At 63.1% G+C, this 56,900-nt stretch carries 48 protein-coding genes, 2 pseudogenes and 1 riboswitch (1 of these 51 running past the window's edge); of the genes and pseudogenes, 23 read left to right on the top strand and 27 right to left on the bottom strand.

Annotated elements, in window-relative coordinates:
- Window positions 1-180: 180 nt before the first annotated feature.
- Window positions 181-1,326 carry an adenylate/guanylate cyclase domain-containing protein gene (locus tag OEZ49_RS10865; protein WP_263388318.1) on the top strand — a complete coding sequence of 382 codons (1,146 nt, stop codon included), beginning with the start codon at window positions 181-183 and terminating at the stop codon, window positions 1,324-1,326.
- A gap of 505 nt (window positions 1,327-1,831) precedes the next feature.
- Window positions 1,832-3,133: a histidinol dehydrogenase gene (hisD, locus tag OEZ49_RS10860; protein ID WP_263388317.1), complete on the top strand. Its 1,302-nt coding sequence runs from the start codon at window positions 1,832-1,834 to the stop codon at window positions 3,131-3,133.
- Here hisD and OEZ49_RS10855 read toward each other — a convergent pair.
- Genes OEZ49_RS10855 through OEZ49_RS10845 form a run of 3 tightly spaced genes read right to left on the bottom strand, consistent with a single transcriptional unit; the run spans window position 3,130 to window position 11,164 of the window.
- Window positions 3,130-6,378, bottom strand: a complete 3,249-nt coding sequence (locus OEZ49_RS10855) for a hypothetical protein (protein WP_263388316.1) — start codon at window positions 6,376-6,378, stop codon at window positions 3,130-3,132. The genes hisD and OEZ49_RS10855 overlap by 4 nt on opposite strands.
- Complete coding sequence (locus OEZ49_RS10850; RefSeq protein WP_263388315.1) at window positions 6,378-8,402, bottom strand: trypsin-like serine peptidase; 2,025 nt, start codon at window positions 8,400-8,402, stop codon at window positions 6,378-6,380. The genes OEZ49_RS10855 and OEZ49_RS10850 overlap by 1 nt, the downstream gene beginning before the upstream one ends.
- Window positions 8,399-11,164, bottom strand: coding sequence for a S8 family serine peptidase (locus OEZ49_RS10845; RefSeq protein ID WP_263388314.1), 2,766 nt, complete (start codon window positions 11,162-11,164; stop codon window positions 8,399-8,401). The genes OEZ49_RS10850 and OEZ49_RS10845 overlap by 4 nt, the downstream gene beginning before the upstream one ends.
- Window positions 11,165-11,442: 278 nt before the next feature.
- On the opposite strand from OEZ49_RS10845, the gene OEZ49_RS10840 reads away from it, so the two are divergent.
- Window positions 11,443-12,144: a Crp/Fnr family transcriptional regulator gene (locus OEZ49_RS10840; RefSeq protein ID WP_263388313.1), complete on the top strand. Its 702-nt coding sequence runs from the start codon at window positions 11,443-11,445 to the stop codon at window positions 12,142-12,144.
- Here OEZ49_RS10840 and OEZ49_RS10835 read toward each other — a convergent pair.
- From OEZ49_RS10835 to OEZ49_RS10785, 11 genes and pseudogenes are all read right to left on the bottom strand, one after another.
- A complete protein-coding gene (locus tag OEZ49_RS10835; protein ID WP_263388312.1) occupies window positions 12,139-12,402 on the bottom strand; it encodes a hypothetical protein in 264 nt (87 codons plus the stop codon). The two genes, OEZ49_RS10840 and OEZ49_RS10835, sit on opposite strands and share 6 nt — an antisense overlap.
- A gap of 503 nt (window positions 12,403-12,905) precedes the next feature.
- Window positions 12,906-13,424, bottom strand: a pseudogene (locus tag OEZ49_RS23175) (transposase); the annotation flags it as partial.
- A 253-nt stretch (window positions 13,425-13,677) separates the two neighbouring features.
- The gene (locus OEZ49_RS10825; RefSeq protein ID WP_263388310.1) at window positions 13,678-14,979 is read right to left on the bottom strand and encodes an NAD(P)/FAD-dependent oxidoreductase; all 1,302 of its coding nucleotides are present in this window, start codon (window positions 14,977-14,979) and stop codon (window positions 13,678-13,680) included.
- 227 nt (window positions 14,980-15,206) lie between these two features.
- Window positions 15,207-16,889: a Na/Pi cotransporter family protein gene (locus OEZ49_RS10820; protein WP_263388309.1), complete on the bottom strand. Its 1,683-nt coding sequence runs from the start codon at window positions 16,887-16,889 to the stop codon at window positions 15,207-15,209.
- 3 nt (window positions 16,890-16,892) lie between these two features.
- Window positions 16,893-17,666: an inositol monophosphatase family protein gene (locus tag OEZ49_RS10815; RefSeq protein ID WP_263388308.1), complete on the bottom strand. Its 774-nt coding sequence runs from the start codon at window positions 17,664-17,666 to the stop codon at window positions 16,893-16,895.
- 269 nt (window positions 17,667-17,935) lie between these two features.
- Complete coding sequence (locus tag OEZ49_RS10810; RefSeq protein ID WP_263388307.1) at window positions 17,936-18,238, bottom strand: cytochrome C oxidase subunit IV family protein; 303 nt, start codon at window positions 18,236-18,238, stop codon at window positions 17,936-17,938.
- A gap of 5 nt (window positions 18,239-18,243) precedes the next feature.
- Window positions 18,244-18,792, bottom strand: coding sequence for a cytochrome c oxidase subunit 3 (locus OEZ49_RS10805; RefSeq protein WP_263388306.1), 549 nt, complete (start codon window positions 18,790-18,792; stop codon window positions 18,244-18,246).
- Window positions 18,789-20,705 carry a nitric oxide reductase activation protein NorD gene (locus tag OEZ49_RS10800; protein ID WP_263388305.1) on the bottom strand — a complete coding sequence of 639 codons (1,917 nt, stop codon included), beginning with the start codon at window positions 20,703-20,705 and terminating at the stop codon, window positions 18,789-18,791. The genes OEZ49_RS10805 and OEZ49_RS10800 overlap by 4 nt, the downstream gene beginning before the upstream one ends.
- Before the next feature lie 9 nt (window positions 20,706-20,714).
- The gene (locus OEZ49_RS10795; RefSeq protein WP_370462846.1) at window positions 20,715-21,524 is read right to left on the bottom strand and encodes a CbbQ/NirQ/NorQ/GpvN family protein; all 810 of its coding nucleotides are present in this window, start codon (window positions 21,522-21,524) and stop codon (window positions 20,715-20,717) included.
- A 5-nt stretch (window positions 21,525-21,529) separates the two neighbouring features.
- Window positions 21,530-22,897 carry a cbb3-type cytochrome c oxidase subunit I gene (locus tag OEZ49_RS10790; protein ID WP_164132042.1) on the bottom strand — a complete coding sequence of 456 codons (1,368 nt, stop codon included), beginning with the start codon at window positions 22,895-22,897 and terminating at the stop codon, window positions 21,530-21,532.
- 15 nt (window positions 22,898-22,912) lie between these two features.
- Complete coding sequence (locus OEZ49_RS10785) at window positions 22,913-23,365, bottom strand: c-type cytochrome (protein ID WP_164132043.1); 453 nt, start codon at window positions 23,363-23,365, stop codon at window positions 22,913-22,915.
- 183 nt (window positions 23,366-23,548) lie between these two features.
- Window positions 23,549-23,675, top strand: a riboswitch (yybP-ykoY riboswitch).
- A 49-nt stretch (window positions 23,676-23,724) separates the two neighbouring features.
- Between OEZ49_RS10785 and OEZ49_RS10780 the strand changes: the two genes are divergently transcribed.
- The 3 genes and pseudogenes from OEZ49_RS10780 (at window position 23,725) to OEZ49_RS10770 (ending at window position 25,313) form a co-directional block, all read left to right on the top strand.
- The gene (locus OEZ49_RS10780; protein WP_263388304.1) at window positions 23,725-23,889 is read left to right on the top strand and encodes an MntP/YtaF family protein; all 165 of its coding nucleotides are present in this window, start codon (window positions 23,725-23,727) and stop codon (window positions 23,887-23,889) included.
- A gap of 15 nt (window positions 23,890-23,904) precedes the next feature.
- Window positions 23,905-24,282: pseudogene (locus OEZ49_RS10775) on the top strand (manganese efflux pump); the annotation flags it as partial.
- 62 nt (window positions 24,283-24,344) lie between these two features.
- Window positions 24,345-25,313: a zinc transporter ZntB gene (locus tag OEZ49_RS10770; RefSeq protein ID WP_263388303.1), complete on the top strand. Its 969-nt coding sequence runs from the start codon at window positions 24,345-24,347 to the stop codon at window positions 25,311-25,313.
- Between the two features lie 8 nt (window positions 25,314-25,321).
- Here OEZ49_RS10770 and OEZ49_RS10765 read toward each other — a convergent pair whose 3' ends face one another.
- Complete coding sequence (locus tag OEZ49_RS10765) at window positions 25,322-26,494, bottom strand: NnrS family protein (RefSeq protein WP_263388302.1); 1,173 nt, start codon at window positions 26,492-26,494, stop codon at window positions 25,322-25,324.
- A 165-nt stretch (window positions 26,495-26,659) separates the two neighbouring features.
- Here OEZ49_RS10765 and OEZ49_RS10760 point away from each other — a divergent pair, with 165 nt between their 5' ends.
- The 10 genes from OEZ49_RS10760 (at window position 26,660) to OEZ49_RS10715 (ending at window position 35,738) form a co-directional block, all read left to right on the top strand.
- Window positions 26,660-28,405 (top strand): cytochrome D1 domain-containing protein, encoded by a 1,746-nt coding sequence (locus OEZ49_RS10760; protein WP_450103986.1) that lies wholly within the window; start codon window positions 26,660-26,662, stop codon window positions 28,403-28,405.
- An 89-nt stretch (window positions 28,406-28,494) separates the two neighbouring features.
- Complete coding sequence (gene cobA, locus OEZ49_RS10755) at window positions 28,495-29,268, top strand: uroporphyrinogen-III C-methyltransferase (protein WP_263388301.1); 774 nt, start codon at window positions 28,495-28,497, stop codon at window positions 29,266-29,268.
- A 58-nt stretch (window positions 29,269-29,326) separates the two neighbouring features.
- A complete protein-coding gene (locus tag OEZ49_RS10750; protein ID WP_263388321.1) occupies window positions 29,327-29,611 on the top strand; it encodes a c-type cytochrome in 285 nt (94 codons plus the stop codon).
- Window positions 29,608-30,753 (top strand): cytochrome D1 domain-containing protein, encoded by a 1,146-nt coding sequence (locus tag OEZ49_RS10745; RefSeq protein WP_263388300.1) that lies wholly within the window; start codon window positions 29,608-29,610, stop codon window positions 30,751-30,753. The genes OEZ49_RS10750 and OEZ49_RS10745 overlap by 4 nt, the downstream gene beginning before the upstream one ends.
- Before the next feature lie 5 nt (window positions 30,754-30,758).
- The gene (gene ahbB, locus OEZ49_RS10740; protein ID WP_263388299.1) at window positions 30,759-31,748 is read left to right on the top strand and encodes a siroheme decarboxylase subunit beta; all 990 of its coding nucleotides are present in this window, start codon (window positions 30,759-30,761) and stop codon (window positions 31,746-31,748) included.
- Window positions 31,745-32,194 carry an Lrp/AsnC family transcriptional regulator gene (locus OEZ49_RS10735; RefSeq protein WP_263388298.1) on the top strand — a complete coding sequence of 150 codons (450 nt, stop codon included), beginning with the start codon at window positions 31,745-31,747 and terminating at the stop codon, window positions 32,192-32,194. The genes ahbB (OEZ49_RS10740) and OEZ49_RS10735 overlap by 4 nt, the downstream gene beginning before the upstream one ends.
- Window positions 32,191-32,676: a siroheme decarboxylase subunit beta gene (gene ahbB, locus OEZ49_RS10730; RefSeq protein ID WP_263388297.1), complete on the top strand. Its 486-nt coding sequence runs from the start codon at window positions 32,191-32,193 to the stop codon at window positions 32,674-32,676. Before OEZ49_RS10735 ends, ahbB (OEZ49_RS10730) begins: the two co-directional genes overlap by 4 nt.
- Before the next feature lie 6 nt (window positions 32,677-32,682).
- The gene (nirJ, locus tag OEZ49_RS10725; RefSeq protein WP_263388296.1) at window positions 32,683-33,894 is read left to right on the top strand and encodes a heme d1 biosynthesis radical SAM protein NirJ; all 1,212 of its coding nucleotides are present in this window, start codon (window positions 32,683-32,685) and stop codon (window positions 33,892-33,894) included.
- A gap of 100 nt (window positions 33,895-33,994) precedes the next feature.
- Window positions 33,995-35,506, top strand: coding sequence for a nitrite reductase (locus OEZ49_RS10720; protein WP_263388320.1), 1,512 nt, complete (start codon window positions 33,995-33,997; stop codon window positions 35,504-35,506).
- Complete coding sequence (locus OEZ49_RS10715) at window positions 35,463-35,738, top strand: hypothetical protein (protein ID WP_164132053.1); 276 nt, start codon at window positions 35,463-35,465, stop codon at window positions 35,736-35,738. The genes OEZ49_RS10720 and OEZ49_RS10715 overlap by 44 nt, the downstream gene beginning before the upstream one ends.
- 64 nt (window positions 35,739-35,802) lie before the next feature.
- Here OEZ49_RS10715 and OEZ49_RS10710 read toward each other — a convergent pair whose 3' ends face one another.
- From OEZ49_RS10710 to OEZ49_RS10680, 7 genes are all read right to left on the bottom strand, one after another.
- Window positions 35,803-37,233: a gamma-aminobutyraldehyde dehydrogenase gene (locus OEZ49_RS10710; RefSeq protein ID WP_263388295.1), complete on the bottom strand. Its 1,431-nt coding sequence runs from the start codon at window positions 37,231-37,233 to the stop codon at window positions 35,803-35,805.
- Between the two features lie 17 nt (window positions 37,234-37,250).
- Window positions 37,251-38,060 (bottom strand): ABC transporter permease, encoded by an 810-nt coding sequence (locus OEZ49_RS10705; RefSeq protein WP_093031524.1) that lies wholly within the window; start codon window positions 38,058-38,060, stop codon window positions 37,251-37,253.
- On the bottom strand, window positions 38,050-38,991 hold the full coding sequence (locus OEZ49_RS10700; protein WP_263388294.1) for an ABC transporter permease: 942 nt from the start codon (window positions 38,989-38,991) through the stop codon (window positions 38,050-38,052). Before OEZ49_RS10700 ends, OEZ49_RS10705 begins: the two co-directional genes overlap by 11 nt.
- The gene (locus tag OEZ49_RS10695; protein WP_263388293.1) at window positions 38,988-39,980 is read right to left on the bottom strand and encodes an ABC transporter ATP-binding protein; all 993 of its coding nucleotides are present in this window, start codon (window positions 39,978-39,980) and stop codon (window positions 38,988-38,990) included. The genes OEZ49_RS10700 and OEZ49_RS10695 overlap by 4 nt, the downstream gene beginning before the upstream one ends.
- Before the next feature lie 95 nt (window positions 39,981-40,075).
- Window positions 40,076-41,233 (bottom strand): ABC transporter substrate-binding protein, encoded by a 1,158-nt coding sequence (locus OEZ49_RS10690; RefSeq protein WP_164132057.1) that lies wholly within the window; start codon window positions 41,231-41,233, stop codon window positions 40,076-40,078.
- A gap of 163 nt (window positions 41,234-41,396) precedes the next feature.
- Window positions 41,397-42,299 carry a LysR substrate-binding domain-containing protein gene (locus OEZ49_RS10685; protein WP_164132058.1) on the bottom strand — a complete coding sequence of 301 codons (903 nt, stop codon included), beginning with the start codon at window positions 42,297-42,299 and terminating at the stop codon, window positions 41,397-41,399.
- 80 nt (window positions 42,300-42,379) lie between these two features.
- Entirely contained in the window at window positions 42,380-43,036 is a 657-nt protein-coding gene (locus tag OEZ49_RS10680; protein ID WP_263388292.1) for a GntR family transcriptional regulator, read from the bottom strand.
- A 135-nt stretch (window positions 43,037-43,171) separates the two neighbouring features.
- Here OEZ49_RS10680 and dctP point away from each other — a divergent pair, with 135 nt between their 5' ends.
- From dctP to OEZ49_RS10655, 5 genes are all read left to right on the top strand, one after another.
- Window positions 43,172-44,158, top strand: coding sequence for a TRAP transporter substrate-binding protein DctP (gene dctP / locus OEZ49_RS10675; protein WP_164132060.1), 987 nt, complete (start codon window positions 43,172-43,174; stop codon window positions 44,156-44,158).
- 70 nt (window positions 44,159-44,228) lie between these two features.
- Window positions 44,229-44,771 carry a TRAP transporter small permease subunit gene (locus OEZ49_RS10670; RefSeq protein ID WP_263388291.1) on the top strand — a complete coding sequence of 181 codons (543 nt, stop codon included), beginning with the start codon at window positions 44,229-44,231 and terminating at the stop codon, window positions 44,769-44,771.
- A 4-nt stretch (window positions 44,772-44,775) separates the two neighbouring features.
- Window positions 44,776-46,092, top strand: coding sequence for a TRAP transporter large permease (locus OEZ49_RS10665; RefSeq protein WP_164132062.1), 1,317 nt, complete (start codon window positions 44,776-44,778; stop codon window positions 46,090-46,092).
- Window positions 46,089-47,336, top strand: a complete 1,248-nt coding sequence (locus OEZ49_RS10660; protein ID WP_263388290.1) for a malonyl-CoA decarboxylase — start codon at window positions 46,089-46,091, stop codon at window positions 47,334-47,336. Before OEZ49_RS10665 ends, OEZ49_RS10660 begins: the two co-directional genes overlap by 4 nt.
- 4 nt (window positions 47,337-47,340) lie before the next feature.
- Complete coding sequence (locus OEZ49_RS10655) at window positions 47,341-48,858, top strand: malonate--CoA ligase (protein ID WP_263388289.1); 1,518 nt, start codon at window positions 47,341-47,343, stop codon at window positions 48,856-48,858.
- Between the two features lie 142 nt (window positions 48,859-49,000).
- Here OEZ49_RS10655 and katG read toward each other — a convergent pair whose 3' ends face one another.
- Together katG and OEZ49_RS10645 are read right to left on the bottom strand one after the other, a co-directional pair.
- Complete coding sequence (gene katG / locus OEZ49_RS10650; RefSeq protein WP_263388288.1) at window positions 49,001-51,196, bottom strand: catalase/peroxidase HPI; 2,196 nt, start codon at window positions 51,194-51,196, stop codon at window positions 49,001-49,003.
- A 220-nt stretch (window positions 51,197-51,416) separates the two neighbouring features.
- On the bottom strand, window positions 51,417-53,069 hold the full coding sequence (locus OEZ49_RS10645) for a GMC family oxidoreductase (protein ID WP_263388287.1): 1,653 nt from the start codon (window positions 53,067-53,069) through the stop codon (window positions 51,417-51,419).
- A gap of 103 nt (window positions 53,070-53,172) precedes the next feature.
- Here OEZ49_RS10645 and OEZ49_RS10640 point away from each other — a divergent pair, with 103 nt between their 5' ends.
- Both OEZ49_RS10640 and OEZ49_RS10635 read left to right on the top strand, forming a co-directional pair.
- The gene (locus OEZ49_RS10640; RefSeq protein ID WP_263388286.1) at window positions 53,173-54,069 is read left to right on the top strand and encodes a LysR substrate-binding domain-containing protein; all 897 of its coding nucleotides are present in this window, start codon (window positions 53,173-53,175) and stop codon (window positions 54,067-54,069) included.
- Window positions 54,070-54,314: 245 nt separating this feature from the next.
- Window positions 54,315-54,773, top strand: a complete 459-nt coding sequence (locus OEZ49_RS10635; protein ID WP_263388285.1) for a hypothetical protein — start codon at window positions 54,315-54,317, stop codon at window positions 54,771-54,773.
- Between the two features lie 62 nt (window positions 54,774-54,835).
- On the opposite strand, the gene OEZ49_RS10630 is transcribed toward OEZ49_RS10635, so the two are convergent.
- The 3 genes from OEZ49_RS10630 to gcvP form a co-directional block, all read right to left on the bottom strand.
- Complete coding sequence (locus tag OEZ49_RS10630; protein WP_263388284.1) at window positions 54,836-55,687, bottom strand: FAS1-like dehydratase domain-containing protein; 852 nt, start codon at window positions 55,685-55,687, stop codon at window positions 54,836-54,838.
- A 43-nt stretch (window positions 55,688-55,730) separates the two neighbouring features.
- The gene (locus tag OEZ49_RS10625; RefSeq protein ID WP_263388283.1) at window positions 55,731-56,693 is read right to left on the bottom strand and encodes a helix-turn-helix domain-containing protein; all 963 of its coding nucleotides are present in this window, start codon (window positions 56,691-56,693) and stop codon (window positions 55,731-55,733) included.
- 68 nt (window positions 56,694-56,761) lie between these two features.
- On the bottom strand, window positions 56,762-56,900 hold the end of the coding sequence (gene gcvP, locus OEZ49_RS10620) for an aminomethyl-transferring glycine dehydrogenase (RefSeq protein ID WP_263388282.1). 2,720 nt of this gene lie beyond the right edge of the window; the window shows 139 of its 2,859 coding nt (coding positions 2,721-2,859); its start codon lies beyond the right edge, outside the window; it ends in the stop codon at window positions 56,762-56,764.

Raw genomic sequence — 56,900 nt, 5'->3', positions numbered from 1 at the left:
CCCGTCGTCTCGAATGGCTTCTCAGCGCAGCTTTGCGGACATCTGACTGAACCGCTCAGATGTCTCAGAAGAGCCCAGAGCAGAAGCAAAAGGGAGGTGCTGCAGTTCGATTCTCTTAAGTCGCAAAAGAACTTTGTGCTAAGATTGCTCCCTTAAAGATGAAAACGGAATGGATGCGAAATGCCCAACGATCTGAAGATCAAAGCGCTTTTGACCTGGCTGGCCAGCGGAGCACCGCCGCAGACGAATTATGACGAAACGATCGCGGAATTTTCTCGCAGGTTGAAAAGTGCTGGTGTCGAAGCCGACGTGTTGGCTCTCTACCAGACACCAAAAAACCCTTTAGTGGGCGGCAGGAGGTTCCTTTGGTATCCAGAGAAAGGCCTCAAGGTAAAAGAGTTTTCGCATGAACATATGCAGTCGACATTTTTTCTGGGAGGTGTTGTCAACTTGGCTCAGGAGTTGGCAAAACCCATAAGATATCGGGTTGGAATGTCTGCTGAATTCGACGCTCATCCTGGCTCGAAGCCTTTAATTGAAGGGGGATATACCGAATATGCTCTTCTGCCTTTGATCGCCATAAATGAAGTCAACTCGGTATTGGCCGTGGGCGTGAAGCGCCAGGGCGGCTTGCCTGACGAACAATTCGAGATTTGTCGCCGGGTTGCTGCACCGCTCGCGCGCGTCGTCGAGTCGCGTGTCTTATTGGAAGGGTTCTCAAGCCTGTTGGCAACTTTTCTTGGCCGAGACGCAGGTAGTCGGGTGGCCTCGGGAATGGTCCGGCGTGGCGATGCTGACATGATCAGAGCCGTCATATTATTTACTGACATTGTCGGGTTCACAGAGAAATCCAACAGCCTTAAGACATCGGAAATCGTTAGTATGTTGAACCGATATTTTGAGGCGTTGGAACAACCGATCTTAAAGAACGGTGGCGAAGTCCTGAAACTCATGGGCGATGGCATGCTCGCTATCTTTCCCACACCAGATGATCTCACATCCGAGGAAGGGGCGGCGCTGTCGGCGCTTTCGGCCGTTGAAGACGCCCGGGTTGTACTTGCTGAAGACCAAGTCTCCTTCCGCGCCGCATTTCATGTGGGCGAGGTGCACTACGGAAATATCGGTGGGCTCACTCGACTGGATTTCACAGCTATAGGCCCAGCAGTGAACATAGCATCACGCCTTTCCGACGCGGCTTCCAAAGAAGGAATGAGCGCTGCTTGCTCTGAAGCGTTTGCGCGACTGGTTCCCGACCGGGCCAGCCGTATAGGTGCTTTAGTGTTCAAAGGATTCAAAGATCTGCAGCAAGTTTTCTCGATAGGGTAAGCAAGACTGTTTGTCCGTTTCGTCCGCATCTCGGTCATGGCCGCGTTTTTCGCCAGTGTCGGCTCTCGGTTGAAGCTGCCGTTGGCGCAGAGATCGATTTATAGGTCCAGAGCCTAAGGTCTGTCGAGCAAGTCTACCCCTACTATAGTCTTAGGGTGTCGAAAGTCCGTTGACCGTGGAACACCTAGTCAACGCCCGCATCGCCCTACAGACCGAAGCGGAGGGCGAGTGATGGGAACTTGGGGCTTGGGAAGAAACACCGTCTATGGCTAGGCTCAGACAGCAATAGGTGCAACAAACGCGGCTGTGGGAACAGAACGGAACCAAAACGTGAATGTGTGGTAGATTTCCCAAATCTGTGTGGAAGAAAATCGGAAGTGGTAAAATGAAACAAAAAATGAGCAGGGTGCAGCGATTGCGCAAATCGCTGCACCCCTGACGGAAAGGGTTGAGAAGCACCGCCGCCATCGGTATCCCGCTGGCTCAACTGCCCGAGGAACCGCCCATGCCGCAAATTCTTGACACCGCCGACCCGGATTTCGAAGTGGCCTTTGCCGCGCTTTTGTCGGCAAAGCGCGAAGACAGCCCGGATGTGGACAATGTGGTGGCCGCGATCATCGCCGATGTGCGGTCGCGCGGCGATGCAGCGGTGATCGAGCTGACCGAGAGGTTCGACCGGATTGCCCTGACGCCCGAGACCCTGCGTTTTTCCCCAGCCGAGATTGCCGAAGCCATAGCGCGGGTCGCGCCGGAAGACCGCGCGGCGCTGGAGCTGGCGGCGGCGCGCATCCACGCCTATCACGCGCGCCAGTTTCCCCGGGACGAGGAATGGACCGATGAGGCGGGTGCGACCCTTGGCTGGCGCTGGTCCGCGGTCTCGGCGGCCGGGCTTTATGTGCCGGGCGGGCTGGCCTCTTACCCGTCCTCGGTTCTGATGAACGCCATCCCGGCCAAGGTCGCGGGCGTCGGGCGTCTGGCCATCGCGGTGCCCACGCCCGACGGGCAAGTCAATCCGCTGGTCCTGTTGGCGGCGCACCTGTCGGGGGTGGACGAGATCTATCGCGTGGGCGGCGCGCAGGCGATTGCGGCCTTTGCCTATGGCACCCGGTCCATCGCGCCGGTCGACAAGATCACCGGGCCCGGCAATGCCTTTGTCGCCGCCGCAAAACGGCGGGTGTTCGGCAAGGTCGGGATCGACATGATCGCGGGCCCGTCCGAGATCCTGGTGATCGCCGACAAGGACAACGATCCCGACTGGATCGCGCTGGACCTTTTGAGCCAGGCCGAACACGATGAAAGCGCCCAGTCGATCCTGATCACCGACGACGCGGGTTTTGGCCGTGCGGTTGTGGCCGCCGTCGAGAAGCGGCTGGAAACGTTGGAGCGGCGCGCCATCGCCGGGGTCAGCTGGCGCGATTTCGGCGCGGTGATCACGGTGCGCGATCTGGACGAGGCGGCGGCGCTGTCGAACCGGATCGCACCGGAGCATCTGGAGCTCTGCGTTGCCGATCCCGAGGCTCTGTCGCTGAAGACCGTACATGCCGGGGCGATTTTCCTGGGTCAGTATACGCCCGAGGCCATCGGCGATTATGTCGGCGGACCGAACCACGTACTGCCCACCGCCCGGTCGGCACGGTTCTCGTCCGGTCTCAACGTGATGGATTTCCTCAAGCGCACCACCCTGTCCAAGATGACGCCCGAGGCGCTGCGCGCCATCGGTCCGGCGGCGGCGCGGCTGGCGCGGTCCGAGAGCCTGGAGGCACATGGCCTGTCGGTTCTGGCGCGGCTGGATCGCCTGAACGGCTAGGCCTGCAATTCCCGCGCGAAAGGAAAGAACCAGTCCGACAGGCGGTCGTACATCTCGTGCACAGTCGCGGCGCGCGGGTCGAATTCGGCGAGGAAGGCGCAGAGCGTTCCAAGTTCGCCGCATTGATCCGCCGCTTCAACCAGGTTCGAGGATTGCCGCCCGGTGTAGCCATGCACCGCCTTGGGGCGCAATTCGCGCGGCCAGTGGCGGGCGCGCTCGGAGAGCGCCTGGGCAAGGCGGACGGTAATTTCACCCTCTTGATCGTCAAGGATATGGCGCAAGGGTGCGTAGAGATCGGGATTGAGTCCCCGGAACATGCGAAAGGCGGTATCCGAGTGGGGGAGCCGTTCGCCTTGCAGCAGTTTGGCGATGTCCTCGTCTTCACCGAACTGCCGGTAGAGGGCGGCAATCTCCGGCAGCCCCACAGCGCCTTGCGCCCAGAACTTTTCGATCCGGCTGGCCAGGTCGGGCACGGATTCGAAGAGCGCGGCAAACTCCTCTTCCACGCCGATCCGGCCCGCCGCCAGGGCCAGGGCGCGCGGTGATCGGGGGGCGGCAGCCGGTCCGCTGCCGTGTGACGGGGCTGGCGCCACGTCGCGGCCCAGCCAGCCGTCGAGATCGCTTTCGGACAAGCGGTAGGAATCGACATAGGATCTGAAGCCCGCAGTGCGCAGCGCGCTGAAATCAGCCCCGTAGCCTGACCCGCTGGTGAAGGACCAGATGGTATCAACCAGCGACATGTACCCGTGCTTGGACCCCCCGTGGCTCTGAACGGCGATCCCCACGGCTGTTTCAGCACTTGTCCCCGCAACCAACAGGCATTGCCACAGCGATTGCCGCCAAAACCCGCGTGTCAGCGCCTCGGCGTTATCGGCCTCAGCTTCGTCCAGCGTCTGGCCGCCCAGGGCCTCGATGTATTGCGCTCCCAGTTCTGCCACCTCTTCGAACCGGGCGGCAGCAAAGGCGCGCTGGATATCGCGCGACAGGCGCGAGGTCGAGCGCCAGTCGGCGCCTTCGGCGCGGTAGCGGTCTTCATGCGCCTCGACCTTGGGCTTGCGCGCGGCGCGTTTCCTGCGGGCCATGCTGACGGTGCTGAATTCTTCTTCCGCCGAACTCAGCCCATGCTGGACGGCGGCGGTGAATTCTTGTGACTCGGCTTTTTCCCTTAGATCTTCGGGCACCTGCGCGGCCTCTTCGCAGGTCAGGACGCGGTCGAGATGGATCTTGACACGTGCCCGCCAGGCGGGCGGTAGCGTCTCCAGATCCTCGCCCAGGGACAGGTCCAGCGCGCGGGCGGTGGCCGCGTCGAAGGCGGGAGGGTCTTCGGGCGCGACAAAGGCCGAGTAGTGCAGCGCCTGCACCTCGCGCAATTCTTCGTCCAGCGCCGCCCAACGCGCCATGGGTTCCGCCCCGGCCTGGCGCGGAGGCCCGTTCAGGAAGTAATCACGCGCGGCGGTGCAGACCGTCAGCGCATCACGGCGCAACGCGGTTTTGCGGTCGCGATCTTGGGGAGTGTCACCCGTGCGTGGCCCGGCAAAGAGACCGGCCACCATCATGCGCCGGACATCGGCCCGGTGGCGCAGGGTAAAGGGCGGCTCGTCCTCATCGACCAGCCAGTATTCATCTCTCAGCTTTTGGCCCAGCCTTGCGGCCTCTTCCTCGCTGGGCAGCGATCCGTCGGGTAAACCCAGGCAGGGCCCTGCCAGCACAAAGCGGATCAGATCATCGTTGATCTGCCTGAGGACAAGGCCCGGATGGGCCAGCTTTTGCATCTCGGGGTCGTTGATGCGTTCCAGGATCCGTTCGTACAGGAACCGGTGGGCAAACTCCGAGCGGAACCCCTCGTCCTGCTTGAGGCTGTCGACAAGACCGACGATATCGCCCTGATGGCCGCGCGCATATTGTACGAAGATCCGCAGGGCCAGCGGGTGGCCATCGAGTAACTCGCTGACCTGAAGGCGCAGGATCGGGTTGGTCAGTACCGCCGGTTTTTCGTCGGTGGCGAGCGAATTGTCCTCTTGCTCCAAGAGCTGTGCGCCGGCTTCGAGAGAGAGGCCGCGCAACTCGATGCGCCGGGACGCGGGGCCGAACCGATGGTCCAGCTCGTCACCCGACAGGGGTGCGGCACGGCCGGACAGGACGGTGCGCAGGCCGGTCAGATGGTTGCGCAGCCAAAGCTCGACATTCAGGATCTGGGTCACCACCTGGCCGCCCTGACGGTCGACCGCCTCGAAACTATCCAGCGCCAGGGCGATGGGGTACTCGCGCAGCTTGGCCGCCCAATCCCCCTGGAACCACTCGGGGAACATGGTTTCCAGTGCCGCGGCCTGGCTGACGTGATCGCGCAGGTCGCCGAATGTATCGGTGGTCAGCAGGCGGCTGCGCAGATCGCGCAATGTGCGGGACATCGCCTCGGCCTCGGCGGCGGGTTCGATGGCGCGGCGCACGCCGGTGGCCAGCTGATTGAGGATTTCGCGCGCGATCTGGATCGGCGAGCCGGATTTCAGTTGCGGACGGTCGAAATCGAGAATGACCGTGATCGGCGCGTCGTGTCGCGTTTGCCAATCCTGCAACAGGCGGGCCAACAGCGCCGATTTGCCGATGCCGCCTGTCCCTGTCAGCAGCACCGGCCGGGTATCCACGGTCTTGCCGCGCAGAAAGTTCGACAGGCGCCTGCGGACATTGCGATAGCCGAAGTGGCGGGTGGGCTGGCCGCTGGCCAGATCCCGGCGTTTCTGAATGTCCTGGATCTGTCGTTTCACCTCGGTTTCGAGCCGGTCCATGACGGACTTGTCCAGCACCGGCACAACCCGCACGAACTGGACCGCGTCGAGCAGGGCGGCATTCTGGCGCAGGTGTTCCAGCAGGCTTTCGTCATCGTCGGTGGCGCGCGGGCGAGTAATCGCGACATCGTGGCCGGACAGCAGGCGATGCAGCGCCTGACCAAAGAGATCGTCATGCCAGGGCGTCGGTGCGTGTTCGAGAACCTGGCCGAGCTGGGTCTGTGTCAGAAACTGCCGCAGGGTCGAGCGGCGCTGGTCGGGGCTGAGGATCCAGCCATAGCGGCGCGGCGCCCCCGGGGCCGAGCTGGTCACTTCGGCAATGTCCCGCGAGATCTGTCCTAGAAATGCGCGTCGCGTTTCCGACCACCGTTTCAGACCGATGGCCCGGCAGAGATCGTCGGGCTCAAAACAGCCGCTGACAGCTGCCACCTCTCTTGCCAGATCAACAAGCGCTCTTTGCATCAGGTGTCCTCCGGCGCTTCGGTGCCAAGGCTGCCAAAAAGGCTGTCGGCGGCACCGGCAACGTAGTCCGTCACGAATTGCGACAAACGCTCCAGCGGCGCCTCGGTGCCCGCATATGCCCCGGCGATGTCGGCCAGGAATTTCAACCCGTCCTCGTCCAGCGCGGTGTCGCGCGCGCCGCGCTCGTTCAGCCATTCGCGAAAGATGACCGAGGGGTTTTCCAGCGACTTCGCATTGATCGCGGAATGCGCCACCAGCGCCGGGTCGAGCCCGTTGATCTGGACATCCTCACGCAGCCCGACCAGCACCAGCCTGAGGTTCTGCTGTTGCCCGATCTGGTCATAGAGCGTTCCCAGAAACTCGCGCCCCGAAGCATCGGACAAATCGTGCTTGTCCAGATCGTCGAGAACGATCCACACGGTCTTGTCACTCAGCCGCGCGCTGACCTGCTGCATGAACTTGGACACCAGCCGCCGGACATAGGCCGGTGTGGTGGTATCGAGCGCCTTTGGCAGGATCTCTGCCGGGTTGGGCGCGAAGGTTGCCAGCGTATCGCAGGCCAGCCGATAGGCATCGACCTGGATGTCACCGGCCCGGAACAGGATGTAGTGGTTTTCCGGCGCGGCGAAGAAATGTTGCAGGATGGAAAACGAGAAACTTTTGCCCGGGCGGGTGATCGGCGTGTCAAAAGGGTTCACGTGGATCCTCAGCACCCGCTTGCTGCCATCCCACAGGTCGCGCAGCACCCGGAAGTATTCCTGCCGGCCAAAGACCGGCTGACCGCGGCCGATGCAACCGGCAATCAGATTGAGATCGGTCGTGCTGGTCAGCTGTGTCAGGGCGTTCTTTTTCTTCAGGTCCTCAGAGACCGCTTTCAGCGTGACCGCGACGTTCATCGTGGGGTTCTGGTGGAAAGGTTCCGAAGGATCGGCGCCTGCCTCGGCACCCAGATAGTGCAGTCCGATCGGGGTGCCGCCCTGGTTCAGCACCAGACCGCCCGACGACCCCTTGGCGGTTGTCGCCAAGTGAAAGATGCGGCTTTTCATCGGGAAGGTGTGAACCGCCCTACCCCCGGTCAGGGTTTGCCCCTCGGACCCGGGGTGATGCATGATCCAGACGCCATCTGGTTCGGCCTCTTCCACCTTGTCCAGCGCGAACCATCCCCGTTGCAGGCCCGGCGCCCCGTCCAGACGGATGATCGCATAGTCCAGCGTATCCTCGACCTGGCCCAGCCAGGCAAGGCGCTTGTCAAGATCGTCCCACCAATAGTCATCCTCCTTTATCCATTTCGCTTTACCGCTATGCGCCACCTTCCAACCGGTTTTCGCGGCGGAATAGCGGGGCTGATCGGCATCGCGCAAACCGGTGGTCGCCGAGAAGTCGAACCGGACCGAGATCAGCTCTGGCTGATCGAACACCTCCCAGACGTCCTTGACCACGTGGAAGTTCGTCAGGACCGTCGACGGGCCGACCAGAAACCCGGTGCCGTTGACCTTCTTGCCCTGGGCGTTGACCGTGTCGATCCGGCAGAGGCGGCGGCGACCGAGGATGATCGCGGGCTGAAGATGCCCGGGATCGGTCCAAAACCCGTTTTCCGGCACAAAGGCTTGCAGTTCGTCGCTGGTCTCGCCGCGCTGCAACTCGGTGTTTTCATGATCGCGGCCCAGGGCGGCGGCCATGGCTCGCGCCAGCCTGCGGCGGTGCTGTTCGCGGGTCTCTGTCGTCGCGGCCTCGAAGAGGCCCGCAGCAACCGCACCGGCGAAACAGTCGGCAACCGGTTGCGGCCCGCCAAGCGCCGCCAAAGCCAGGCACAAAGCCGCGCCGTCATCGGCCGGGTCAAGACCGCTGCCCTGCCCGGTCACGACCATGGCATGGGCAAAGTTCTGCGGCGCGCCGGGCAGGCGCCGCGCCCTGAGCCAGTTGTCGTACCATGCCCGCAACTGGGGCCTGGCAAATCGCAAACCTGAAACGACACCGTGGATGGAAGCGATCAGGCGCTCCTCGGTCCACTCTTCGTTCATCATTCGTCGGTCCCGCCTATCAAATCGGTCAAAAACGCACCGTCCCCCATATTGAGCACGGTCTGGATATCATGCGCCAGATTGGTTTCGAGCGATTGCCCGCCAAAATGCAGGCCGCAGAGCTGACCGGGGCTGTGCAGCGACACGATGGCAGACCCCGAATTGCCGGGCAGCGTGGTTGCATCATGGCTGAAGGCCCAGCCGCGCGGGTCGGTGGCCAGCGCGCCCGGACGCGCCTCGATCATGCCGGGGCTGATGTATTTGACCCCGTATTTGTCGCCATAGAGCTCGCCCAGCCGCGCCCAGAAGGCAAGATAGTTGTCCTTGTCCTGTCGCGGATCGGGCCCACGGACGCTGCGCGGTTCGGCCGGGTATCCGGCGACCAGAATCTTGGTCAGGTCGGTATCGGTGGTCGAGATCAGGCCCCGGTCAATCGGGTCTGGCGGCGGGGCGCGGCCATTGTCGGGGTCGATGCGCAAAAGAGCCATGTCGAGGCGGGACATGTTGACCGTGCGCCCGATGCGCGCGGCGCCTGCGGTCGCCACTTCGGTCAGGGTGAACCGGGTGTCGTCGTCCTGCGCCTCGGGGTCGAAGATGATCGAGACCGGGAACCGCAGATGGAACGGGCGCAAGCCGTCGGTGGAGGGGATCGGTTCGGCAAAGGCGTCGATGACGTGGCGGTTGGTCATCACCAGACCGTCGGACAGAAGGAAGCCGGTGCCGACATGCACCCATGTCCCTTGGGCGTTCTGCGCATCTATCCGGCCCACCGCGCGTACCAGCGGCTGCCAGCGGCTGACCGCGGTCAGCAGGTCGGCTTTCCAGGTGCCCAGCATCGGGTCGAACAGTTCGGACCCGTCCGCCTGAACCCGGATCGCGGGACGGCCGGTGAGTTGCACCAGCGCCTCCAGCGCAAATCCGACCTCGCCCGCCGACATATGAACCTCGCGGTCAGGGTCGAGATGCGACTGGACGGCCTGCCTGATCCGGTCGGCCGCCTCGGCCTGCATCGTGGTGTCGACCAGATCCGGCGCGGCTTCGGCCTTGAGTTGGAAAAGCTCGCTCACGGTTTCCATCACCGCATCCAGACCCTCGCCACGCAACCGTTCGACCGAGGCCTCATAGCTGATGTCAGAGGCGCTTTCAGTTGTACCGGAGCGGCCGACGGCGAGCCGCCGCATGGCCCGGTCCAGTGGTGCGGGCGGGGCGACGGGGGCCAGCACAAGGCCCGGCGCGCCAATAGGCGCGCGATCGCCGAGCAGGGCCGCCAGCGCGGGCGACGGTTGCTCGCGCATCGCGTTTTCCAGGGTAATCGACGCCTCGGGCTCTGCCCGCAGCCGCCAGTCGAAGGCGACAAAATCGGCCTCGGCCTGAAGCCCCCCGGTGTTCAGATCGGGGCCAAAGAGGCTGAGCGCGGGGCCAGCGGCCTCGGGCACCGGGCCAGTCACGATATCCTGCGGATCAAGCGCCAGAAGCGCCTCGGCATCGACGACGCCCGCGCCCATCAGGTCGGTGTCCCAACCCAGGGGGCACCGCGCGGTCTGGCGCAGCGCCGCTCGAAACAGCTCTTGCAGCGGCAGGCCCCTGCGATGCGCCTCTTGCCGCAACGGGTCCCAGCCGAACCGTTCGAGCCATAGCGCCGCAACGCCCGCCGTCAGGGCGACGGCAAAGGAGGTGCCTTGTCCGCCGATGTTCACATCGGCCAGGTCGGTCTCGCCCGGGCGGCGGCGGGCGACATGCAGGTTTTCGGCCGGGGCCGAGATGTCGACCTCGGGCCCCCGGCACGAGCCGCGCCAGCGGTTGCCCGCGTGGTCGACGCCTGCAACGGCAATCACGTTGCGGTCGAAGGCGGGGTAGGTGACGAAGCGCACGCAGTTCCCGGCGGCGGCCAGCACGATCAGGTCGGCAGAGACGGCGCGCGCCACGGCACGCCGCATCACGCTTGGACCAAAAGCGCTGCCAAGACTCATCGTCACCACGCGACAACCTTGATTACGCGCCCGGTCGAGCGCCCGCGCGACTGGCACCCAGGCGCCGACGACCACCGCGTTGTTGGTGCGGAACGGGATCAGTGTCGCCCCCGGCGCGCTGCCGGTCACATGATGGCTCCGCCGGCTGGTCACCAGCGAGGCGGTCCCGGTGCCGTGACCGGGCGAGCCCATCTGGGGCGACAGCGGATCGGTCGGGTCGGGGGTGCCGTCGACGAAGTTGTATCCTCGCGCCTTGTCCACGCCCTGATCCAGCTCGCGATGGGCGGCCACGCCGGTATCCGGCTGGCCAATCCTTTGCCCCGCGCCGGAGACACCGAACCGGGTCATCGCCCGGTCGGCCTTGATCAGTTTCAGCGCCCAATCCGGGTCGGGAAGCGGCGCGGTATGGGCGCGGCATAGATCCCAGATCACGTCACCGACGTTCTCGATGGGGGGCGCGACGCTTTCGACATCCGTGAAGGGCGGCGAGATGTCAGGCGTAACCGACACCAGGCCAAGCGCATCGCGGAGTTCACCCGCCTGGGCAAACAGATAGCCCGGCGACTGCTCGATCGGCAACCCGGGGAATTGCAGCACAAGCAGGTCATCATCCGCGTCGGTCGCGAGGAAGAGATCGAAACTATTGCCGCCAAGCAACGCAGCAATCTCGGCGCGCGCAGCCTCGGGCGATACCGGCCCCGGATACTCCAGAGTGAACGACAGGATGTCTGTTGGCAGATTGTCACGGCCAGTGGATACCGCGACCCGGCTGGCGGCCTTGAGCAGGTCCAACATCACGAGTTCCTCCAATCTCAGATCAATAAATGCACTTTGAAATATGGTTTGAGCGTATCATCAAATACTCGAAAAATGAAGAATTGCCTTCGCCCATGGCGGGCATATCAGCCGAGTTGGAAAACCATACCTTGCAGAAATCTGTCCACTGTTGCGGGTTTAGCGCCTTGCTTTTCCACCCATGGGGACTTGGCAACCATTGAAGTTGATTATATTCCTCAATGACTTGATCGCTTGTCGCTGTCTTTCGGCACTTCAACGGAATGGGATATCGGACCGTGCGACCATCAAACAGAAAGCCCGCAATTCCGATAGAGCCGGTTCTTTCCAAAGTATCCCTGCTGGCCGGGCTCGACCCGCAGGACCTGCGGCGGTTTGCCGACGACCTCGATCCGATGACCGTGAATACTGGTCAGACCGTGGTCGAGCAGGGCGAAACCTCGACCGATATGTATGTCGTGTTTTCCGGCCGCCTTGTCGGCTTGCTGCTGTCCCCCAATGGCAAGGAAGTGGCATTTACCGAGATTACCGCTGGCCGTTATTTCGGCGAGCTGGCCGCGTTGGACAATCGCCCCAGGTCGCTGACGATTTCGGCGGCCGAACCGACGGTGCTGGGCCGTATGTCGGCAGACAGGCTGCTGGCCTGGATGGCCGAAGTGCCCCGGCTGGCGCGCAACCTTGCCATCGACCTGGCCGAGCGGAACCGGACCTTGACCGAGCGGGTGTTCGGGCTGGTGGTGCATGATGTCGACAAACGGGTCCGCGCCTTTCTGCTGCAACAGGCGCAGTTGGAACATCAGCTTAAACCTGGCGGTGTGCTAGACCCCTGCCCGACCCATGATGTGATTGCCAACTATATCGGCGCCACGCGTGAGGCGGTCAGCAGGGTCATGGCGCGGCTGGCGGCCACCGGCGTGATCGAAACCGGCCGCCGCCGGTTGAAGATTAGCGATATCGACCGTCTTTTCGAAGGGTTATGAGCCGTCCCATCTGTCCTGAAAGCGCAGGCAGATCGGCAACATCCACCGCTTGCCCGCACGAATATCCCGTTCCAGGGCGCTCAGATCCGCAATCGGTGCAGACAGGCCGGCGGTCTCTTCCGCCATGGCGTGGATGGTGCGGAATTTGGGGTTGAGAAGCAGAAAACCCTGGTTGATCAGAACCGCCAGAGTCTGTTGGAAATGTTCCTGGTCTTGTTCGACATTGCTCTCGGATATCCGGCCGATCCCCATCAGCATGCGGGCGTAGACGATCCAGAAACCCAGATACTTTTCTTGGACCAGTCACGCCGGCCAAGCCCAGAAGTCATGGAATGTAAGCCAGTCGCCGGACACAGCCGCATCGGTTCGGCGTGCTGCACCGGGTCGTAAGAGTCGAGAAAGCGTTCAAGATGAACTCGGGCGTATTCGAACTCGCCCAGAAACATCAAGCTGGACCCCGGTATCCGGTCGAGGACCAGCACATGCAGGCCGGTAGTGTCGGCCTCGGCAATCTCGGCCAGGCCCGAGGCAAGTTCGTAACTTACGTCGATATCGCCTTGCACGCTGTAATCTATCCAGCGAAAGAACATGGCCCAGAACACCCGATAGCTGTCGCCGGTGCGCTCGATCAGGGCATTGATCCGCCCAGATATTCCTCTTCCGCGGCGCGATAACCTTTGGCACCGATCAGGGCGGGATACATGGCCAGCAGGGTGTCCGCCTCTAAATGGTCGATCCAGTCGCCTTCGGCCTGTTCCGGGTGCGACATCATCTGGGCGGTAAAGGATGCTGACATCGCGGTCAAACTTCGGTGCTTGGCGCTTTCGGGCACGACGCGGGCGACGGGCTTTGCGGTGTTCTGGCAGGTACCACCATAATTTCTTCGCCATGCCTTCCTTGGAATAGGTGTACCGGTAGATCGTTTCCTGACAGACACGCAGCTTCGCGCCTTCATAGATCATCCGGTTGCCGATTTGCTCGGGCGTCCAGCCTTGCTTGATCCGGTCAATCACGGTCTTGCACAGGTCGGGATGCTGGATCAGCTTTCTCTGAACGGATCGGCGATTGTTCGTCTGCAGTTGGGGCGCGAGCCCAAAATAGCCTGCATACTTCTTCGGAAACGCATCATCCGCCCAGAAGTTACGTTTGATCTCTCGATGAATGGTCGATTTCGAGCGCTTCAAAACGCGCGCCATCTCTCGGACGGGGACCTTCGCGTGCCACCAGTCTTCGATTCTGCGGCGTTCTTTCAAACTCAGTTGCGTGTAAACGGCTCCCATGGCACGATCTCCCTATTAGATAACCCTTTGGTTTCTAATAGGAGTCGCACTTCAAGGCCGCGCGCTCCGGATTGTTCTTTATCTACCCATAATACCAATCTTTTGCGCAGACATTGCGCCCGACTATCATGCCAAAGCAAATTTTCTTCCTATCACTGGAAACAGTGACTCCTACCATGAGTTTAGCAAAGTGATTGGCAATTTCCTTTATTGCGCGTCGGGCAAAATCTCTCGGTCTTGCCCTTGGGGCAGATCAGATCTTGTCGCGCAGGCTGAACCACAGCATCGCCAGAACCAGCAGGGGTGTCCGCAAGGCGGGGCCGCCGGGGAACGAAGGCGTCGGCACACCGGCCATGACGTCAAACCGTTCGGCCTGTCCAGCTATGGTTTCGGCGGCGATCTGGCCCGACAGGGTCGCCATCGCCACGCCATGGCCAGAGAATCCCGACAGGCTGAGGATATTGCCCGCTAGCCGTTCGAAATGCGGCATCCGGTTCATCGTGATGCCCAGCGTTCCGCCCCAGGCATGGTCGATCCGGATATCGGCCAGTTGCGGAAAGATCTCCAGCATCGGCTTACGCACCTTGGAGGCGATATCCCTGGGGAAGCGATAGCTGTAGCTTTCGGTACCGCCGAACAGCAGGCGGTGGTCATCAGAGAACCGGAAATAGTTGACCACGAACTTGCTGTCGGCCACCGCGACATTGCCCCGGATCAGGCTTTCCTGTCGCTCCGGCGTCATCGGTTCGGTTGCGACAACATAGTTGTTGATCGGCATGACGCGGGAGGCAACCCGGTCGTCGAGACGCCCGAGATAGCCGTTGCACCCCATGACAACGAAACGCGCCGTGATCTCGGCCTTGGCGGTCTTGACCTTGGCCGGGTCGGTTTCGGTGAGCGACAGAACCTTGGACCCCTCATAGATCCGCACACCGGCGGCCACCGCCATCCGCGCCAGGCCTAGCGCGAATTCCAGCGGGTCGATGTGGCCGGCATCCTCGTAGATGCAGCCGCCGAAATAGGCGTCCGAGGCCACCAGATCACGCATCTCTTCCCGATCCAGCGCGCGGATGTTGGTGTAGCCGTAGGTTTCCCGCAAATGGCGGACGTGGTCGTGGCTGTGGCGCACGAAGCGTTCCCGGTGATCAGCATGGATGATGCCGGGATGGTAATCGGCATGCACCAGATCCGAGGTCGACAGGTCGCGTACCAGATCGACCGACTGCCGCGCGATCTGCCACAGGGCGCGGGCGTGATCCGGGCCGACCATCTTTTCCAACTCTTCCTGCTCGACCCGCTGCCCCTGCCCCACCTGACCGCCATTGCGACCCGATGCGCCAAAACCCACCCGCTGCGCCTCGAGCAGGATCACATCATAGCCCCGCTGCGCCAGATGCAAGGCCGCCGACAACCCGGTGAACCCGCCGCCGATCACGCAGACATCGCAGTCAAGCGTTCCTTGCGCCTCGGCGAAGGGCTCCAGATGCTTGGCATGGGCGGCATAATACGAGGGCGGGTAGTGCCCCGAACGATCGTTTACGGTCAGCAGATCCATCGGCAGAGTCCTGTTCTTTTGCGGACAGACATAGCAGCCTGGAACAGGTCCTGCCAGATATGATCAAATTATTTTGTGGCGAGTGTCGCCACGTATTGGCGACGATCACGGCCACACCCCCCTTGGCAATGGTCGCACAACGGCCATGATGTCGAAGATCATGGGGGCCTGTTGGCCACACGCCACAGGGCCCGGAAAAAATGATCAAAACGGCCGGTGTGATCCTGTCAGACTTCTTCCTGTCCTCGCGGCAGGGTTTCGATCAGCCGGGTTTCGAGCAACTGCCCATTGTGATACAGGATCGGATAGGCGACCGCCGAGATATGGCTGTTGAATTCCCGCAATGCGCGCAGCGTTTCGAGGTGAATGTCACTGGTCTCGAAGCTTTGCTTCTCGCCGTTCTGCAAGCGTTTGAAATGGCGCTTGCGGCTGTCCCGTTCGGCACGTTTCAACTCGGTCTTTTCCAGGCTGAGCAGGCGCGCGCTCTCCAGATCGTCGGAAATCAGCACGTTCGAGGCGAGCTTCAGGTTGGCCATGATCGTCTCGTGCATGTTCTGAAGCTCGGACCACCCCTCGCGGGAAAAGCTCTTGCCGGTCTTGCGCAGCTCGCCCGCCAGCACGGTCAGGCGCCGGGCGACCACGTCGCCGGCAGTTTCCAGGCGCACCGCATATTCCAGCATGTCGCGGGCGATCTTGGCCGTGTCCTCGCCCATAGTCTCGACCGGCAAGGCCGCCACGAACCGGCGGATGCCGGACAGGCATTCGTTGACCTCTTCATCCAGCGCCTGCACGGCCTTGATCCGGGCCTTGTCGCCATCGCGGTAGAGGCCAAGCGTCGGCCGGAACATGGCATCGACCAGGTCGGTCATCACCAACAGTTCGCGTTTCAGACTGGAAAGCGCCTGGGCGGGGCTGCCAATATGGGTGGGGTCCAGATTGCTGTGCCGCTTCAACAGCGACTCGGCGCTCATAGGGTCGACCGGATCGGGCAACAGCCGCGTCAGCGGCGCTTCCAGCGCCGAACAGAAGGGCAAGGCCAGGATCAGCAGCGAGGCGTTGAACGCCAGATGCGCGTTGACCAGCATCTGGCCGCCATACCCAGAGGCATCCAGTCCGCTCGCAATGATCATGTTCACGGCAAACAGGCACAGAACGGCCCAGGTGCCGCGCAGCGCCAGATTGCCAAAGGGGATGCGCCGCCCCGTCATCGGCATACCCCGTGTCAGCCAAACGGGGATGAAGGCACTGCCAAAGTTGGCCCCAAGTACCAGCGACAGACCCGCGACAAAGGGGATCGCCCCGATCTGGACCAGGGTGACGCACATCAGGATGGCAGCGACCGAGGAATGCATCACAAAGGCCAGTACAGCCCCGACGATAAAGGCGGTGACGTAGTCCCGGGCCAAGTATTCGGCGACGGCGGGCAGGAACGCGCTGTCCCGGATCGGGTCCATGGCCTCGCGCAGAAAGCGCAGGGAAATCAGGATGAAGGCAACGCCCATCAGGATCCGGCCCAGTTGGCGCGCCTTGCGCGCCTCGGTCTTGACGAATAGCCAGCCGCCAACCGCCAGCAGCAGGGGGACCAGCCAATCCAGCCGGTAGGACAGGACCTGAATGATCAGCGCGGAACCCAGATCTCCGCCCAGCACAATGGCCAGACCCTGACCAAAGCCCAGCAAACCGGCACCCGCGAAGCCCGAGGTCAGCAAGGCGACGGCGGCCGAGCTTTGCAGGATCATTGCCATGCAGAGGCCGACGACACTGGACCGCAACGCCCCTTGCCGGCCGGTCATGACCCTTTGGAACGAGGCGCCGTAAGCGCGTTCGATCCCTGTCCTCACCATCCGCACCGCGAACAGCAACAGCATGGTGGCACCGGCCAACTGGATGAGAAATGCGAAAATCGCCATGGTCTAGCCGTTCAAAAGGTCAAGCAGGTCGCGATGCAACTCGGGCGACGCGGCAGACACGACGCGCCCGTCCGAGGCCAAAGTCAACGGGTTTCCCTGCCAGTCGGTGATCTGTCCACCCGCCGCCCGCACGACCGCAGACAACGCCATATAGTCATAGGGTTGCAGGTCGTAATCGACCACGGCATCGACATGACCCATCGCCACCAGGGCATGCGGATAACAGTCATAACCCAGCCGCCGGGTCTGGCCACAGCCCATCAATCGGGCGAAGACAGCCGGATGATCGCGATAGATCTTCTCGCCCTCGTTCACGAACAGGCGCGCGTCATCAAGCCGTGTCTGCCCGGACACCCGGATCGCAGATCCGTTCAGTGTCGCGCCTATGCCCGGAATGCCGATCAGGGTTTCCCGCAAGGCAGGCGCCCCGATGATGCCCAGAATGGGATCCCCGTTGTCGAGCAGCGCCAGCAGGAACCCGAAAAGCGGATGCCCGGTCAGAAAGGAACGGGTGCCGTCGATCGGGTCGACGACCCAGAGATAACGGGAGTCGCCGTGTTTTGTCCCATGCTCCTCGCCCAAGATGCCGTGATCGCTGAAATGCTCCGCCAGGTAGTCTCGCACCATCTGCTCGACGGCCTTGTCGGCCTGGGTGACCGGGCTTTCATCGGCTTTGAGTTCGACCTGCAACTGGCCGCGAAAATACCCGCGCGCGATTTCGGCGGCCTTCTCGGCTATCACCTTGGCATGCGCGGCAAAATCATGACCCGTCACCATCTGCCCTGCTCCCGTTCAGGCGTGCCTGATATGGCCGGGCGGACCGGCAGGACAAAGCGGCATCCGCCTGAGTTCAGCCTATTGCAAAACCTGTTGTATCTCATAAGGATCATGTTCCCACTGCTGCCGGCAACAAATCTGGCTCATGCTCTCTTTCACGTCCGGTTTTGTTGCTTTATTTGGGATTTTGCACGATTTCTGCCCGTTTGTACAGAGATCGCGGCACTCAACGCTCTAATCCGGTCAAAACCGGTCAGTCTGTGGCGTGCTTACAAGGCCGCCGGATAGATCAGGAACAAGCCAAGCACCAGACCAAAGAAACAGGCGATGATGATGCTCAGACCGGGCAGCCACGACCGGGCGGTTGACAGTTCAAGGTATCGGGCCAGGATCACGCGCGCCTTGATCAGCGCCAACACCAGGACGGCGGTTGCCACGATCTCTTGCGGCACCGGCAAGACAGTTGCCCCTGTCGATGCCAGGCTCAGCGCCAGCAAGGCCAGCCAGGCCGTGGTCAGGTTGAGCCCACGACCGTGGCGCAGCGTCTTGGCGGTGGGGTCCGGGGTTTCCACGATCTTTATCCCAACAGGTAGACAACAGGAAACAGCAGGACCCAGATCAGGTCGACCATGTGCCAGAACTGTGCGCCCGCCTCTATGTTTCCGGTCTCGTCGCGCCAGGCGACCAGCAGCAGAACCAACACGCCCGCCACCACATGCGCGGCGTGAAACCCCGTAAGCAGGTAATAGAACATGAAAAACGGGTGGGTCTCGTAACTGATCCCCTGCGCCGCCTTGCCGGCATATTCGGCGCCTTTCACGATCAGGAACACACATCCCAGCGCCGCCGCCGCCACCAGCGAGAGCCGGGCCTGCCCCCGGCGATCCTTGCGCCGGTACTCCAACCCCTTGGCCGCCAGAAAGCCGGAAGTGACAAGCACTGCGGTATTCATCGCCGCGCCGGTCCGGTAAAGCGCCGATTGCGCTTCGGCAAAGCCGCTTGGATCGGTCAGGCGGACAGCCATGAAGGCCAAGAGGCCCGCGCCGAACACCAAGAGTTCACTGAAGATCAGCACCCACATCAGCAACTCGCCTGGGAGCTCGTCAATCCCTGATGTTTGCTTCATGCCCCGACCAATTGCCGATAGATCTGCGGCAGCGCCATTGTCAGGCGATGCGGATCGGGGATGACGGCAAAACCGCCCTGTCCGAACATGCGGGGAAACCAGCTTTTGCCCGTCTTGTCGATGGTGACACCGAACACCGATTGCCCGGCCCGCCGGGCTTCGTGAACGGCCTGCCTGGTATCCTCGATCCCGTGGCGGCCTTCGTAGTGATCGAGATCATTGGGCTTGCCATCGGTGATGACCAGCAGCAGGCGGCGCTTGCGCGCCTGGCTGGCCAGATCGGCCGAGGCATGGCGCACCGCCGCACCCAGCCGCGTGTAATGGCCGGGCCGCAGCGAAGCGATGCGCCGTTCGACCTGGGGCCCCATCACCTCGTCAAACCGCTTGCAGCGCTGCACATAAACGCGGTGCCGTTTCAGCGAGCTGAAGGCATGGATGGCAAAGTCGTCGCCACAGGCGTTCAGCCCCCAAGCCAGCGCGGCCAGGGCCTCGCGCTCGATGTCGATCACGGCGCGGCCGGTGACCACGCTTTCGGTCGAACGGCTGACGTCGAGCAGGATGGAGACCGCCAGATCCCGTGCCTGTGGCCGGGATTGCAGCCAGACCCGCTCGTTTCCTTCGCCATTGGCGCGGCGGTCTGTTTCGGCCCGAACGGCAGCCTCGATATCCAGCTGGTCGCCATCCAGATGGCCGCGGGTCATCACCCGTCCGGGGCGCAGCGCCTCGAACTGGCGCCGGACCGCGCGAATGCGGCGGGCGGTGGCCGGATCCTTGGCAAACTCCACCGCATCGTCGCGAATATCGGCGTCCGAGGTCAGGACGTTGACATGATCGGGCAGGTACTGGCCCGTCCGGACATCCCATTCGGGATACAGGATGCGCCCCGACAGACGTTCGCGGTCGACATCCTCGGGCGCGAGATCGAGATGCAGTTTCAGCCGGGTCGGCGGCGCCTTGGACACCTGGCCCAACCCGATCTCGTCCTGATCGTCGGCCGCCTTTTTTGCGTTGTCGGGATCGTCGTCATCGACCCGGCGATTGAGGTTCAGGAACTCGGCCCAGCTCAGGATCGCCTCGAACTTGTGCAGGATGAAACTGTCGTTGCGTGCAGCCTGATCGGATTTGCGGCGACGGGCGCGGTGGGTCTTTTCGTTCGACTCCTCGGGCGGTCCTTCGGTATCGCGGCTTTCCACCTCGTGGTGTTCCGAGAACGCAACCGCGCGCAGTTCAGGCCAGAGCGGCACCGGGCGGAATGGCTGATAGCTGCGCGGCGCGGTGACCTCGCCCGCCTGTATCCGCACGGCCCGGGCCGAAAGTTGCGAAGGATCGCCCAGCATATGGCGGATCAGCTCCTCGACCGCCGCCTCGTCGGGCGGCAGGGCGGGGGTTTCACGATGATGCAACAGGCCCCTGCACAGCTCGGCATAAAGCGGACGCAGCCCCGGCGCATTGTCCAGCGTGGCGTCGACCATGGCCTGCGCGGCCACCAAAGCGTTCAGATCGGCGCGCAGGGGGTCGGATTCGTCGATCCGCGTATCCGCATGCGCGGCGGCTGCGGTCAGCCAGACATAAAGCGCCCCGTTCGCCTCGCGCACGGGATAGACCGCCAGCCGGTCCGGCAGGCGCAGAACCTCGCCATCGAAAGAGGCACGCGGCAGGATCTCGGCCTCGGTGGCCAGCTTGCGGCGCCAGCTCAGGCGATGGCGGGACAGTTCAGGGGAAACGGGGCGCAGTTCGACACTCGGCTTGCCGCCCAGGCCCCGGAAAAGAACGGCCAACCGCCCCGCGACCTCTGACAGGTCGACCGCGGCTCCTTCGTGCACCGATGGTGCATCGAGGCGGCTGGCAAGGGTGTGCCACAGTTTCCCGATTGTCTCCTCGGGTTCCCATGGCTCGAAGTCGATCTTGACCATTGCTCGGCCTCACCCAAAGACGGCAACGGTCAGATCGAGGAGCCCGCGTTTGATATCCTCGTCATCAGTCAGAGGTTCGACCATGGCGGCCAGGATGGCGCGTTCGGTCGGCATGCCCTGGGCGATCAGCGTCGCGGCATAGACAACGAGGCGGGTGGATACACCTTCCTCCAGATCCTGTCCCTTGAGCCCGCGCAGCTTGCCCGCGAGCCGGATCAGCGGCTTGCACCGGTCCAGCGGCAGGCCGCTTTCCTCGGAGACGACGCGCGCCTCCAGCTCGGGCGAGGGGAAGTCGAACTCCAGCGACAGGAACCGTTGCCGGGTCGAGGGTTTCAGGGTCTTGAGAATGTTCTGGTAGCCCGGGTTATAGGACGCCACCAGCATGAAGCCGGGCGCGGCTTCCAGTTCTTCGCCGGTCCGGTCGATCGGCAGGATGCGTCGGTCGTCGGTCAGCGGATGCAGCACAACGGTCACGTCCTTGCGCGCCTCGACCACCTCGTCGAGGTAACAGATCGCGCCCTCGCGCACCGCCCGGGTCAGCGGCCCGTCAACCCAGACCGTCTCGCCGCCCTTGAGCAGATAGCGCCCGATCAGGTCGGCGGCGGCCAGGTCGTCATGGCAGGCCACGGTGTAAAGCGGCCGACCCAGTTTTGCGGCCATATGGGCCACAAAGCGGGTCTTGCCACAGCCGGTCGGACCTTTCAGCAGGACCGGCAGATTGTTCGAATACGCGGCGGTGAAGACATCGCATTCATCGCCCTGCGGGAGGTAGAAGGGGGCGGCTGCCGCCCCCGTTCCGATGTTCATTGATCCATCCATTTCCATTACTCGGCTGGTGTTTCAGTTGCACCGCGCTCGATGATTTCCTTGCGCGGCACCCACATGGCGTAGATGAAGAGCAGCGCACCGATCACAACCACCACGCCAGATCCGAAGCGCATCCAGTAGAAGATCGCGACCTGGTCCTGCACGTCCATGAAGTATTCACCCAGGACGCGTTGCAGGTGGGTCTGGATCGTCCCGGCGAATGTCAGCACGAAGGTCATGAAGACCATGCCGCCGCTCATCAGCCAGAAGGAGGCCATGTTGAGCACCTGGTTATAGGGATCGCGGTTCAGCAGGATCGGCATCGCGTAGCTGAAGATGGCCAGGTTTAGCGACACATAGGCCCCAAAGAACGCCAGGTGCCCGTGGGCCGCGGTGATCTGGGTGCCGTGGGTGTAATAGTTCACCCCGTGCAGCGTGTGCAGGAAGCCCCAGACGCCGGCGCCAAAGAAGGCGAGCGTGGCACATCCCAGCGACCACAGCAGGGCGGCCTTGTTCGGATGGTCGCGGCGGCCCTTCCAGACCATGACAAAGGCAAATGCCATCATCGCGAAGAAGGGGATCACCTCGAGCGAGCTGAAGATCGACCCGATCCACTGCCAGTACCCGGGGGTACCGATCCAGTAATAGTGGTGGCCAGTGCCCAGGATACCCGAGAACAGCGCGGCGGCGACGATGACATAAAGCCATTTCTCGACCACCTCGCGGTCAACGCCGGTGAGCTTGAGCATCAGATAGGCCAGGATCGAGGCCATGATCAGTTCCCACACGCCTTCGACCCACAGGTGGACGACGTACCACCAGTACTGCTTGTCCAGCGCCAGGTTCGACGGGTTGTAGAAGCTGAACAGGAACAGCAGCGCCAGACCCCACAGACCCAAGAGCAGGATGTTGGTGATCGCGGTCTTCTTGCCCTTCAGCACGGTCATCGACACGTTGTAAAGGAAGATGAGCGCCGCCACCACGATACCTGCTTTGACCCATTTGGGTTGTTCCAGGAATTCGCGCCCTTCCTTGCCAAGCAGGAAGTTGCCCTCGAACAGGTTGAACACATAGGTCACAACCACGCCCAGCGTGCCGACCACCAGGATCAGCAGTTGCAGATAGGCCAGCTTGGTGGAGTGGATTTCGCGTTCCGCCTCTTCCGGGATCAGGAAATAGGCAGCGCCAAAGAACCCGGTGATCAGCCAGACGATCAAAGAGTTGGTGTGCAGCATCCGCACGATGTTGAACGGCAGCAGTTCACTCAGCGTGTTGGGCGCGACATAGATCCAGCCGGCGAGCAGACCGCCCAGCACCTGGATCGCAAACAGGCCCATCGCTACGGCAAAGTAGACGAGGGCGATTTTCTGGGATTCGTATTTCATGTCTCCGCTCCCTTCTCAGCCCGCCTCGTTGGGCGGCCAGCCCTGGGTGTCGATCGTGTTCGTCCAGAGCAGGAAATCGGCAAGCTGGCGGATTTCCTCGTCGCTGAGGTTGAACCTTGGCATCTGTCTCCGGCCCTCGATCCCGGTCGGTTGCGACTCCATCCAGCCCTTGAGCGTTTCAAAGGCAAGCTCGGGGTCGTCCTGAACACCCCAGCGTGTCATCACGTTCCCTACCTCGGGCGCAAAGTATGCGCCTTCGCCCAGGATCGAGTGACAGTTGATGCAGGCGTGTTTTTCCCAAACATGTTTCCCGGCCGCGACGCTGGCGGTCAGGGTTTCCGCGTTTGTCGAAGTGGTCGTGATGTAACGATGGGAATGGGCTGACAGAGCCAGAAAGATGATAATGAAGAACAACGACCCGCCATAGAATATGTTACGGGCCATGCTTTTTGTCATGACTTCGCGCATTGCGCTCTCCTTTGCGCCGCGTTTCTGGTGGGGTGATCATCGACTGCGACGGGTCGCACCGCCTTAACCAAAGTCAAGACAGGGCCAATGGAGTTTGGGCGGAGGCGTTTCAGGTGTTGTTGCAAATGCCTCGCAGAAGCATATGCATTTGTAATCATTGACATTTCTGGCGCAGGTTCTTATCTGAGCCGCATCGGGGAGTAGCAGCCGCAGCGATGCGGGATTGCGTCAACACACTCGCGCGGACGCGCGTGGCGCAGTCAGCCCAGGCCACCGGCCGACGCCTTGCAAGACCGTGGTGACAGGACTCGGTGGGCAGAGTCCGGCCGTCACCCGGCAAGGCCCCGGAGATATCGACCATGACAGGTTTCGCCATCGGCCTTCTGGCCGTCACCCTATCGCTCGATGCCTTTCTCGCCTCGCTTGGACGGGGTGCGAGAGGTCAGTCGGCTGGTATCGGTCTGGCACTGCGCACCGGCGCTGTTTTTGGCGCGGTCGAGGCGGTAACGCCCCTGATCGGCTAGGGTCTTGGCGTTGCCGCCCTGTCCCATGTTGCAAGTTTCGATCACTGGATCGCGTTCGGCCTATTGATGGCCGTCGGGCTGCGGATGGTCCTGCATGGGTTGAAACCGCCTGCCCCGTCCCCTTCCGCTGGTCGCGGCACGGCGGTCCTGCTGGCCACGGCAATTGGCACCTCGGTCGATGCGCTGGCGGTTGGTGCCTCGCTGGCCCTGCTCGAGGTCAACATCGTTGCGGTCGCCCTGGCGGTGGGGATCAGCACCTTGATCCTGAGCACCGCGGGGGTTCTGACGGGAAAGTACCTGGGGCAGCGGTTCGGCGGCTGGGCCGAACTGCTGGGAGGATTGGTGCTGATCGGGCTGGGCTTTGCGATTCTCGCCGAACACCTGTCCGTCTGACTTTTCTCTGGACGTCGCCGCCACAGCGCCACACTCTTGAGGAAAACCGGACCGGGACAGCCATGGCCGACCAGACACTTGCACCGATCTGCGCCTTTGATTTCACGGGCGGTCAATCGCGGCCTGTCGCCGACGATTGGCCCGGGCCGACCCCGGGCGACAGCGCGACCTTTCGCTGGCTGCATCTGGATCTGGGCAAGCCCGAGACCCGCCGCTGGATCGAACAGAACGTTCCGCCCATTGCGGCCTCTGCCCTGTTGCAGGCCGAAACCCGCCCGCGCTGCGACCTGCTGGGCGAGGGATTGATTCTGAACCTGCGGGGCGTCAACCTGAACCCGGGCTCGAATATCGAGGACATGGTCTCGCTCCGGATGTGGATCCTGCCAAATGCGGTGATCTCGTCCCGGACCCGGCGCATCTGGGCAACCGACGAGATCCAGCGCCGCGCCTCCGAAGGCACCGGCCCCGCAACAGTTGGCGGTTTTCTGGCCGAGCTTCTGCACGGATTGTCCCACCGGATCGAACTGGTCTCGCTGGAGCTGGACGACCAGACCGACGGGCTTGAGGAACGCGCCCTGGAAGGCGCGTCCGCCCTGCATGACGACCTCGGCGCACTGCGTCTGAGCGTGATCAAGATGCGCAGGTTCCTGCACCCGCAGCGCGAGGCGCTGGATGCGCTGCTGCGCAACGAATCGCGCCTGCTGGATGCGTCGGAAATCACCGAGTTGCGCGAAGCGGTGAACCGGACGCGCCGCACCATCGAAGAGCTCGACGCGACACGCGACCGGTTGGTCGCGGTTCAGGATCAGATCGCCTCTGAGCAGGTGCGCATTCTGGGGCGCAACAGTTTCATCCTGTCGATTGTCGCGGCCGTATTCCTGCCGCTGGGGTTTCTGACCGGATTGTTCGGCGTCAATATCGCGGGCATGCCCGGAACCCAGTCGCCTTTGGCCTTCTGGTTCCTGGTTAGCGGCTCGCTGGCCATCGGGCTGGGCATCTTTCTGGTGTTCAGGGCGCTCAAATGGCTGTGACCCGGTGACTACCCGGGCCTGCCGACGCGTGGCTGGGTCAGGGCGGGCCACACGGACGTGAGGTACAGCGCAAAGGCCGCAACCCAGAGAACTCCGGTGGCCAGCATGGCCGGACCATAGAGTTCAGCCACCCCCGCCCCGAACCAGCGCATGAGTGCGGCCATCGCGATCAGGCCATAGCCCCAGGCCATTGGTCTGGACGCCATCAAGGGCCGCCCGGAATGGCCAAGGGCGGCACGGCTCATCACCGCCAGGGTCATGCCGCCCACCCCGCCAATACCCAGCAGATGAACGCCGACGAGCTCGGGCATCAGATCGAACCCCGACAGCCCCCAGGCCACCATCCCAAGGGCCAGCATCGCCAGCGCCACATGCAGCGACAGAAGGATGGGTTGGCTCAGGCACCACAGCCCCGCCCACCCGGCAAGCCGCAGCGCCAGCACGACACCGAATGCGATGGCCACAACACTCGTCCCCGTCTGGGACAGGTCGCTCAGGACGAGAGCGGGCAGAACAATCGCCAGGATCAGACCCGCGCGCTCCAGCACAGATCGCGATACCGGCCATTTCGCCTCCGGCTCGCCGGCACGTTTCATGGCATTGCGGGTAAAGGCAGGCGTGATCCGGCCGCCAAGGACAGCGATCAGCGCGCATAGTGTGATCAGCCCCGCGCGCAGCCCGGAGGAGGCGTCGCCGACCTCCAGACCGATCCAGTCGAGATGAACGGACAGATTCGCGCTCCACAGATAACCCAGAAAGATCAGGAACATCAGGTTCTGCGGCTTTGGCCGCTTGATCAGCTGCGACAGGATCTTGAGCGCCAGCACCGGCAAAAAGGCGAGGTCCACGACCGCGACCAGCACCGGTGGCAAGGCCATGGCGTACCAGACGGCAAGCCGCCCCAGAAACCACAACCCGGCGGCCAGCGCGATGAACCCGTGCCGGGCGCCCGGGGCGCCGGTCCAGTTCGGAACCGCCGTCAGGAAAAAGCCGCCGATGGCCGCAGTGGCATATCCGAATATCATTTCATGTGCGTGCCACAGGCTGGGGGCATCCCCCAATCCCGGATCGTCCCCCGCGATGTAGAACGTCCAGACCAGGCCGGTGAACAGGCCATAAAGCCCGGCGGCCAGGAAAAACACCCGGAAACCTTCGGAAAACAATCGGGAAAACGCGGGCATACCTATCTCCTGTACCGCTTGAACCTGTGCGGCGATCTGTTCGCTGGTCTTGAGACCCAGAATTGTCGCCGGGACCGCGCGGCGCCTTAACGAAAGTCAAGGATTGCCGAAGCCGTCGGTGTCAGTCTCGAACCTGCCTCACCAGCCTTCGACGGAGATACCGTTATGAGACCAACCAAAGCCATTCGCAGATCCCTGCTCCTGACAAGCGCCGCGATGGCGCTCGGTCTGGCCGCACCCATGGTTGTCGCACAGGACACCCACGGGTCCGATGCAGGTGCTGCATATCAGCCAAGCATGACCACCCTGGGCCAGTTGAACCTAGAAATCCCCGGCCGCCGCGAAGGCGACCCGGTGATGACCCAGGAAGAGTACAACATCGGCAACAAGATCTATTTCGAGCGCTGCGCCGGTTGCCACGGCGTGCTGCGCAAGGGGGCCACCGGCAAGCCGCTGACCACCGACATCACCCGTGCAAACGGATATGAGTATCTGCGCGATTTCATCACCTACGGCTCACCCGCCGGGATGCCCAATTGGGGTACTTCGGGCGAGATGAGCGAGGAAGAAATCGACATCATGGCGCGTTACATCCTGCTCGATCCGGCCTCGCCGCCGGAATTCGGCATGGCCGAGATGCGCGAGACCTGGAAAGTTCTGGTCGCGCCCGAGGATCGCCCGACCGAGAAGATGAACGATATCGACATCGACAACCTGTTCTCGGTCACCCTGCGCGACTCGGGTCAGGTCGCCCTGATCGACGGCGCCGACTACAAGATCCACGCCGTGATCGACACCGGTTACGCGGTGCACATCAGCCGGATCTCGGCCTCGGGCCGCTATCTGTTCGTGATCGGGCGCGACGCGCTTGTGAACATGATCGACCTGTGGATGGAAACCCCCGCCACCGTGGCCCAGATCAAGGTCGGCTCCGAAGCCCGCTCGATCGAGACCTCCAAGTTCAAGGGGTTCGAGGACAAATATGCCATCGCCGGCAGCTACTGGCCGCCGCAATACGTGATCATGGACGGCGACACGCTTGAGCCGCTCAAGATCAAGTCGACCCGTGGCATGGTCTATGACGAGCAGAGCTATCACCCCGAACCGCGCGTGGCCTCCATCGTGGCCAGCCACTACAACCCGGAGTTCATCGTCAATGTCAAGGAAACCGGCAAGATCCTGATGATCGACTATTCGGACATCAAGAACCTCAAGGTGACCGAGATCGAGGCCGAACGCTTCCTGCATGATGGCGGCTTCGACAGTTCCAAGCGGTACTTCCTGGTCGCGGCCAACGCCCGTGGCAAGGTCGCCGTGGTCGATACCAAGGACAGCACCCTGACCGCGCTGGTCGAAACCGGTGGTCAGACACCGCACCCGGGCCGCGGCGCCAACCTGATGCACCCGACCTATGGCCCGGTCTGGGCAACCTCGCACCTGGGGGATGAGACCGTGGCGCTGATCGGCACCGACCCCGAAGGTCATCCCGACAACGCCTGGAAGGTCGTGCAGACCCTCTATGCCCAGGGCGGTGGCTCGCTCTTCGTGAAATCACACCCGACGTCGGAGCATCTCTATGTCGATGCGCCGCTGAACCCGGATGCGGAAATCTCGGGCTCGGTCGCGGTGTTCAAACTGGGTGATCTTGCGCAGGAAGAGCCGGAATACACTGTGCTTCCGATCGTGGAATGGGCCGAAATCGGCGAGGGCCAACCCCGCGTCGTGCAAGGCGAATTCAACCAGGAAGGCAACGAGATCTGGTTCTCGGTCTGGAACGCCAAGGACCTGGAAAGCGCCATCGTCGTGGTTGACGACAAGACACTGGAACTCAAGGCCGTGATCAAGGACCCGCGCCTGATCACCCCGACCGGCAAGTTCAACGTCTATAACACTCGGGCCGACGTCTACTGACGTCAGTCCACGGGCGGGCCCGGTTGCGTCCCTGGTCCGCCCTTTCTGTCCCTTCTCCAGCCAGTCGCCCCAACCTGACGGAGCCAGCCATGCATATCGCCGGAAAAGTTCACCTGATCGGAGCGGGTCCGGGAGACCCAGAGCTGATGACCCTGCGCGCCCTGCGGATGCTGCAAGAGGCCGACGTGGTGGTCTATGACCGGCTGGTCAGCCCCGAGATCGTGGCGATGGCCCCCGCGGATGCCCGCATGATCCCGGTGGGCAAATCCCCAAAATGCCATCCGGTACCACAGGACCGGATCAACCAGATCCTGCTGGAAGAGGCGATGGCCGGCCATGTGGTCGCCCGTCTCAAGGGTGGCGATCCGATGATTTTTGGCCGCGGCTCCGAAGAGGCTGCGCATCTTCTGGCCCATTGCGTGCCGGTCGATTACGCCCCCGGCATCACCGCCGCGCAGGGCGCCAGCAGTTCCACCGGCGTGCCGCTGACCCATCGCGGGCTTGCGACCTCGGTCCAGTATGTCACCGGCCACAGACAGGCGGACCGGGTGCTGGACCTCGACTGGAAACGTCTCGCCGATCCCGACAGCACCCTTGTCGTCTATATGGGCGTGGCCAATATCGGCCAGATCGCAATGGGCCTGATGACCGAGGGCCTGTCCGCTGCAACACCGGTTCTGGCCATCAGCCAGGCGACAACGGCGCAGGAGCGTCGGCTTGTATCGCGGCTGGACAAGATCGCCACCGATGCCCGTGCGGCCGATCTGGCCGCGCCTACCCTTTTCATCATCGGCCAGGTCGTTTCGCTTTATGCCGAACATTCCTTTCACGACCTGATGGATCAGGTGGCGGCCCATGGATGACGTCCCGTTGATCCGCACCCAGAAACCGGACAGGTCGGCCCCCGCACTGGCCCTGACGATGCTGTTCCTCGCCACCACCGCCTTTGCCGCAGATGCCATCGACCCCGCCGCACTGAAACGTCTGGTGCAGCAAGATTGCGGCTCGTGCCATGGGCTGACGCTCAAGGGCGGGCTTGGCCCCGACCTGCGCGCCGAGGCGCTGCAACATTACGATCAGGATGTCCTGACCTCGGTCATCCTCGACGGCATATCCGACACGGCGATGCCGCCCTGGCGGCCGCTGATGACCGAGGAGGAGGCCGAATGGATCGCCCGCTATCTGCAAAACCCGGAGGGCAAATGAAACCTCTCGCACTTGCGCTTGTCGCGGCTCTCCTGACCGGAACCGCCACGGCCGAAACCATCGCCACTGGGGATCTGGGGTTGGTGATCGAGCGCGCGACCGGATCGCTCCTGCTGGTCGATCAGTCCGACCGCGCCGCGCTCGCCCGGATCGAAGGCCTGGGCGATCTGTCCCATGCCTCGCTGGTCTATTCCCCGGACGAACGCTTTGCCTATGTCTTTGGACGCGACGGCGGGTTGACCAAGGTCGATATCACCACCCGCCAGATCGTCGGTCGCGTCGTGCAATCGGGCAACGCCATCGGCGGCGCCATCTCCGACGACGGCAGGCTGGTTGCCGTGTCCAACTATGAACCGGGCGGCGTGCGCGTCTTCGACGCCGACACGCTGGACATGGTTGCCGACATCCCCACCGGCGGCAAGACCATCGGCCTGGTCGATGCGCCGGGCCGCCGGTTCGTCTTTACCGTCTGGGATACCGGGGAAAGCTGGATCGCGGACTTTACCCAAACGCCGCCGCAGATCACCACAATCCCCGGCATGGGCAAGAATCCCTATGACGCGCTGATCACCGGCAATGGCCGCACCTATATCACCGGCCTTTTTGGCGAGGACGGGCTGACCGCGCTGGACCTCTGGTCCGAAACCCCGGAACCGATCCGCGTTCTGCCCGGCTATGGCCGGGGCGAGCAGGAAATGCCGGTCTACAAGATGCCGCATCTCGAAGGCTGGGCGCTGACCGGGCGCGAGTTCGTGCTGCCTGCCGTCGGTCACAGCCAGGTTCTGTGGATCGACGCCGACACATTGACCGAAACCGGGCGCACCCAGACCCATGGCCAGCCGGTCTTTGCCATGGCGCGCCCCGACGGGCGGCAGGTCTGGGTCAACTTCGCCCATCCGCTGAACGACACGATCCAGGTGATCGACACCGTGACCAAAGAGGTGATCCACGAGTTCAAGCCCGGCCCGGCGGTCCTGCATATGGAGTTCACGCCGCGCGGGCACGAAATCTGGATCAGCGTCCGCGATGCCAACCGCATCATGATCTACGACACGCGGACGTTCGAAAAACTGCGCGAAATAGAGGCGGAGAGCCCCTCGGGCATCTTCTTTACCGCCCGGGCGCACAAAACAGGGTTGTGACCGCCATGTGCCATATCACCGATCCCATAGACCGCGCCTTGCTGGACGACTGGCAGCGCAACTTTCCCATCACCGACCGCCCCTTTCTGAACATCGCCGAGGAACTGGGGCAGAGCGAAAGCAACGTCATTGCCCGCCTGAAGCGGATGCGCACCTCGGGGCGGATCACCCGAGTCGGCGCCACGGTCGCGCCGGGTACCGCTTCGGCCAGCACTCTGGCCGCCGTCGCCGCACCCGAGGATCAGGTCGAGGAGATCGCCGCGCTGATCGGCGCGGAACCGGGCGTGAACCACAATTACCTGCGCGAGGATGACTGGAACCTTTGGTTCGTGGCCACCGGCCCGGACCGGGTGCATGTGGATGCCACGCTTGCGCGCATCGGCGCACGCACCGGCCTGCGTGTGCTCGACCTGCCGCTGGTCCGGCCGTTCAACGTGGATCTCGGGTTCCGCATGGGCGCGGCGACGCCACGCGTTCCCGCCCGCCGCGAGGCCGACGTTTCCGCCCTGCGGCCCGGCGACACGGATCTGCTTCAGGCGCTGACATCGGGGTTGCAGCTGGTCTCGAACCCCTATGCAATGCTGGCCGAAGAGCTAAACCGCGACACCGGCGATGTCATGGCCCGCATCCGGGCGATGCAGGCGGCCGGGATCATCGCGCGGCTGGGCGTGATCGTGCGCCACCGCGCGCTGGGATGGTCCTCGAACGCGATGGTGGTCTGGGATTTGCCGTCCGATGCCATCGCCGCCGCCGGTCCCGCGCTGGCCGCCTGCCCGGGTATTACCCTGTGCTACGAACGGCGCCCCGTGCCCGGTATCTGGCCCTATCGCCTCTACTCGATGATCCATGCCCGGTCGCGCAGCGAGGCCGAGGAAGTTCTGGGCCGGGCCGCCGCCCTGCCTGAACTGGCGTCCGCCCCGCACAAGGTGCTGTTCTCGACCCGCTGTTTCAAACAGACCGGGGCCCTGATCAAACCCAAGGAGAAGGCCGCATGACGCTGGACGACACCGACCGCGGGATCCTGAACCGGATGCAGGACGATCTGCCGCTCTGCCCCGATCCCTATGCCGCGGTCGCCGCCGAACTGGGGCTGGCGGAAACCGATCTTCTGACGCGCCTGGCTCGGATGAAGGAGAGCCGGGTGATCACCCGCTTTGGCCCCTTCTTTGACGCGGCCGCCATGGGCGGCGCCTTCTGCCTCTGCGCTATGGAGGTACCGGAGGCGGTTTTTGAAACCGTCCTGACCAAAGTCAATGCCCATCCGGAGGTGGCGCATAATTATGAACGCACGCACCGGCTCAACATGTGGTTCGTCCTGGCGACAGAAACGCCCGAAGGAATACAGGTGACGGCCGATGCGATCGAACGGGAAACCGGGATCGCGGTCCTGTGTTTTCCCAAACTGCAAGAGTTCTTCATCGGCTTCCGGGTAGCGGCATGAGCATTTCGGATACGGACAGACAGATCATCGCGGCGATGCAGGAAGGCCTGCCGCTGGTGCCGCGCCCCTTTGAGGCCATCGCCAGCCAGACCGGCCTGACCGAGGAGACCCTGCTGCACCGTATTGCCGAGCTGAAGGCGCGTGGCGTGATCCGTCGCATCGCCGCCGCACCCAACCACTACAAGCTGGGCATGACCGCCAACGGCATGACCGTCTGGGATGTCGACGATGCCCGGATCGCCGGACTGGGCGCGCAGATCGGTGCCTTGCCCTATGTCACCCATTGCTATGAACGCCCCCGCGCCCTGCCCGGCTGGCCCTTTAACCTGTTTGCCATGGTCCACGGCGCCACCCGCGACGAGGTCGAGGCCAAGCGCGGCGAAATCGCCGCGATCCTCGGGGCGGCCTGCCGGGGGCATGATATCCTCTATTCCACGCGCATCCTGAAAAAGACCGGGCTGCGCCTGAAACAGAAAGGCTGAGACCCCATGTTCCGCCTGACCGAATACATGCATCAACTGGTCGAACCGACCCCGGTGCGCCAGCGCCGCCCCGGCCCGGTGAAACCGGTGGTGATCTGGAACCTGACCCGGCGCTGCAACCTGAAATGCCGCCACTGTTATACCGTCTCGGCGGATGTGAACTTTCCCGGCGAGCTGAGCCACGAACAGGCTATGGAGACGTTGGAGGATCTGGGCCGGTTCAAGGTGCCCGCGATCATCCTGTCGGGGGGCGAGCCGCTGGACCGGTTCGATTTCTTCGACATCGCCCTGCGCGCGCGCCAATTGGTGCCGATGCTGGCGCTGTCGACCAACGGGACCAAGATCCACGGCGAGACCGCCGACCGCATCGCCGATGTGGGCTTCAGCTATGTGGGTATCTCGCTGGACGGGATCGGCGCCACCAATGACTGGTTCCGCGGCGTCGAGGGCGCCTTTGCCGATGCCCTGCGCGGGGTGCGCGAATGCAAGAAGCGCGGCATCAAGGTTGGCCTGCGCTTCTGCCTGACCGAGGGCACCCAGCATCATCTGCCCGACCTGCTTCAGCTCTGCGATGACGAGGGCGTGGACAAGTTCTATCTCAGCCATCTGGTCTATGCCGGGCGCGGCGACAAGAACCGGGGCGAGGATGCCGCGCATCTGCGCACCCGCCACGCGATGGACCTGCTGCTGGACCGCGCATGGGTGGCTGCGGCCGAGGACATGCCGCTCGATATCGTGACCGGCAACAACGACGCCGACGCGGGTTATTTCCTGGAATGGGTGCGGCGCAATTTCGACGCCGAGCGGGTGGCGCATATCCGCGCCCATTTGGCCGCCTGGGGCGGCAATTCCAGCGGGCTGGGCGTGGCCAATATCGACAATCTGGGCCGCGTGCATCCCGATACATATTGGTCCGACTACACCGTCGGCAATGTGAAGACGGCGCCGTTTTCCCAGCTCTGGACCGGCGACGACCCGATGCTGGCGCTGCTGCGCACCCGCCCCCGCCCGCTCAAGGGCCGCTGTGGCGCCTGCACCCTCAAGGATGTCTGCGGCGGCAATACCCGCATCCGCGCCCTGCAACTGACCGGCGATCCCTGGGCCGAGGACCCGGCCTGCTACCTGTCGGATGCCGAGATCGGCGTGACGGGTTCGGACCGTCTGACCGTCACCCCGTTCCGAGGAAAGAGACATGACCCGGCGCATCAGTTCTTTTGACACCCGCCCGCTCGGGGCCGCATCCGCTGTGCCTACCGCAAGCGGAGGAGCCTCCGGCGGGAGTATTTGGAGCAAAGTGAAATATGGGGTCTGCGCCCTGATGCTGGCGGGGCCCGTGACGGCGGGACCGGCCGAGGACTACACCGAGTATTGCGCCAGCTGCCATGGCGCGGCGCGGTTGGGCGGGTTGGGTCCGGCGCTGATCCCCGAGACGCTGGGCCGGATGCGCGGGCCGAAAGTGGTCGCCGTGATCCGCGACGGCCGCACCGCGACCCAGATGCCGGGATTCTCGGACACGCTGGACGAAGCGGCCATCGCCGCGCTGGCGGAGTATGTGAAGGAACCGCTGGACGAGATCCCCGCCTGGGGCGAGGCCGAGATCATGGCAAGCCGGACGCTGGACGGCGACTATGTGGCCGCCGCCGCGCCGGTCTGGGATGCCGATCCGATGAACATCACCCTGGTGGTGGAAACCGGCGATCACCATGTCAGCGTGCTGGATGGCGACACCTTCGAGGTGCTCGACCGGTTCGAGACGCCCTTTGCCGTGCATGGCGGTCCCAAGTTCAGCCCGGACGGGCGCTATGTCTTCATCATGTCGCGCGACGGCTGGGTACAGAAGTATGACCTCTGGTCGCTGCAACAGGTGGGCCGGGTGCGCGCGGGGCTCAACAGCCGCAACATCGCGATGAGCCATGACGGCAAATGGCTGGCGGTGGCCAATTACCTGCCGATGTCGCTGACCCTTCTGAGCACCGAGGACCTGTCGGTGGCAAAGGTCATGAAGGTGACCGCCAAGGATGGCACGCCCAGCCGGGTCTCGGCCGTCTATCAGGCACCGCAACGGCAGAGCTTTATCCTCGCGCTCAAGGACGCGCCCGAGATCTGGGAGGTGGCGACCGACCCAAATGCCGACCCGGTTTACGAAGGCTTCATCCACTCCCGCGAAAAAGGCATGGTCGAGGCGATCGCCTCGTCCGAGGGACTGTTCGCGCGGCGCCGGATCGAAATATCTGAGCCGCTCGACGATTTCTTCTTTTCCGACGATTACCGCAACCTGATCGGCGCCGCGCGCGACGGGGTGCGCGGGGTGGTGGTGAACCTCAACGTCGGGCGCGAGATCGCCGAACTGCCGCTGGAGGGCATGCCGCATCTGGGCTCGGGCATCAGCTGGGCGCGCGACGGGCGCCGGGTGATGGCCACGCCGCATCTGAAAGAGGGCAAGCTGAGCGTCATCGACACCGAAAGCTGGACCCGCATCGCCACCATCGCCACCGAAGGGCCGGGATTTTTCCTGCGCAGTCACGAGAACACCCCCTATTTCTGGGCCGACGTGTTCTTTGGCCCCAACAAGGACGCGATGCATGTGATCGACAAGCAGAGCCTGGAGATCGTGCGCACCCTGCGCCCGGCGCCGGGCCAGACGGTGGCGCACGTGGAGTTCACCCGCGATGGCCGCTACGCGCTCGTTTCGGTCTGGGAAGAGGACGGCGCGGTCATCGTCTATGACGCCGCGACGCTGGAAGAGGTCCGCCGCCTGCCGATGAAAAAACCCTCGGGGAAATACAATGTCTGGAACAAGATCACCTTCTCCGAAGGCACCAGCCACTGAGCCGGACATCGAAGGCCGCTGGCCGGTGTGGAAACTGGCGCTGCTTCTCTATCCGGCGGCGGCGACCACGGTGGCGATCAACCTTTACATGGGCGCGCTGATGCTGCGCGCCGTGGGTTGGATGCCGCTGTCGCCGGTCGCGGCCTTGCTTTGGTCGGTGCCCCTGGGCATTCCCGCCACCTGGCTGGCCGGGCGCTGGCTGCGCCACCTGCTGGACGAGGCAGCAACCTGACCCATGGCAAAGAGAAACCCGCCGTCAGGCGGGTTCCAGTTTGCCGTGTGAGTGGTTTCTTATCTCAGCCGTGCTTGACCATCACATGCCGGACAACGGAGTAATCCTCCAGCGCGTAAGAGCTCATGTCCTTGCCATAGCCGGACTGTTTCAGCCCGCCATGCGGCATCTCGTTGGTCAGCATGAAATGGGTGTTGATCCAGGTGCAGCCATAGCGCAGGCGCGCCGCCGTTTCCATCGCGCGGCCCACATCCTTGGTCCAGACCGACGAGGCCAAGCCATAGTCGCTGTCATTGGCCCAGGCGACGGCGGTATCCACATCCGAGAACGGCGTGACCGACACGACCGGGCCAAACACCTCGCGCCGGACGATCTCGTCCTCTTGCTGGGCGCCGGCAATGACGGTGGGCTGGAAATAGAACCCCTGCCCCATGGGATCGCCCCCGGTGGTGACCTCGATATGATTGAGCTCGCGGGCGCGGTTGACAAAGCTCGCCACCCGGTCGCGTTGGCGCAAGGAGATCAGCGGCCCGATCTCGTTCTGGCTATCGTCGTCGAGACCCAGAGCGATGGTGGACACCGCCGAGGTCAGGTCGGCCACCAGCTTGTCATAGACCTTCTTGCCCGCATAGATGCGACAGGCGGCGGTACAGTCCTGACCGGCATTGTAGTAGCCAAAGGCGCGCAGCCCTTCGACCACCTCGGACACATCGGCATCGTCGAACACGATGACCGGCGCCTTGCCGCCCAGCTCCAAATGCGTCCGCTTGACCGACTTGGCCGCCGCATCGAGGATCTTCTTTCCCGTGGCGATGTCACCGGTGAGCGATATCATGTCCACATCCGGGTGATTGATCATCTGGTTGCCCACGGAATGACCCCGGCCCGTGACCACGCTCACCACGCCTTCGGGCAGTTCCTCGGCCAGGATGCGCGCCATTTTCAGCGCGGTCAGGGGCGTCTGCTCTGACGGTTTGAACACAACGGTGTTGCCGCCACCGATGGCCGGGGCCAGTTTCCACGCCATCATCATTAGCGGATAGTTCCACGGCGCGATCGAGGCGACGACGCCGATCGGGTCGCGCCGCACCATGGATGTGAACCCTTCCAAGTACTCACCCGCGACAGCGCCATGCTGGCAGCGGACGGCGCCGGCAAAAAACCGATAGCAATCCACAATGGCCGGGATCTCGTCACCGCGCGCGGCGTTGATCGGCTTGCCGCAGTTCAGCGCTTCGAGCGCGGCGAATGCATCCGCCTCGGCCTCGATCCGGTCGGCAATGCGCAACAGCGCCGCCGACCGTTCCGCCGGTGTGGTGCGCGACCATGTACGAAACGCCTTGCGGGCGGCTGCAACCGCGCGATCCACCTGCGCGGCCGAGGCTTCGGGCACCTCGATGATCAGCTCGCCGGTGCGCGGGTTCAGAACCTGTTCGGCCACTTCGGTGCCGGTTTCGAAATCGGTCCCGATCAAAAAACTGGTGTCGATCTTCATGTGTCGGACTCCTTTGGTCACTTGCCGCCACCCGCGGTCTCGGAACCGCCACGGGTGAGGTAATAGGCGAGAAGAATGGGAACGAAGGTCGTGGCAAAGACCACGATGGCCACCACATTCGTCACCGGGCGCTGACGCGGGCGAACCAGCTCGTTCAGCATCCAGATGGGCAGGGTCGATTGCTGACCGGCGGTAAAGGTGGTCACGATCACCTCGTCAAAGGACAGCGCGAAGGCCAGCATGCCACCGGCCAGCAGAGCCGAGCCGAGGTTCGGGAGCAGCACATAACGCAGCGTCTGGAACCCGTTGGCGCCCAGGTCGGCCGAGGCTTCGAACACCGCGCCCGACAGACGGCGGAACCGGGCCACCGCGTTGTTGTAGACGATGACGATACAGAACGTCGCGTGCCCCAGCACGATGGTAAAGGTCGAGAACGGGATATCCATCACCGCAAAGGCCGAGCGCAGCGACATGCCGGTGATCACTCCCGGCAAAGCAATGGGCAGGATGATCAACAACGCAATCTGCTCGCGGCCAAAGAACCGGCTGCGCGCCATGGCCGCCGCAATGAGCGTGCCCAGGATCATCGCCAGCGCGGTCGAGACCGCCGCCACCTTCAGCGACAGGTAAAGGGGCGGCCAGATGTCCTCGCGGTGCCAGGCCACGGCGAACCATTCGGTGGTCAGCCCCGGCGGCGGGAACTGGTATGTCCGCTCCTCGGTGGTGAAGGCATAGAGAAAGATCAGCAGGATCGGCAGGTGCAGGAACAAAAGCCCGGCAACCGCCCCTATTTTCAGCCCGGTCGAGGCGCGCGCTTCAGAGTGCATCGAACGCCCCTCCCCGTTTGGCCAGCGCCAGATAGACCAGCATGATCAGGATCGGCACCATGGCGAATGCCGCCGCCAGCGGGATGTTCCCGGCGGTGCCCTGGAACTGGTACACGGCCTGCCCGATGAACCGGGCCGAGGTGCCCACGATCTGCGGAATGATGTAATCGCCCATGGTCAGCGAGAAGGTGAAAATCGACCCCGCGATCACCCCCGGCATCGCCAGCGGCAATACCACGGTGCGAAAGGTCTGCTTGCGGCTGGCGCCCAGATCGGCCGAGGCCTCCAGCATCGACAGCGGCACCCGCTCCAGCGACGCCTGCATCGGCAGGATCATGAAGGGCATCCAGACATAGACAAACACCAGCCATGTCCCGATGAAAGAGGTCGACAGCGAGTTGCCGCCAACCCAGGGCAGCGACAGCACGGCATCCAGCAAGAACCCCGCCCCGATGCCTTCGGCGGCCCAGGTGATGATGCCCTCCTTGGCCAGGATCAGCTTCCAGGCATAGACCTTGACCAGGTAGGACGACCACAGGGGCAGCATGATGCCGAGATAGAACACCGCCTTCCACCGGCCGCGCGCATAGCGGGCGGCGTAATAGGCGATGGGAAAGGCGACAAAGGCGCTGGTGATCGTCACCGCCGCCGACATCAAAAGCGTGCGGATGATGATGTCCATATTGGCGGCGCGGAACAGCTCGCCATAGGTCTTGAGGGTGAACTCCTCCTTCACCACGCCCGAGAATTCGTCGATCGAATAGAAGCTTTGCAGCAAGAGCGCGGCAAGCGAGCCCAGGTACACGACGCCCAGCCAGATCAGGGGTGGCGAAATCAGCAGCAAGAGCAGCAGCTTTGGCCGCCGCCAGAACAGCGTACTTAGGCGGTCGGCAAGCCCGCGTTCGGGCATGATGGCAGAGACGCGGGTCATGCCTCCTCCATCAGGTGCAGGGCGCTTGCGTCAAATGCCAGGCCAACCGCCGCGCCGACGCCCGGGATATCGGCGCCCGACGGGGCAAGGGCGGCAATCTCGGTTCCGCCCACATCGACAGCCACGCGCGTCCCGGCGCCAAGGTACCGCAAACCGGTCACGGTCCCGGCCAGACGCGCGCCCTCGGGCGCGACCAGGCGCAGGGCCTCGGGCCGCAGGCTGGACCAGCGCTTGCCGCCCCCCAGACGTTCGCTCACCTCGGGCGGCAAAACGTTCGACGATCCCACGAAATCGGCAACGAACCGGGTTCGGGGTTTGTCATAGATCTCGGCAGGCGTACCGATCTGGGCGATCTTGCCCTCGTTGAACACCGCCAGGTGATCGGCCATCGACAGCGCCTCGCCCTGATCATGGGTGACAAAGACAAAGGTGATACCCAACCGCTGTTGCAGCGCCTTCAACTCGTCCTGCATCGCTTCGCGCAGCTTCAGGTCGAGCGCCCCCAGGGGTTCGTCCAGCAACAGCACGCGCGGCTCGTTCACTAGCGCGCGCGCCAGCGCCACGCGCTGCCGCTGCCCGCCCGACAACTGCCCCGGCTTGCGGTCGCCGAACCCGTCGAGCTTGACCAGCGCCAGCATCTCCTCGGCCTTGGCATGGCGTTGCGCCTTGCCCACGCCGGCCACCATCGGCCCATAGGCGACGTTGTCACGCACGTTCATATGCGGAAACAGGGCATAATCCTGGAACACCGTGTTCACGCTGCGCCGGTTGGGCGGCACGTGGCTGACGTCCTGTCCAAAAATCGCGATCTCGCCCGAGGTCGGTGATTCAAAGCCCGAGATCAGGCGCAAACAGGTCGTCTTGCCGGACCCCGATGGCCCCAGCATGGCAAAGAACGACCCTTCCTCGATGGTCAGGTTCACCTGATCCACGGCCCGGACGGAACCGAAATGGCGGGATACGCGGTGAAAGGATACGGCAGCGGTCATGTCATCTCTATTCGGCCCTGAGCGGGGCCGTTTTTCGTGTTTCTGTCATGGTGCGGGGAACGGCCCCCGGATCACACCGGGGGCCAATGGTGAAATCAGCGGCCGCCGATCACACCGATATAGTCGGACACCCAGCGATAATAGGGCACGCATTCGCCTTGGCTTTCGCACCGGCTGACCGGGGTGGTCCAGAACCGGATCCGCTCGAAATCGGCCAGACCGTTGGCATCACAGCCTTCCTGGGTCTGCATGCCGCGCCCGTCGGAACAGGCCGCCGGAACCGAAGGCACCGCGCCGAACCAGACCGACAGGTCCGATTGCAGGTTCGAGCTCAGCGTATGTTCCATCCACAGATAGGCGCAGGTCGGATGCTCGGCATCCACATGCATCATCGTGGTGTCCGCCCAGCCGGTCGCGCCTTCCTCAGGGATCACCGAACTTACGGGGAAACCTTCGGACTTCAGCAGGTTCACCTGGAACGGCCAGGAACCCGAGGCAACCACGCCCTCGTTCTTGAAATCGTCCATCTGGATGAACGCGTCGTGCCAGTAGCGGCCCACCAGCTCGCGCTGCCCGCGCAGCAGGTCCAGCGCCGCCTTGTACTGGTCCTCGGTCAGCTCATAGGGCGAGGTGATGCCAAGGTCCGGCTTGTGCGTCATCAGGTACTGCGCTGCATCCGCCACGTGGATCGGGCCATCATAAGCCTGCACCCGGCCCTTGTTCGACTTGCCGTCGGGCAGCGTCATTTCCTCGAACACCACGTTCCACGAGGTGGGCGGCTGATCGCCAAAGGCCTCGGTGTTGTACATCAGCACGTTCGGGCCCCACATGTAGGGCGTGCCATAATGCACGCCATCCACCGTGTGCCAGGGCGCGCTTTGCAGGCGCTCGTCCACCGTACTCCACGACGGGATCAGATCGGTGTTGATCGGCTGCACCCGCTTGCCCGCAACCAGGCGCAGCGAGGCGTCGCCCGATGCCGTCACCAGGTCGAACCCGCCCTCGTTCATCAGGGCCACCATCTCGTCAGAGGTATTGGCGGTCTTGACCACCACCTTGCAGCTGGTGGCCTCTTCGAACTTGGTCACCCAGTCGAATTCCTTCATCGTCTCGCCACGCTCGATATATCCGGGCCAGGCGACGATGTTGACTTGCCCTTCCGGCGTCCCCAAGGCGGCAAGCTGCGCGGCAGCCGGGCCAACCGCAATGGCCGTGGCAAGCGCCGTGGTTCCGAGAAGTCCGAGGATCTTCATGCTGTCACTCCCTGTGTTCGGACACGCATTCCACGCGCGCCCCTTTTGATGCGCACAGGATATGAACAGCACGAAGCTTCGCAAATTCAAAAGAATGAACACATGTATCGGTTTTCCCGATAGCTCGGTCCCGCCACGGCCCGAAACGGGCGAAAGGCTTGAATCACCGGTCTGAAATGGCGCTTTGGGCAGATCTCAGGAAATTGCGTGCCGCATCCGAAAGAGGCGCGCCGCGGCGCCAAGCAAGCCCGACCTGCACCGATGGCAGGTCGCCCGAGACATCGCGAATCTCGATCCGGTCCCCTTCCAGCGACCAGGGGCGATAGACCATGCCCGGCAGAATGGCGATGCCCGCGCCGGTGGCGACAAGGCTGCGCACCGCCTCGACCGACCGCGTCCTGAACGCGATCTCCGGCCGCACCGACAAGGATTGCATCAGCTGTTTCATGCTCTCCTCGATCTCTTCGACCATCAGCTGGATCATCGGCAGACCGACAAGCTGCTCCAGCTCGATCGCCTCCTGCTGCGCCAGCTCATGGCCCAGCGGCAACCACAGCCGGTACTGCGACACCAGCAATGTCTCGACATGCAGCGCCAGACGATCCTTGACCGACGAGGTCAGCAGCACCGCAACATCCAATTCGCCGCCGATCAGCAGGTGTTGCAGGTATTCGCCTGAATCCTCGATCACGTTCAGCTCGACCTGCGGAAACGCCCGGCGGAACCGGGCCAGCAGATCGGACAGAACATATCCCGCGACCAGCGAGGTCACGCCAAGCGACAGCCGCCCGACCACCTGCGAGGCTTCCTCGCGAAACGCCTGTCTGGCGCTTGCGACATCGCCCAGGATCTGCCGGGCGTGACGCAGAAAGGCCGACCCCCGGTGCGTGATCTGCAACCCCCGCGCCTGCCGTTCGAACAATGGAACGCCCAGATCCTCTTCCAGCGAGCGGATTGCCTCGGTCACAGACGACTGAGAGATCGACAGGACACGCGCCGCGCCCGTGACCGATCCCTGCTCGGCTGCGGCGACAAAGAACTGTAGCTGGCGCAGGGTGAAGGCCACGTCACTCTCCGATGCGGTGGTATGGAAAACGTCCGTCCACTATCACCCGAACCGGCGCCCCGGGAAAGCCGGAAAGGCGATCACTCGGCCGCGCTTCTGAGGCTGGCCATCAGGTTGTGGAACTTCTCGCCCTGTACCGCCACATGGGTCCTCAGCGCGGTGGCGGCGGCATCGGCATCGGCATCGGCCAGCGCCGCCACGATCGCCTCATGCTCGGCCATCGACTGCCCCATCCGCCCCCGGAATCGCAGTTGCACCCGGCGGAACGGCTTCAGCCGCTTGTGCAGTTTCGACGCCTCCTGTTCCAGGAACGCGTTGCCGGAACTGCGGTAGATGATCTTGTGAAACCGCTCGTTCTCGGCGTAGTAGCTATCGGTGTCGCCTGCCTCGACCGCCCGCTGGCAGCGCGTATTGGCCTCCCGCAACGCTTCCAGCGCTGTATCGGCGATCCGCATCGCGGCCAGCCGCCCGCACGCGGCCTCCAACTCGGCCATGACCTCGAACATCTCGATCAGCTCCACCGGGCCAGGCTGACGCACAAACGCCCCCCGGCGGGGAATCAGCTCGACCAGGCCAGACTGAGCAAGCCTTTGAATCGCCTCGCGAAGCGGCGTTCTGGATACCCCGAATTGCTCCGACAGGCGCACCTCGTCCAGCCGGTCCCCGTCCGAGAAGGTTCCGTCGAAAACCAGCTCTTCCAATTGTTCTGCAATGCGATCTGCGTGGCGCTGTTCCATGAAGATTTACTAGCTTTACCCGATCTAAAATTCAATCCTGTAATTCTTGTATACAAAACTATTGACCTGAAAAACACTACCGGCATAGGTTAACCCGGTCCCCGGTCCGTCCGGGTCGATGAAAGGGAGGAACTCATGAAATCCATGCTCAAGACCGCAGTCGCGGCGCTGGCAATCGCTTCGGCGGCCTCTGTTGCCTATGCCACCGAACTGCGCCTGTCGCACCAATGGTCGAACAATGACATCCGGCACAAGGTCGCCCAGATCGTCGCCGACGAGGTCGCGGCGGCCAATGTCGATCTGGACATCAAGATCTTCGGCTCGCAATCGCTGTTCAAGGCGCGCGAACAGTACAAGCCGCTCAGCCGCGGCCAGCTCGACATGACCGTGCTGCCGCTCAGCTATGCCGGGGGACAGCAGCCCGCCTATAACCTGACCCTGATGCCTGGCCTCGTAAAGAACCACGACCATGCCGCCCGGCTCAGCGCCTCGCCCTTCATGGCCGCGCTCGAAGAGAAGATGGCGCAGGACGACGTGATGGTGCTGGTACACGGCTATCTGGCCGGTGGTTTCGCCGGCAAGGACAAGTGCATCACCAAGCCCGAAGACGTGCAGGGCCTGCAAACCCGCGCGGCGGGCAAGGCATTCGAACAAATGCTGGCGGGCGCCGGTGCCTCCATCGCCTCCATGGCCTCGTCCGAGATCTACAACGCCATGCAGACCGGCGTCTTGCAGGCGGTGAACACCTCGTCCTCGTCATTCGTGTCCTACCGGATCTACGAACAGGTCAAGTGCTATACCCCGGCGGGCGATGTGGCGCTGTGGTTCATGTACCAGCCGCTGTTGATGAACAAATCCACCTTTGACGGGCTGACCGAGGCGCAGCAACAGGCACTGCGCGACGGCGCGGCCAAGGCACAGGCGTATTACCTGGACGAAGCCAAGAAAGAGGACGCGGCCTCGGTCAAGGCGTTTGCAGATGCCGGTGTCGAGATCGCACAGATGACGGCCGAGGATTTCGCCGCCTGGCGCGAACTGGCCAAGGAAACCTCCTACAAGGCCTTTATCGCCGACGTGGCCGACGGCCAGGCGCTGCTTGACATGGCGCTTGCGGTCGAGTGACCCAGCCCTCGGGCGGCCCCTTCCGGGCCGCCCGATCCGACAGACAAGTCCCCGACCATTGGAGGAGCCGATGTCCGGCCACAGTTCCGCTGCCGCCGCCCAGACCGGCAGCAACCCGTTTCTTCGCGCTGTTGCCGCCATTTCGACCCTGGCTGGTTGGTGCTCGGCCGCGATGATCGTCTCGGCCGTGCTCATCACCTGCCAGATGATCGTGATCCGCTATGTGCTCAACGGCTCGACCGTCTGGCAGACCGAGGCGGTCATCTATCTCATGATCGCGGCTACCCTGCTGGGCCTGTCCTATGTCCAGCGGCTGCGGGGTCACGTGAATGTCGATCTCATCCCGCTGTCCCTGCCCCCCCGGATCCGCTTCGTTCTGGCCTTGACGACCTCGGTCCTCACCATCGCAATCGTCGCCGTGATCCTCTGGTATGGCTACGAGTACTGGCATTTCGCGTGGGAGCGCGGCTGGCGCTCCGACACCGTCTGGGGGGTAAAGCTCTGGATCCCCTACCTTGCCATTCCGGTGGGGTTCGGCCTGCTGCTGTTGCAACTGGTCGCCGATTTCATCGCCCTTGTCCTGGGCATCGAGAAACCCTTCGGATTGGAGTGAGCGCATGGACCCGTTGCTGCTCGGCGCCATCGTCGCCATCGCCACCATCATCGTTCTGTTCTCGGGCGTCTCGGTCGCCATCGGCCTGCTGATCGTGTCCGCTGGTTTCCTGCTGATCTTCGACGGTGCCCGGTCGCTGGAGCTGATCCCCGAGATCCTGTTCGGCAAACTCGACAATTTCGCCCTGCTATCGATCCCGATGTTCATCATCATGGGGGCCTCCATCGCCTCGACCCGGGCGGGCGCCGACCTTTACGAGGCACTTGAGCGCTGGCTCACCCGCGTGCCCGGCGGGCTGGTGATCTCGAACCTCGGCGCCTGCGCGCTCTTTGCCGCCATGTCGGGGTCCAGCCCTGCCACCTGCGCCGCCATCGGCAAGATGGGCATCCCCGAAATGCGCAAGCGCGGCTATCCCGACGGCGTCGCCGCAGGCTCCATCGCGGCGGGCGGCACGCTGGGCATCCTGATCCCGCCCTCGGTCACCATGATCGTCTACGGCATCGCCACCGAAACCTCGATCGGGCGCCTGTTTCTGGCGGGCGTGATGCCGGGGCTGATGCTGGTCGGTCTGTTCATGGCCTGGTCAATCTATTCGACCTGGCGGTCAGGCGACACTGCGGTTCTCAGCGCCGGCAGCTATAGCTGGGCGCAAAAGTTCGAGATCCTGCCGCGCGTCCTGCCCTTTCTGCTGATCATCCTCGGCGTGCTCTACGCCATGTATGGCGGCATCGCCACGCCGTCGGAAACCGCGGCGGTCGGGGCCCTGCTCTGCATGCTGATCGCGATGATCATCTACAGGCTCTGGAACCCGCGCGATCTGTGGGTGGTGCTGCGCGACTCGACCCGGGAAAGCGTGATGATCCTTTTCATCATCGCCGCCGCCGGCGTGTTCTCCTACATGCTCAGCTCGCTCTTCATCACCCAGGCCATCGCCGAGTGGATCGGGACGCTAGAGGTGAACCGCTGGGTCCTGATGGGGGCGGTGAACGTGTTTCTCCTGATTGCAGGCTTCTTCCTGCCACCGGTCGCGGTGATCCTGATGACCGCGCCGATCCTTCTGCCGATCATCACCACCGCTGGTTTCGACCCGATCTGGTTCGCCGTGGTGCTGACCATCAACATGGAGATCGGCCTGATCTCGCCCCCGGTCGGTCTGAACCTCTATGTCATCAACGGCATCGCCCCCGACATCTCGCTGAAAACCATCCTGACCGGCTCGCTGCCCTATGTCGCCTGCATGGTTCTTGGTATCGTATTGCTGTGCCTTTTTCCGGGTATCGCCACCTGGCTGCCCGATCTTGTTATGGGATCATCTTTGTGACCTTGCTTGCCGATCTGCTGTCCTCTGTCTTTGAACGGCGCTATCGCCGCGACCCCTCGCGCCCGGCCGACAGCCGCCCAGTGCAGGAACTGGTCGAGGCGCTCATGGGCACCGCGGGCGAGACCTCGGGCCATGCACTGGCCCAGGACATACTCACCGGGTTTGGCGCGCTCGACGACACCGCCAAGCTCGACTTCTTCCGCCATGTGGCACGGGCAATGAACATCGACCCGGAAACCGTGCGCTCCACCCTCGACGCCTATGAACGCGACCCGTCCAAGGCGACCTATCGCGCCTTTGCCACCGCCGCAGAACCCCGGCGACAGGAGTTGATCCGCCGCCTCAACAGCCTGCCGGGCGCGACCGGCGGGCTGGTCCGGATGCGGGCAGACCTGTTGCGCCTTGGCCGGGGCGACCCCGAGCTTGAAGCCTTCGATCTCGACTTCCGCCACCTCTTTGCCAGCTGGTTCAACCGGGGCTTTCTGGTCTTGCGCCCGATCAGTTGGGAAAGCCCGGCGCATATCCTGGAAAAGATCATTGCCTACGAGGCGGTGCATGCCATCGACAGCTGGGACGACCTGCGCCGCAGGCTGGAACCCAAAGACAGGCGCTGTTTCGCCTTCTTTCACCCGTCAATGCCCGACGAGCCGCTGATCTTTGTCGAGGTTGCCCTGACCCGGGGCATTCCCGGCTCGGTTCAGGGCCTGCTGGCCGAGGACCGCAAGGCCATCGCCAGTCACGAGGCCGACACCGCCGTCTTCTACTCGATCTCCAACTGTCAGGCGGGGCTGGCCAGCGTCTCCTTCGGCAATTCGCTGATCAAGCAGGTGGCCGCCGACCTGTCGGCCAACCTGCCTTCGCTCAAGACCTTCGTCACGCTGTCGCCCATCCCCAGGCTCAACACATGGCTGACCGATCAAGGGCTAGAGCCCAAGGCCGACCAGATGCCGGCGCTGGCCGCGCATTACCTGCTCAACGCCAAGGCATCCGATGGTGCGCCCTTCGATCCCGTGGCCCGCTTTCATCTGGGCAACGGCGCCATCGTGCACGCGCTGCATGCCAATGCCGATATCTCCGACAAGGGGCGCAAGCAATCGGGCGGCGTGATGGTGAACTATCTTTACGATCTCAAGAAGATCGGCCAGAACCACGAAAAATTCGCAACTGCAAAAACCGTTGCCGCCACAGCCGCCGTGAAATCGCTGGCCGCAGGCGCGGATCTAAGCAAACCGCAGGAAAGGTAGCTGAATGGCAAACCCCCTCTATGACCGCCTGTTCGGAGCCTATGCCGGCAAACAAACGCCGTTTCTTCGCCTGGCTGACGGTCGCACCGTCACCCATGCCCAGTTTCTGGAACAGGCCGCGCAGATTGCCCATGTCACCGCAAAACTGGGCCTGAAGCCAGGTGACCGCGTCGCCGCCCAGATCGAAAAATCACCCGAAGCGCTGGCGCTCTATGCCGCCTGCGCCCAGGCGGGCCTGATCTTTCTGCCGCTCAACACCGCCTATACCGCCGATGAACTGAGCTACTTCATCGAAAACAGCGGCGCCGCGCTGATCGTCTGCGACGGGCGCAGCCGCGAGACATTGCAGCCGATCGCCAGCGACCTCGGCGCCCGGATCGAAACCCTGAATGCCGACGGGTCTGGCAGCCTGACCGACAGCGCCGCGACCATGCCAACCACATTCGCAACCGTCGACCGCACGGGCGATGATCTGGCCGCGTTTCTCTATACCTCGGGCACCACCGGCCGCTCCAAGGGTGCCATGCTGACGCAGGACAATCTGCTGTCCAACGCAGAAACCCTGGCGCAGGAATGGCGCTTCACCGCCGATGACGTGCTGCTGCACGCGCTGCCGATCTTTCACACCCACGGCCTTTTCGTCGCCACCAATATCGTGCTGATCACCGGTGGCAGCATGATCTTCCTGCCGAAATTCGACCTCGACCAGATCATCGCGCTGTTGCCCCGCGCGACCAGCATGATGGGCGTCCCGACCTTCTACACCCGCCTTTTGGGCGACGCCCGGTTCACCCGCGACCTGGCGCAGCACATGCGCCTCTTCGTCTCCGGCTCGGCCCCCCTGCTGGCCGAAACCCATGTCGCGTTCGAAGAGCGCACCGGCCACCGCATCCTGGAACGCTACGGGATGACCGAAACCAACATGAACACGTCAAACCCCTATGACGGCGACCGCCGCGCGGGCACCGTGGGCTTGCCCCTGCCCGGGGTCGAGCTGAAGGTGACCAACCCCGAGACCGGCGAGATCCTGCCCCGGGGCGAGATCGGCCAGATCGAGGTGCGCGGACCAAACGTGTTCAAGGGCTATTGGCAGATGCCCGAGAAAACCGCCGCCGAACTGCGCGCCGACGGGTTCTTCATCACCGGCGACCTCGGTCTTGTCGATGCCGATGGCTATGTCACCATTGTCGGCCGCAACAAGGACCTGATCATCTCGGGCGGCTACAACATCTACCCCAAGGAGATCGAGCTTTTGCTCGACGAGCAGCCCGGCGTGCTGGAGAGCGCGGTGATCGGCGTGCCGCATCCCGATTTCGGCGAAACCGTGCTGGGCATCCTGGTGCCCCGCCCGGGCCAGACCCCGGATACCCAGGCGATCATGCAAACCGTGGGCGCGGCGCTGGCCCGGTTCAAACATCCCCGCAAACTGATCGTGCTGGACGAACTGCCCCGCAACACCATGGGCAAGGTGCAAAAGAACATCCTGCGCGACCAGTACAAGGACATGTTCCAGCCGCGGTGAGAGGCAATACCCTAAACGGCCGCGAGTTATGCGGCGTGCTGATGCATACGGTGAATGAAGAAGGCCAGCAAACAATTTGCTGGCCTTCTTTTCGTACCTCTGTTCCAATTCAATCAGAGGTATCAGTTCGCTGCTACCGCATTCAGTTCAGATCGAACCGGTCGGCGTTCATAACCTTGGTCCAGGCCGCGACGAAGTCGGCAACGAAATCGCCTGCCGCGTCGTCCTGGGCATAGCGTTCGGCCAATGCCCGCAGTTGCGAGTTCGAGCCAAACACGAGGTCGACACGTGTCGCCGTCCAACGGGGCGCACCGGTCGCCCGGTCGCGACCCTCGTAAACGCCATCGCCGCTCGGCTTCCATTCGGTTCCCATATCGAGCAGGTTCACAAGGAAATCGGTGCTCAATACGCCGGGACGATCCGTCAGCACGCCATGCTTGGAGCCGCCGTGATTGGCGCCGAGAACACGCAGACCAGCAACCAGAACCGTCATCTCGGGTGCAGTCAGACCCAGCAGTTGCGCACGGTCCACAAGCATCTCTTCCGGAGACGTCCGCAGCTTGCGCGCCTGGTAGTTCCGGAACCCGTCCATGACCGGCTCCATCACAGCGAAGCTTTCGGCATCTGTCTGTGCGGCAGTCGCATCGCCACGGCCCGAGGCAAATGGAACTTCGACGTCGTGGCCACCGGCCTTAGCGGCCGCTTCGACAGCAGCAGAACCCGCCAGAACGATCAGGTCAGCCATCGACACCTGCTTGCCATCGGCACTGAAGGCCGACTGGATGCCTTCCAGAACTCCCAGAACTTTGGCGAGTTGCGCGGGTTCGTTCACCTCCCAGTCCTTTTGTGGGACCAGGCGGATGCGGGCCCCGTTCGCGCCCCCGCGCATGTCCGACCCGCGGAAGGTCGAGGCCGAGGCCCAGGCTGTCGAAACCAGCTCGGACACAGTCAGACCCGAGGCAAGGATCTTCTCCTTCAGCGCCTTGGCATCCGCTTCGCTGATTTCCGGGCCGGCTGGAATGGGATCTTGCCAGATCAACTCCTCGGCGGGAACTTCCTTACCCAGGTATCGAGCGCGCGGACCCATGTCGCGATGGGTCAGCTTGAACCAGGCGCGGGCAAAGGCGTCTGCAAAGGCCGCAGGATCCTCGGCAAAGCGCTTGGCATGCGGCGCCAGCTTGGGATGATATCGCAACGACAAGTCGGCAGTAGTCATCATCGGACGATGCTTTTTCGACGGGTCAAATGCATCTTCGACCATGTCCTCGTCTTCAACATTGGTGGCCAGCCAGATATTGGCCCCTGCAGGGCTTTTGGTCAGCTCCCAGTCGTATTTAAACAGGACCTTGAAATAACCCATGTCCCAGGTGGTCGGGTGCGGTTTCCACGCCCCTTCGATGCCCGAGGTGATTGCGTCTCCGGCCTTGCCCGACCCATGCGAGGACAGCCATCCCAGGCCCATCGCCTCGATCGGGGCCGCTTCGGGTTCGGGGCCGACCGCAGTGGCCGGGCCGTTGCCGTGCGCCTTGCCAAAGGTGTGGCCGCCAGCGACCAGCGCCACTGTCTCGGCCTCGTCCATCGCCATCCGCCCAAAGGTCTCGATCACGTCGTGGCCTGAGGCCACGATGTCAGGGTTGCCGTCCGGGCCTTCGGGGTTCACATAGATCAGACCCATCTGCACAGCGGCCAGAGGGTTCTCTAGGTCACGTGCACCGGAGTAACGGCTGTTGACCGTGTCGGAGGGGGCGAGCCATTCGCCTTCGGACCCCCAATAGATGTCCTCCTCGGGCTCCCAGATGTCAGCCCGGCCACCGGCAAACCCGAAGGTCTTGAAGCCCATCGATTCCAGCGCCACGTTGCCGGTAAGGATCAGCAGATCGGCCCAGGAGATCTTGTTGCCGTATTTCTTCTTGATCGGCCAGAGCAGGCGGCGCGCCTTGTCCAGGTTGCCGTTGTCCGGCCAGCTGTTCAGCGGGGCAAACCGCTGGTTGCCTGTGCTGCCGCCGCCGCGACCGTCGGCGGTGCGATAGGTGCCCGCCGCGTGCCAGGCCATGCGGATGAAAAGCGGGCCGTAGTGGCCGTAATCGGCGGGCCACCAATCCTGGCTGTCGGTCATCAGCGCAGTCAGGTCAGCCTTCAGCGCATCGAGGTCAAGCGACTTGAACGCCTCGGCATAGCTGAAATGCGCCCCCATCGGATCCGATTTGGACGAATGCTGGTGCAGCACCTTCAGGTTGATCTGGTTGGGCCACCAATGATGGTTGCGCATGCCTGTGCCTGCGGCTTGTCCGTGCATTACCGGGCACTGGCCCTCGGTGGGGGCGTCGTTTCCGTCCATGTCTGTCTCCAATCTGGGTTGAGCAAATCCTACTCGAACAAGTGGGAACGACATCCTTGTGACAGGACCGTTCCCACCTGTTTGACGGGATCAGGCTATCAAGTTGGATTGATCGGATTAAGTTCTATTTTCTGATACTTTCGATAATTTTACCCTATGGCAAGTTTCATAGGTCTCTCGGCCCCGTCATCACCCAAGGCCCAACCTATCCAAAGCGGGTTTATGCGGCTGCCGGGCAGCCCGCATTGTCTTCGATCACCATCCGGGCCGCCCGGGCCGCCAGCATCATCGTGGGCGCATTGGTGTTGCCCGACGTAACATTGGGAAACGCCGAGGCGTCGATGACACGAAGCCGCCCGATCCCATGCACCCGCAGCCGATTGTCCGTTACCGACACGTCCGGCCCGACACCCATGCGGCATGTGCAACTGGCATGGAAAACCGTTCCGGCACGTTGGCGGAAGTTCTCCAGCAAGACATCGTCATCCATCCCCAGAATGTCGGGGTCGCGCCGGGCGCGGGTCACTTGCCGCATTGTCGGCGACTGCGCCAGTCGTTGAAGCAAATGGCTGGCGGCAACGGCAGTTTGCTGGTCTTCCAACGTGGAAAGTGAATTGGGTTGGATGCGCGGTGCATCTGTTGGATCGGCTGACCTCAGTTTGATCCAGCCCCGGCTGGTGGGCCGACAGGGTTGAACGCACAAAAGAAACCCGTTGTCGCGGTCGACGCGTGGCGCCCCGTCCGGCAGGGTCGCATAGGTCGCCGGGTTGCAATACACCTGAACATCCGGGAAAGATGCGCCGCTGGTCCGAAGATACCCGCTCACCTGGTTCACGGGAACAGACAATGGCCCGCCGCGTGTCAGCAGATATTGCACCCCGGCGCGTAGCTGCCCTGTTCGTCGCCCGAGGATGCTGTTCAGTGTCGCCTCGTTAGCCCAGTAGTAGTGGGAAACAGCCAGGTGATCCTGTAACCCCCGTCCGACCTGCGGCTGGTCCAGGGTCACAGCGATACCGTGGGTCCTGAGATCAGCGGCGGGACCGATCCCCGACAACATCAGCAGCTTGGGCGAGTCGATTGCCCCTGCGCTCAGGATCACCTCGCGCCGGGCGCTGGTTTCCCGCATCTCGCCGTTCACGTGATATCGGACCCCGGTCGCCAATTTCCCTTGTGTCAGAATACGTTCGACGCGCGCACCGCTGACCACAGAGAGGTTGTGCCGCTTGGTTGCCGGCCGCAGGAATGCGTCGGCGGCGGACCATCGGCGCCCATTCCGGACCGTGGCGCGCATGTAGCCCATCCCTTCGTTCGGATGCTGGTTCTGACCCGCCGGTGCGCTGCCGTTGAGGTCCCCAAGGACAGGCCAGTTCAGGTCGCGGGCGGCGTCCAGGAAGTGGCGGCTGAAGGGGGACATCGCGTTCTTCAGATCGCTTACTACAACCGGGCCGGAGCCGCGCGAGGTTCCATCCGCTTCGACAACGGTTTCCAGCGCATCATAGGTTTCCTGAACGGTTTTCCAGTCCCAACCCGTTGCGCCGGCTTTGGCCCAATCGTCAAAGTCATGCGGCAGGCCACGCATGTATGCCATCGCGTTGATCGACGAAGACCCGCCAATGACCTTGCCGCGCGGCCAGTACCCAATGCGGTTCCCAAGGCCCGGATCCGGCTCGACCTGGTATTTCCAGTTCACCCGGGCATCGGAAAAGGTCAATCCGTAACCCATTGGCATTTTTATGAAAAACTTCTGATCACTGCCGCCGGCTTCGATCACCTGCACGGTGAATCGCCCGCATTCGGTCAGTCGGTCGGCGAGGACACAGCCTGCCGAACCGGCGCCGACAATGATGAAATCGAATTCCGGCGCCTTGGTCATGGTCGGTTTTTCCGCGATTTTTCAAGGCAATTTCCAAGGAGGAAATAGACAAATCAAACGATGTGTTTTACGTCTGAGACCAAATCTGAGTTGAAGCTTGCCCATGCCCGCCCTGCCCCATGTGACCTGGCTCAAGTCCTTTGAAGCCGCCGCGCGGCATAGCAGTTTTTCCTCTGCCGCGGCGGAGCTGAATCTAACGCCCGCTGCTGTCAGTCAGCAAATTCGCCTTTTAGAGCAACACCTTAAAACACAACTGTTCCAACGCCTGCCACGCGGGGTCAAGCTAACAGATATCGGGCTGGCCTATGCCCAGACAATCCGCAAGAGCTTTGACGAGATGGCCGTCGCGACCGACGGATTGTTCGGCAAGCAGCGCAAGCGCGAGGTCCGGGTGCGGGCCGCGATTTCAAGCGCGACGCTGGTCATCGCGCCGCATCTGGCCGCGTTCCAGACTGCACATCCGGACGTAATTGTCCGTTATGTAACCTCGATCTGGGCCGATCGGTTCGATTTGTACAATCTGGATCTGGATATTCGCTGGGGTCTGGGGAGCTGGGATGAACCGCTGGTTCAGCATCTGGGTCACGAATCTGCGGTGCCGGTCTGCCATCCCGCCTTTGCTGCGGCCCTGGGCGGGGCGCCGGATATCGCGGCGCTGGCCCGGTCACAGGTGGTGCAGATCATCGGTTCGGAAACCGACTGGCGAAAGCTGTCGGAATTGCACGGTCTGGACCTGGGCCCAACCGCCGACTGGATGTTTGCCGACAGTTCGCTGAGCGCGCTTCAGATTGTGAGCGCGGGCACCGGCGTGACCATGGTGCTGGAGAGCTTTGCCCGCCCCTATCTGGAGCGGGGCCAATTGATCGCGCCGGTCGAGTGCAAACTGCCTAAACGCAGGGCGCACTACCTGGTGACCCGTGACGAGGCGGCCCAGCGTGACGAGGTGCGCCAGTTCACGGCCTGGATCACCGGACTTTACCGAGACCTGTTGTCAGAATAGGGCGGCATCCGGCAATTGAGGTCAAACACACTGGCTACACATGTTGACCTGGCATTCGCGCGAACCGGACTATTGTATGCGGTGCCTGACAAAGCTGCCTTTGACGAGAAGGCAGCGAAAAGGTTCCGACGGTATGACCGCTGTGTGCACGGCATTGGATCTCCCGATCGCATTTGGAGTATCGCTGGTAACCGGGGTCAGGTAAGCTTGCAAAGCTGGTTTTGGCCTCCCGACGAGGATGAAGAATGTTCCGTATCGTTTTATGCGCCGCAGCTGTCTTGGTGCCTCAGTACCTGATTGCGTCAGAGAAAGTGTCAGCAACAAATTTCTATGTCGTCAAACAAGAGCAAATTCCGGCGGGAGAGAACGTTTTCTGGAAAGAGGACAACTACGGAACTTACACGATTCACGAAGGATCAATCGACGCTGGGTTTGTTCGTTGCGTCGGTTCGGGGTTCGGTGGTCCCGGAGGTATCACCGGTGGTGGCGTCTGTGTGTACGGAGCGCACGAGGACACGTTCACCATGAGATGGGAAGTTGTCAGTTTTGGTTTCAACAAGTGGCAGATCGTTTCCGCCACCGGCAAATACTCAGGGATGACTGGAAGCGGAACCACCAGGACACGCGTGGCGTCGCAATTCATGGCACTCCCGCACCGAATTTCCGACTGGGAAGGCGAGGTTAACTTGCCCACCAAGGACTGATACTCTAGGCCGTGCCGGAAGACCCTGACGAACCGGTACATTGAGCCGCTTTCGCTGCGAGATCATGCGATTGTGGCACGTGCCTGCATGGCCAAAGCGCCATCGTGCCGCCGGGCCCAGAGGCGAAAGGTCTTGCCATCCGCCTCAGCCGCGCCATGCACCGAGAAATCGGTGGTATCGAACACGGTCGACATGGCACGGAACTCGAAGCTCTCCACGATGGCCTCCGGTTTCTCGCGGCGCAGCAGGTCCAGCAGCAGCGTGGCCAGGAGCGGGCCATGCACGACCAGCCCCTCATAGCCTTCGGTCGTGACACAGAACGGTTGGTCATAGTGGATGCGGTGGCCGTTGAAGGTGAGTGCCGAATAGCGGAACAGCATCACCGGATCGGGGTGGATATCGCGGGCGAAATCCCAGCTGTCGGGAGCGGCAGGCGGCGGCGGCACCGGGACAGAGGGGCGCGGCGCCTCGCGGTACACGATGTCGTGCTCTTCTTCGACGCAGAGAGTTTCATTGTCGAACACCTGATGCCCGACGGTGACAAAGACAAGCTGGCCCGTGCGCCCCTCTTTCGGCGCGACCGAGCGGACCGTGGAGACTTTGCGCAACGCGTGCCCGATCCGCAGCGGTTCGATGAACCGCAACCGGCTGCCGGCCCACATACGGCGCGGCAGAGGCACCGGCGGCAGGAAGCCGCCAAGGGCGGCGTGCCCGTCATATCCGGCGTCGGAAAGTTTGTAGATGGGCAGGAAATGCAGCCAGTGCCAGAGCGGCGGCAGATGCGATCCGTCGACATACACGGGATCGTCACGATTCAGGGTCGCCGCCAGGGCATTGGCGGGAAAGGGGGCGATGCGTTCGCTGCGGGTCTCGCTCCGCCCGATCCAGGCGGTCAGGTCCAGTGTCTCGGTCATGGCCGAAACTTGTGCTGATCGGCGCCATGGCTGTCAACGGGGATCAGGTGGCGCCGCGAAATGCCTGCTGTCTGAGGGTCTGCGGGCTGACACCATATTCCTTGCGCACCCAGCGGGCGAGGTTCGAATGGGTGCCAAACCCGGTGGCCAGAATGATCTCGGACAGGGGCAGGCTGGTCTGGACCAGCAATTGCTGTGCCCGTTCGATCCTGAGCGCCCGGTAGATGGTCAGCGGCCCATCGCCGATCAGATCGAGAAACCGGCGTTGCAGCTTGCGGGTGGACACCCCCTGATGCCGAGCCAATTCACCGATCTTCAGCGGCTTTTCGATATGGGCCTGCATCAGCGACAGGCAGTTGTCGATCAGCCGGTCGCCGCGCGCCTTGTGCAAAAACCCAAGCGACAGGCGACTGTGCCGGTTGGGCTGGGTCTGTTTCAGGCCAAGATAGGTGCCAAGCGCATGGGCGGCAAAGGCACCGTGATCCTGCGCGATCAGTTCCAGTATGACCGGCAAGGCGGCAAAGGCGCTGATGGCGGTGGAAATGCAGCCGTTCCGGGTTGTCAGATCGGACCCATCGCCGCAATCCAGCCCCTCTTCCCGGGCAGAGGCAGAGAAGTTGGGGTGAACCGCAATGGCCCGGCCCTGCGCCAGCCCGGTATCACCCAACAGGAACACCGCGCCGCCGATCAGTACGGTGCGCGGGGCCAGCGACAGGATACGGTGGATCCGGGCGGAGTCCTTGTCGGCGACGGGCCATCTCTTGTGGATGTCGCCCAGGAAGATCACCGTACGGCGCTGCCACTTGCGCGGGTCGCCGCCCGGTTGGGCGGAGAGCCGGTGCACCGAGATGCGATAGGGCTTGCCCGGGAGGATCTCGTTGGCGGCCCGGAAAAGATCGGCCAGCATTCTGGCCGAAGAGGGCGCGGCGCCCTCGGGCAGGATGATGTCGATATGCCTGGGCGGCTCGGGCAGGCCAGTGGCCCCGGTGGATGCGCAACAGGTCACATAGCCCTCCCTCTTGCGTCTGGCCGCGCCTGTCTGGGACGGGCGCGGCCGACTTTGGCTGTCTCGCCTTATTCGGCGGCTTCCTCATAGGCGCTCATCGGCGGGCAGGTGCAGATCAGGTGACGGTCGCCATAGGCGTTGTCCACCCGGTTGACTGCGGGCCAGTACTTGTCGACGCCCAAATTGCCCGGAGGGAAACACGCCTGT

Source organism: Ruegeria marisflavi, assembly GCF_025673445.1.
GTDB lineage: Bacteria > Pseudomonadota > Alphaproteobacteria > Rhodobacterales > Rhodobacteraceae > Ruegeria_B > Ruegeria_B marisflavi.
This window is presented reverse-complemented; position numbering and strand designations above follow the sequence as displayed.

Bases quoted from the DNA above. Each gene is read 5' to 3' on its own strand.
- OEZ49_RS10865 (WP_263388318.1), top strand. From the start codon at position 181: ATGCCCAACGATCTGAAGATCAAAGCGCTTTTGACCTGGCTGGCCAGC.
- hisD (WP_263388317.1), top strand. From the start codon at position 1,832: ATGCCGCAAATTCTTGACACCGCCGACCCGGATTTCGAAGTGGCCTTT.
- OEZ49_RS10855 (WP_263388316.1), bottom strand. From the start codon at position 6,378: ATGCAAAGAGCGCTTGTTGATCTGGCAAGAGAGGTGGCAGCTGTCAGC.
- OEZ49_RS10850 (WP_263388315.1), bottom strand. From the start codon at position 8,402: ATGATGAACGAAGAGTGGACCGAGGAGCGCCTGATCGCTTCCATCCAC.
- OEZ49_RS10845 (WP_263388314.1), bottom strand. From the start codon at position 11,164: ATGTTGGACCTGCTCAAGGCCGCCAGCCGGGTCGCGGTATCCACTGGC.
- OEZ49_RS10835 (WP_263388312.1), bottom strand. From the start codon at position 12,402: ATGCTGATGGGGATCGGCCGGATATCCGAGAGCAATGTCGAACAAGAC.
- OEZ49_RS10825 (WP_263388310.1), bottom strand. From the start codon at position 14,979: ATGGATCTGCTGACCGTAAACGATCGTTCGGGGCACTACCCGCCCTCG.
- OEZ49_RS10820 (WP_263388309.1), bottom strand. From the start codon at position 16,889: ATGGCGATTTTCGCATTTCTCATCCAGTTGGCCGGTGCCACCATGCTG.
- OEZ49_RS10815 (WP_263388308.1), bottom strand. From the start codon at position 17,666: ATGGTGACGGGTCATGATTTTGCCGCGCATGCCAAGGTGATAGCCGAG.
- OEZ49_RS10805 (WP_263388306.1), bottom strand. From the start codon at position 18,792: ATGAAGCAAACATCAGGGATTGACGAGCTCCCAGGCGAGTTGCTGATG.
- OEZ49_RS10800 (WP_263388305.1), bottom strand. From the start codon at position 20,705: ATGGTCAAGATCGACTTCGAGCCATGGGAACCCGAGGAGACAATCGGG.
- OEZ49_RS10795 (WP_370462846.1), bottom strand. From the start codon at position 21,524: ATGGATGGATCAATGAACATCGGAACGGGGGCGGCAGCCGCCCCCTTC.
- OEZ49_RS10790 (WP_164132042.1), bottom strand. From the start codon at position 22,897: ATGAAATACGAATCCCAGAAAATCGCCCTCGTCTACTTTGCCGTAGCG.
- OEZ49_RS10785 (WP_164132043.1), bottom strand. From the start codon at position 23,365: ATGCGCGAAGTCATGACAAAAAGCATGGCCCGTAACATATTCTATGGC.
- OEZ49_RS10780 (WP_263388304.1), top strand. From the start codon at position 23,725: ATGACAGGTTTCGCCATCGGCCTTCTGGCCGTCACCCTATCGCTCGAT.
- OEZ49_RS10770 (WP_263388303.1), top strand. From the start codon at position 24,345: ATGGCCGACCAGACACTTGCACCGATCTGCGCCTTTGATTTCACGGGC.
- OEZ49_RS10765 (WP_263388302.1), bottom strand. From the start codon at position 26,494: ATGCCCGCGTTTTCCCGATTGTTTTCCGAAGGTTTCCGGGTGTTTTTC.
- OEZ49_RS10760 (WP_450103986.1), top strand. From the start codon at position 26,660: ATGAGACCAACCAAAGCCATTCGCAGATCCCTGCTCCTGACAAGCGCC.
- cobA (WP_263388301.1), top strand. From the start codon at position 28,495: ATGCATATCGCCGGAAAAGTTCACCTGATCGGAGCGGGTCCGGGAGAC.
- OEZ49_RS10750 (WP_263388321.1), top strand. From the start codon at position 29,327: ATGCTGTTCCTCGCCACCACCGCCTTTGCCGCAGATGCCATCGACCCC.
- OEZ49_RS10745 (WP_263388300.1), top strand. From the start codon at position 29,608: ATGAAACCTCTCGCACTTGCGCTTGTCGCGGCTCTCCTGACCGGAACC.
- ahbB (WP_263388299.1), top strand. From the start codon at position 30,759: ATGTGCCATATCACCGATCCCATAGACCGCGCCTTGCTGGACGACTGG.
- OEZ49_RS10735 (WP_263388298.1), top strand. From the start codon at position 31,745: ATGACGCTGGACGACACCGACCGCGGGATCCTGAACCGGATGCAGGAC.
- ahbB (WP_263388297.1), top strand. From the start codon at position 32,191: ATGAGCATTTCGGATACGGACAGACAGATCATCGCGGCGATGCAGGAA.
- nirJ (WP_263388296.1), top strand. From the start codon at position 32,683: ATGTTCCGCCTGACCGAATACATGCATCAACTGGTCGAACCGACCCCG.
- OEZ49_RS10720 (WP_263388320.1), top strand. From the start codon at position 33,995: ATGCTGGCGGGGCCCGTGACGGCGGGACCGGCCGAGGACTACACCGAG.
- OEZ49_RS10715 (WP_164132053.1), top strand. From the start codon at position 35,463: ATGTCTGGAACAAGATCACCTTCTCCGAAGGCACCAGCCACTGAGCCG.
- OEZ49_RS10710 (WP_263388295.1), bottom strand. From the start codon at position 37,233: ATGAAGATCGACACCAGTTTTTTGATCGGGACCGATTTCGAAACCGGC.
- OEZ49_RS10705 (WP_093031524.1), bottom strand. From the start codon at position 38,060: ATGCACTCTGAAGCGCGCGCCTCGACCGGGCTGAAAATAGGGGCGGTT.
- OEZ49_RS10700 (WP_263388294.1), bottom strand. From the start codon at position 38,991: ATGACCCGCGTCTCTGCCATCATGCCCGAACGCGGGCTTGCCGACCGC.
- OEZ49_RS10695 (WP_263388293.1), bottom strand. From the start codon at position 39,980: ATGACCGCTGCCGTATCCTTTCACCGCGTATCCCGCCATTTCGGTTCC.
- OEZ49_RS10690 (WP_164132057.1), bottom strand. From the start codon at position 41,233: ATGAAGATCCTCGGACTTCTCGGAACCACGGCGCTTGCCACGGCCATT.
- OEZ49_RS10680 (WP_263388292.1), bottom strand. From the start codon at position 43,036: ATGGAACAGCGCCACGCAGATCGCATTGCAGAACAATTGGAAGAGCTG.
- dctP (WP_164132060.1), top strand. From the start codon at position 43,172: ATGAAATCCATGCTCAAGACCGCAGTCGCGGCGCTGGCAATCGCTTCG.
- OEZ49_RS10670 (WP_263388291.1), top strand. From the start codon at position 44,229: ATGTCCGGCCACAGTTCCGCTGCCGCCGCCCAGACCGGCAGCAACCCG.
- OEZ49_RS10665 (WP_164132062.1), top strand. From the start codon at position 44,776: ATGGACCCGTTGCTGCTCGGCGCCATCGTCGCCATCGCCACCATCATC.
- OEZ49_RS10655 (WP_263388289.1), top strand. From the start codon at position 47,341: ATGGCAAACCCCCTCTATGACCGCCTGTTCGGAGCCTATGCCGGCAAA.
- katG (WP_263388288.1), bottom strand. From the start codon at position 51,196: ATGGACGGAAACGACGCCCCCACCGAGGGCCAGTGCCCGGTAATGCAC.
- OEZ49_RS10645 (WP_263388287.1), bottom strand. From the start codon at position 53,069: ATGACCAAGGCGCCGGAATTCGATTTCATCATTGTCGGCGCCGGTTCG.
- OEZ49_RS10640 (WP_263388286.1), top strand. From the start codon at position 53,173: ATGCCCGCCCTGCCCCATGTGACCTGGCTCAAGTCCTTTGAAGCCGCC.
- OEZ49_RS10635 (WP_263388285.1), top strand. From the start codon at position 54,315: ATGTTCCGTATCGTTTTATGCGCCGCAGCTGTCTTGGTGCCTCAGTAC.
- OEZ49_RS10630 (WP_263388284.1), bottom strand. From the start codon at position 55,687: ATGACCGAGACACTGGACCTGACCGCCTGGATCGGGCGGAGCGAGACC.